This window comes from Bradyrhizobium sp. USDA 376, assembly GCF_054063675.1.
The window spans coordinates 5883078-5938782 of the sequence record NZ_JBSSGN010000001.1 but is presented as its reverse complement, the minus strand read 5'-3'; the positions used below and the strand labels follow the sequence as shown (position 1 = coordinate 5938782).

Genomic DNA, 55705 nt, shown 5'->3' with positions numbered 1-55705 from the left:
CGCGCCAAGCTCGACCAGCTGACGACGCAGAAGACCCCAGGCCGGCAGGAGGTCATCAACGAGCTGATCGACGACAAGGTGAAGCTCAAGGAAGGCAAGAAATACGGCGTCGATCCCGGTGTCAGCGACGTCAACCAGTCCTACGAGGGTATGGCGCAGCGCATGCGCGTCTCGCCGGATCAGCTGACCAAGTCGCTCGAAGCCAAGGGCGTCCGCCCTGAAACCCTGAAGGGCCGCATGAAGGCCGAGATGGTCTGGACCAGCCTCGTGCGCGGCCGCTTCAAGGAGAAGCTGATGGTCGGCGAGCGCGACGTCGCGCAGGCCGTGCAGGCCCAGACCGGCGACAAGCTGCAGGTCGAGGGCACCGAATACAAGATGCAGCCGATCGTGCTGATCGTGCCGCGCGGCTCGTCCCCGGCCTTCCAGGAGACGCGGATGAAGGAAGCCGAGCAATATCGCTCCCGCGTCGGCAGCTGCGAGGAAGCCAATTCGCTGTTCCGCTCGACGCCGAACGCCACCATTCGCGAGAGCGTCACCAAGACGACGGCGGACCTGCCCGAGGCGCTGCGCAAGGTGCTCGACGACACCCCGATCGGCCATCTGACCGCGCCGGAGGTCACCAAGGCCGGCATCGAGATGGTCGTGCTGTGCTCGCGCAAGCCGACCATGATCGACACGCCGAAGAAGCGCGAGGTGCGCGAGAAGATGTACCAGGAGAAGTACGAGAAGACCCAGAAGGCCTATCTCGAAGAGCTCCGCAAGGCGGCGATGATCGAATATCGCAACCGCTGATGGCCGACGCCCCGATCAAGCCCCTCGCCCTGACCCTGGGAGAGCCCGCGGGCATCGGCCCCGACATCACGATTGCGGCCTGGCTCCGGCGCCGTGAGTTGAACCTGCCCGCCTTCTATCTGCTCGGCGACGAGGCCTTCGTCGCGCAGCGCGCCAAGGTCATAGGCAAGGCGCTCGGCGCCGAGATCCGGATCGCCTCGGTGAGCCCCAGTGAGGCCGCCACCACCTTCGCCGAGGCTCTGCCCGTGGTCGCGACCGGCGAGCGCGCGACGGCGGAGCCCGGCAAGCCCGACGCCACCAGCGCGCCCGCCGCGCTCGCCTCGATCCGTCAGGCGGTCCTTGACGTGCGCGAGGGCCGCGCCGGCGCCGTCGTCACCAATCCGATCGCCAAGAGCGTGCTCTACCGCGCCGGCTTCCGCCATCCCGGCCACACCGAATTCCTCGCCGAGCTTGCCGCAGAGGACGGCCGCGTGCCGCAGCCGGTGATGATGCTGTGGTCGCCGCGGCTTGCCGTGGTGCCGGTGACCATCCACGTCTCCTTGCGCGAGGCGCTGAGCCAGCTCACCAGCGAATTGATCGTCTCGACCGTGCGCATCGTCGCGGCCGAGCTGACATCCCGCTTCGGGATCGCGCGGCCGCGCATCGCCATCTCCGGCCTCAATCCGCATGCCGGCGAGGACGGCTCGCTCGGCCATGAGGAGCAGACGGTGATTGCGCCGGCGCTTAAAGTTCTGCGCAATGACGGCATCGAGGCCAGGGGTCCCCTGCCCGCCGACACGATGTTCCATGACGCCGCGCGCAACCTCTATGACTGCGCGGTCTGCATGTATCACGACCAGGCGCTGATCCCGATCAAGACCGTCGCCTTCGACGATGCGGTCAACGTCACGCTCGGCCTGCCCTTCATCCGCACCTCGCCCGATCACGGCACCGCCTTCGACATCGCCGGCACCGGTAAAGCGAACCCCGCGAGTCTGATTGCCGCGCTGAAGCTTGCGAGCCGCATGGCGGCGTCGCAAAGCTGATGAGCGCGATCGACGACCTCCCGCCGCTGCGCGAGGTCATTCGCCAGCACGCGCTGTCGGCCCGCAAATCCCTGGGCCAGAATTTTCTGCTCGATCTCAACCTCACCGCGCGCATTGCGCGCGCGGCCGCGCCGCTTGAGGATTCCACCATCGTCGAGATCGGCCCCGGCCCGGGCGGATTGACGCGCGCCCTGCTCGCGCTCGGCGCCCGGCGCGTCATCGCGATCGAGCACGACGAGCGCGCGATCCCGGCCTTGCGGGATATTTCCGCGCGCTATCCCGGCCGGCTGGAGATCGTGCATGGCGATGCCATGACCTTCGACCCGCGCCCGCTGCTCTCGGGCGAACGCGCAAAGATCGTCGCCAACCTGCCCTACAACATCGCAACCCAGCTTCTCATCAACTGGCTCACGATCGAGCCCTGGCCGCCCTGGTACGACATGATGGTGCTGATGTTCCAGCGCGAGGTCGGCGAGCGCATCGTCGCGTGCGAGGACGAGGAGGCCTATGGCCGTCTCGGCGTGCTCGCCAACTGGCGCTGCGAGACCAAGATCCTGTTCGACATTTCGCCGTCCGCCTTCGTGCCGCCGCCGAAGGTCACCTCCTCCGTCGTGCGCCTCAAGCCGCGCGCAGAGCCCTTGCCCTGCGACCGCAGGCTGCTCGAGCAGGTCGCGGCCGCCGCCTTCGGTCAGCGCCGCAAGATGCTGCGGCAAAGCCTGAAATCGCTGGGTGTCGATCCCGCGCGACTTGCCGCGGCGGCCGTCGTCGATGCGACGCGGCGCGCGGAGACCATTCCCATCGCAGGCTTTGTTGCCATGGCGCGTGAATTGGCAGATATACGAAACGAAGCTGAATAACAGGAATTTCGGAGGAAGGAATATGGCCTTGATGCGCAGGCAGTCCCTGGTCAAGTTCGACGCGCCCTTGTGCGAGACCATCGTCGACACGCCGAAGCCGCAAGGACGCGAGGTGCTGGTGCGCATCGAGCGCTGCGGTCTCTGCCATTCCGACCTGCACATCCAGGACGGCTATGCCGATCTCGGCGGCGGCAAGAAGCTCGACACCACGCGCGGCATGACACTGCCCTTCACGCTCGGCCACGAGATCGCTGGTGTCGTCGACGAAGTCGGTCCCGACGTTCCCGCCGGCCTCATCGGGGCGAAGAAAGCGGTGTTTCCCTGGATCGGCTGCGGCCAGTGCCGCGACTGCGCCAACGGCGACGAGAATCTCTGCGCCAAGCAGCGCTTCCTCGGCGTCTCCATCGACGGCGGTTTCGCCACCCATGTCCTGGTCCCCGACGCAAAGTACCTGCTCGATTACGATCCCCTGCCCGTGAACCAGGCCGCGACGCTGATGTGCTCGGGCGTCACCGCCTACGGCGCGCTCAAGCGCCTGGTCGATCGTCCGCGCCAGCGCAATTTGCTGCTGATCGGCCTCGGCGGCGTCGGCATGATGGGCCTGTCGTTCGCGCAGGCCATGTTCAAGCAGCCGATCACGGTCGCCGACCTCTCGCCGGCCGCGCGCGAGACCGCGCTGAAGAACGGCGCGGCCGTTGCCTACGATCCGTCCGAGCCCGACGTGATCAAGCGCATCCTGAAAGAGACCGAGGGCGGCTTCGACGAGGTGGTCGATTTCGCCGGCAACGAGAAGTCGATGGCCTTTGCGGTCGCGGTCGCCGCGCGCGGCGGCAAGGTCGTGGTCTCCGGCCTGATGGGCGGCCAGTTCACGCTGCCGATGGTGCAATGGGTCTACAAGCGCCTGACCGTCGAAGGCTTCATGGTCGGCACGCTCGCCGAAGGCCACGAGCTCATGGCGCTCGCCCGCGCCGGCAAGATCAAGCCGACGCCGATGCGCGAGGAGCCGATGGGCGACGTGCAGAAATGGATCGACGAGCTGCGCGCCGGCAAGGTCGTCGGCCGCATCGTGCTGAAGAACTAGGAGACGGGGAACCTGAAGCTCCCTGCGGCGAGATCGAATGCCTCGCCGCGGAACACCGGCGGCTGCGCTGCGTTGGCAGCACATGTCCATCCGCTGCACCGTCGAGAGCGCATTCTTCATTGCCTGGAGCTGCCTGGAGCAGAGCGGCGAGCTCGGCGCGCCGGACGAGACTGCAAACTTTCTTCTCGACTTCATTGAAGCGCAGCTCAGGACCGGCGAACGCCGGGAGCTGATACTCGCGAACCGCGCGATCGACGCCTGGCGCGCACACGCGGCCAGGAGTCGGCCGCAGGAGACTCGCTTCGGATGACCGACGGCGGCGGCGCCGACCGCGGCCATCGCTTTCCACTGGACGCCTCAGGGTTTTGCCGGATTCCGATAGTGATTTCGTCGTGCCTCACTCGACCGGGACTTGCCGCCGGGAAAACCACAACTTGCATCGGCCCATGAATGGCCGTTCAATGCCGGTTTGAACCGACGCCGCATTACTTTTTGGTTTTCTGGAATGCGAACTTTTCTCATTATTCTCGGCATCTGGCTGCTGATCAACGTGCTCTTCGTCGTCATCATGATGCCGCCGCGCAAGCCGCGGAAGCCGGATCATCCGCGCTCATCGGCCGGGCTCGCGCCGGCAGCCATCGAGCCCAACGCCTACCCTTTCGATGAGGACGAGAAGGTCTCGCTTCGCCACACCATCATCGCCATTGCGATGGGCGCGCTGTTCTCGCTGACGCCGCCGTTGCTCCAGGCGGTCGACGACATCAAGCGGCTGGTCAGGAAGTACCGCAAGTCGGGCCAGGCGCCCGAAGCCGAAGACAGCCAAGGATCGCTGGAGGCGGTGTCCCAAGACCTCCGCACGCGCGAGGAGCGCACGACAGCCGGAGAATCCTCGACCGACGATCGGAACGCGCCGAAGCGCTAGCGCCTAGATTCTCTTCGCAGATTCCGCTTCAGGCGAGACATTGGAACGTCGCGCGCCGCCAGCGCGTTGGCTCTCCAGCAAGGCTACGACCGGGTCGGAGCCGATGACAAGAGCAGGCGCAGCCTGCTCCGAAGAACACGCCAAACACCGGTAGCGGGCGCGTGGGATGAGCGATCACGCATGGGGATCGAAAAGAGGAGCAACGAGTTGGTCAATCCAGGCAAGTGGTACGATCCCATCTCCGAGCGCTGGATCGCGCCGCGCGAACCGCGCCATGAGACAACGTCGTCCCAGGTGAGCGAGAACCACGTCCGCGAGCTTGAGAGGACCGTCGAAGTCAAACGCATCTGGCGAGCACTGGTCGATTGCTGCGCACGTGACTGATGTTCTCCGCGCGCGTCGAAACCGGAACCTCCAGTCAGCAGAGCTGTTGTCATTTGCATGAGCGATCCTGCACTCCCCGCAAGGCCGGTCGCAGCTGCAGTACGATATCTGTCGATCATCGTCGGTTGCGCCTGCCTGCTTCTCGCTGTCATCTGCTTTGCCATCGCGGCACAGGTCTTCATTCAGACCGGTGTGTTTGCGCAATCCTACGCGATGGTCGGCCTCGTTAGCGCCATGCTGGGGCTTCTGGCGCTGATGCTGGCGCGCGTGTGGAAATAGGTGCTCGCGACGGTCCGTAGGTCCGTAGTAGGTCCGTAGGATGGGTTGAGCCCTTGCGAAACCCATCACTTATCTAACGTCGCTCTCCGTATTTGCGACCGTCATTCATCACGGATATTCATGGCTTATCCCGATAACTCCAAGCCAGATTTATCGGCTAATCAAATAAACACCGAGCCGCTAGCTCTGCGGCATGACCGCTCAATCTCCCTCTCCTGCCGCGCCCTGGAGCGCGGTTCTTGCATTGTCGCTGTGCGCCTCGACGCTGGTGGCCTCCGAGTTCATGCCCGTGAGCCTGCTCACGCCAATCGCGACCGATCTACACCTGAGTGAAGGCCAGGTTGGGCAGGCGATCGGGGTGTCCGGACTGTTCGCCGTGCTCACGAGCCTGTTCATCGCGGCCGTGACCAGCGGCGTCGATCGCCGCTCCCTGCTGCTCTCCCTGACCGCACTGATGGTGCTGTCCGGCAGTGTCGTATCCTCAGCTCCCGATTACGTGACGCTCATGGGTGGCCGGGCGTTGATCGGGATCGTGGTCGGCGGCTTCTGGTCGATGTCGGCGGCGACCATGATGCGCCTTGTACCCGCGGGCGACGTGGCGCGGGCGCTTGCCATCCTCAACGGCGGCAATGCGCTGGCCACCACCGTCGCAGCGCCGCTCGCCAGCTTTCTCGGCCAATATATCGGCTGGCGCGCCGCATTCTTCTGCGTCGTGCCGGTCGCGGCAGCGACGCTCGTCTGGCAATTCCTGACCCTTCCCGCAATGCCCGATCGGACGCGGTCCGGCGCTGCGGCCACCTTCCGTGTCTTGCGCCGGCCGCAGGTCGCCTATGGCATGCTCGCCGCTGCGCTGTTCTTCCTCGGGCAGTTCTCGCTCTTCACCTATCTGCGCCCGTTCCTCGAGACCGTCACCCACGCAAGTGTTTCCACCCTCTCTGCACTGCTTCTGATCCTCGGTGTTGCGGGCCTCGTGGGCACATCGTTCATCGGATTCATCCTCAGGCCGCACCTCCATGCCGCACTGATCGCCATGCCGCTCGCCATGGCCGCCATCGCCATTGGCCTCGTGACCTTCGGATCATCGCTCGTCGCGACGACCATTCTGCTGGGGTTGTGGGGCCTGATCGGCACGGCGGCGCCCGTGGGTTGGTGGACCTGGCTGGCCCAGACCCTGCCTGACGATGCCGAGGCCGGCGGCGGCCTGATGGTTGCGGTGGTCCAGCTGGCCATCGCGACAGGCGCCGCCTTCGGCGGCCTGCTCTTCGACAGCATCGGCCATCGGGCCACCTTCCTGTTCAGTGCCCTCACCCTGTGCTTGTCGGCCGGCGCTTTCTTTCTCGGCACCCGTCGCCGAGCTCCGAAACCTGCCCATGCAGCTCACGACGGGTGCACCAGCGCTGCGCGCTCATGATGCGGTGGAGCGCCGCCTGCCCGGTCACGATCGCGACCGCTTCCTCGCCCATGATATGAGCAGCGCGCCGCCGGTTCCGTGGACAGGATCGGTCTTCGGCTTGCGGACCCTGGCGATGCGTTTGACGGCGTCAGGACGCTCTCGCATGTCGGTGCACTCGTCGTACGTTCCGTCCGGCGGGTAAGCTTCGACAACAAGAAAGTCCCGACTGGACTCGATCAGCCGGTGTCCGGTGCCCGCGGGCAGAACCAGAACGTCTCCGGCTTTCACACTCAAGATGCGGCCCTTGATCCCGCCGCACTCGATCCTGGCCGTGCCGCGCGCTACGCCCGTCACTTCATGGATTTGCGAATGATAGTGGACGAAGCCGTACACGGTGTCGCGCCACGACCGGCCCCAGCCATTCGTATCGAACAGCGTGTCGATGATGACCTCTGGCGGGAAACGCCGGCCCTTAAGCTTCACCGCCCCGCGATAGAACAGCACCGGAAAACGCGGATTGTTCGGCACGATGCCATCGTCGCGAAAATGGATGGCTGTCGGTTTCCGGACCCGCACCAGCGCCCGCAGCGTCGCCGCATCGGGACGCCCCTCCACGAGCTTCTTGGCAAAATTCTTGATCTGATCCTCGACCAGCATGGCATCACCTCAGCCGCGATTCAACGGCGGCAGAGCTGAGAAGTTTCTATGCGCGCGCGAGGCACGCGGGGCCGGAATCTATCGGGCCGCACGTTCTGCCGCACGATGGATTCCGGGTTCGCGCTTCCGCGCGCCCGGGATGACGGGCAGAGGTTGGGGCGGGCCCCTCGCAAGGCGTCGGGCAAAACATCTCGTCAAGTCTCGTCCGCAAAAATATTTTGCTTTTCCGAATTTCGGATTTGTGGCATACAGCACCCCATCCTGGCCCAGCCAAAGGGGCGTTCGCGACCGTCACGAGATGCGGGCCGGGGTGCGGTGGACGCGGCAGCGCCGGCGCGATCAGCGTGGTGACAGGGCGGGCAACCGTGAGTCCTCACGTGACGCGGCACGACACGGCGCAGTTACAGCGGTTTCGTCGATTGTCGGGAGTGAGCACGCGCCAGCCCCTGATGATCCGGCAAAACCGTCCGCGGACGGAGAAGTCGTGTGGTCCTGACGCCCGGGGTCTGTGCGTCAAGGCTTGCGGTGATGTGGCGGCCCGACCGGGCACGCGCATCAGTCATCGGCAAGGCGACGGGGGCAATAGTGCATCGCTCCCCGGGGAGAGCACGAAGGACACCGTTAAAACCATCCGCGCAGGGAAGGCCGGGCGACCGGCAACACCTGTGATCCACCCCGTGTGCACTTTCCGTAGCGCACGGATCTGCGGGTGCCAGCCGGCGCCCGGCCTTCCCTGCGCCCTTTGGCATCCAACGGGCGGCAAACGACAGCAAGCCTCGGGCAGGAGTTGCCGCGGGATCGCGAAGCCATGGGGAACTCTAATGCGAGGAGTCTTGTCGCGGCCTTCCGCTTCTCGGGAACTTGGACCTGACGTCGTAAAAGTCTGGCCGAAAAAGGCCGGCAGCGCGGCGGAACGAACGCGCCGCAGGCCTAATTCAAGCCACATCCTCTCCGGATTTGCGGCTCATTGCCACCCAACTCTTTGACGAGAAAGGGATGGTTAAGAGTTGCGTCATGCGTAACCGGGAGACCAGGATGGGCAACCGAACCGCGAAATTCGTATCTGCGCTTGTTGGCAGCATCATTGCCGGCGCACCACTCGCCGCCGTGTCGCAGAACGCGCCGAGCGCATCGAATACGGCCGGTGCGGCCGACGAGTGCCTTGCTTCACCGAAGGGCGCCGCGCCAAAGGGGCAGCACTGGCGCTATCGCGTCGAGCGCGGGACCAAGCGGCAATGCTGGTATCTACGCGCCGAAGGCAGCAACGCCACGCAAAGCGCGCAGGCGACGACCGACGGTCAAAATGCCGATGCAGCCGCGCCGCCCTCCGTGCAGAATGCGCGTGCCGAATACATCGCCCCGCAGACCGCTGCCGCAGCGACTGCGCCGCCGGTCGCGCAGCAGCCGCCGGGCGCCACCACGGACGCCAATTCAGAACAGCCCGCTGTTGCCACGCGCTGGCCTGATACCTCCACAACGCCCGCTGCGCCGCAGCCGGTGCCCGCTCCCGTCGCGCCAGCCCCGCAGCCGAGCGCAAAGCCGGCCGCGGCCGAAATTCCCGCCGACAAGCCGACGGGCTCGCTCCAGATGCTGCTGCTCGTCGTCGGCGGCGCGCTGGCGCTCGCCGGCATCCTCGCCAGCCTCATCTACCGCTTCGCCGGCGCGCGCGTCCGCGTCCAGGCGAGTGAACACCGTCGCGTGAATTGGGACGATCGGGAGCACCATAACCAGGACCGTGCGCCCTGGCTCAATGCGATGCCGGCCGCACCGCGCGCACAGCAGCCGCGCCCGATCGACTTCGATGCCGTGCGTCCGCAGGCCGCGCAACTTGCCGCGATCGACCGCGAGATCGATGTGATCGAAGCGCACGAGCCGCCGGCCGTTGCCGAAGCCGTGCAGCCCGATGCGGAAAAGATCCCGATGTTCGACAAGCAGTTCGAGATCGAGACCCGTGCGCCCCGATTGGCTGCGAACGAGGCCGCTGAACAACACGATGACCGCAATCAGGATGCAGTCGACGTCGACATCATCACGACGATGCTGGAACGGCTGCTGAGGGAAGGGCCGCGACTGTCGCAGCCTAGCCCTGCAGCTGAGCTTGCAGCCCTCGCACAAAGCCGACGAGGCCCGTCCGCCGCTCGCGCTTGAGCCGTTCGGCCTTCAGGATCAACTGCACCTCGGCGAAGGCCGCGTCGACATCGTGGTTGATCACGATGTAGTCGTACTCGGCCCAGTGGCTCATCTCGTCACTGGCGCGGCTCATGCGCTTGCGGATCACCTCGTCGGAATCTTGCGCGCGCGAATGCAGCCGCTTCTCGAGGTCGGCGGCCGAAGGCGGCAGGATGAAGACGCGAACAACATCGACGCTCGCTTTCTGGTGCAGTTGCTGTGTGCCCTGCCAGTCGATGTCGAAAAGCACGTCCTGCCCGGCCGACAGTGCCGCCTCCACCGGAGCACGCGGCGTCCCGTAGAGATTGTCAAACACGGTGGCCCATTCGAGCAGTTCGCCCTGCTCCACCATCGTCTCGAACTTGGGCTTGGTGACGAAGAAGTAGTCGCGCCCCTCGACCTCTCCCGGCCGCATCTGGCGCGTGGTCGCCGACACTGACATCTTCAGGCCGGGCTCCCGCTCGAGCAACATCCGCGACAACGTCGTCTTGCCAGCGCCCGACGGCGAGGACAGCACGAACATCAAGCCGCGCCGCTCGACACCGTCAGTTCCGTGACCGCCCGTCGTCATCGATCACTCCAGATTCTGGACCTGCTCGCGGAACTGCTCGACCACGTTCTTCATGGCGAGTCCCGTATTGGTGAGCTCGATGTCGTTCGACTTCGAGCAGCAGGTGTTGACCTCGCGGTGAAACTCCTGCGCCAGGAAGTCGAGCTTGCGCCCGATCGGGCCGCCCTTGCCGATCAGCTCGCGCGCCTGCGCGATGTGCGAGGCGATGCGGTCGAGCTCCTCGCGGATGTCGGCCTTGGTCGCGATCAGGATCGCCTCCTGCATCAGGCGGTCGGAATCGAAACGGTCGGAGGTGTCGAGCAGGGTCGCGATCTGCTCGGCGAGCCTCGCCTTGATCGCCTCGGGCTTGCGGCCCGGCGAGCCTTCCGCCTTCTTCGCCAGCGTCTCGATCTCGTCGACCCGCTGGGTCAGGATCTGGCCGAGCGAGATCCCCTCGCGCTTGCGCATCGCGACGAGCTCGTCGAGCGCCTTGTCGAAGGCCTCCGCGGCAGCGGCACGGGCCGCCTTGTCCTCCTCCTCCTCGCCCTCGGGCTCGGCGACCTCGACGACGCCCTTGATGGCGAGCAGGCCGTCGATGCTGGGCGCCACGGCGTCGACCTTGCCGGAGATCAGCGCGGCGGCTTTCAGCACCGCATTGAGCACGTCCTCGTTGACGCGGACCGTGGCGGCCGCATTGGTGCGCTTGACGTTGAGATTGGCGTAGACCGTGCCGCGCGAGAGCAGCTCGCCGGCGCGCTTCTTGGCATGGGCCTCGAGCTCGTCGAACCCCTGCGGCAGCCGCACCCTGAGGTCAAAGCCCTTGGCGTTGACCGACTTCAATTCCCATTCGAACGTGTACGGCCCGCTAGCGCCGTGGCTTCGGGCAAAGCCGGTCATGGACGACAGCGCCATCAGGTCAGATTCTCCGGAACGAAAGGATTCGCGAGGCTATCAAGCCACGCGAATCTTAAGACTATTTTGCAGGAAAGTGGAATCCGCAAAGTGCCGTAGGCAGGTCTGCACTGCCTAGCGCTGGACCACCGGCGGCGAGGACTGCACCGCGCCCTGCCGGGCCGGCGCGGGATTGGCTGGATTGGCCGGGCGCGTCGCCGGCGGCTTTTTCTGCTGGTTCGGCCGCGCCGGCGTGGTCGCGGTCGGCGCGTCGGCAGCGCCAGGCGCGGCGGCCGGGGGGCTGCGCGTCCTCGGCCGGCTCGACCGTGTCGTTCTGGATCTGCTTCTCCATCGCCCGCAGCTTGGCGACGTTCTTCTGGTGCGCGTCGTAGGTCTCGGTGAAGGCATGCCCGCCGGTGCCGTCGGCGACGAAATAGAGGTCGCGCGTGCGGGCCGGGTTGGCGGCGGCTTCCAGCGAGGCGCGGCCCGGGTTGGAGATCGGGCCCGGCGGCAGGCCGTCGATCACATAGGTGTTGTAGGGCGAAGGCTGCGTGATCTCGCTGCGCTTGATCGGACGTCCCAGCGTGCCCTTGCCGCCGACGAGGCCATAGATGATCGTGGGATCGGACTGCAGCTTGATCCTCTGCTTCAGGCGATTGACGAACACGGCGGCAACGCGGCTGCGCTCGTCGGGCTTGCCGGTCTCCTTCTCGACGATCGAGGCCAGCGTCACCAGTTGCTCGGGAGACTTGACCGGAACGTCCTGGTTGCGGCGCTCCCAGATCTCCGCCAGCACGCGCTTGTGCGCCTGCTGCATGCGCTGGATCACCTGCTCGCGCGTGGTGCCGCGCGGGAACTTGTAGGTCTCGGGCAGCAGCGTTCCCTCGCGCGGCAGCTCGCGCACGCTGCCGGTGAAGATGTCGTTGTCGGACAGCCGCGCCACGATCTGCTCGGAGGTCAGGCCTTCCGGGATCGTCACCGCATGCTGCACCACCTTGCCCTCGACGATGGTGGCGATGACGTCGCGCAAGGATGCGTTCTTCTGGAACGAATACTCACCGGGCTTGAGGTCCGAGCTCGCCTTCAGCGCCGCGACGCTGGCGATGAACACCCACGGATTGACGTCGGTGACGCCTTCCCGGTTCAACGTCTCGGCGATGTCGCGTTTGCCGGCACGCTGCGGGATGTTGACGATCTTGTCTTCCCTGAGCGGCCCGGGTGCTTCCAACACCTGCCGGCCGTAATAATACACCCCGCCGGCGCCGAGCATCGCGATCAGCAGCAGGGTGATGATGGCATTGCCGACGACCACGAAGGGGTTGCGCGCGCGCTCCGATCGCTTCGGCGGCGGCGGAACCTGTTCGGGCTCGAGCGCTGCCCGCGGACTCCGGGGCGAAATGGGCGGCCTTTCACTCATCGAAGCAACCTGAATCCTGCCGGTTCAATCTCGGCCTGACAATCGCTTGCCCAGCCAAATGCACGCGCCCACTTCTATGACTATCGCCGAATACGGCAAAACGGTGGATTCGTCTCAAAAGCAAACTAGCTGGCCAAACGCCGGACGATCACCGACGCATTGGTGCCGCCAAAACCGAAAGAGTTCGACAACGCGACGTTGACCTCACGTTGCTTCGCCTTATGCGGCACGAGATCGATCGCCGTCTCCACCGACGGATTGTCGAGGTTGATGGTCGGCGGCACGACATTATCGCGAATCGCGAGAATGGCGAAGATCGCCTCGATCGCGCCGGCCGCGCCCAGGAGATGGCCGGTCGACGACTTGGTCGAGGACATCGCAATCTTGGAGGCGGCATTGCCGAGCAGACGCTCGACCGCGCCGAGCTCGATCTCGTCGCCGAGCGGCGTCGAGGTGCCGTGCGCGTTGATGTAGTCGAGATCGGACGGCGTCAGGCCGGCACGCTTCAGCGCCGCCGACATGCTGCGGAAACCGCCATCGCCATCGGGCGACGGCGACGTGATGTGATAGGCATCGCCCGACAGACCGTAGCCGATCACCTCGGCGTAGATCCTGGCGCCGCGGCGCCTGGCGTGATCCAGTTCTTCCAGCACGAGGACGCCGGCGCCCTCGCCCATCACGAAGCCGTCGCGGTCCTTGTCGTAGGGACGCGAGGCCTTTTCGGGTGTCTCGTTGAATCCGGTCGAGAGTGCACGCGCGGCGTTGAAGCCGGCAATGCCGATGCGGCTGATCGGCGATTCGGCGCCACCGGCGACCATGACGTCGGCATCGCCGAGCGCGATCAGGCGAGCGGCATCACCGACCGCATGCGCCCCGGTCGAGCAGGCCGTGACCACCGAATGGTTCGGCCCCTTCAGCCCGTGCGCGATCGAGACGTAGCCGGAGGCGAGATTGATCAGGCGGCCCGGGATGAAGAACGGCGACACCCGGCGCGGCCCCCGCTCCTTCAGGAGGATCGCGGTGTCGGCGATACCGGTGAGGCCGCCGATGCCGGACCCGATCATGGTTCCGGTCGCGCACTTGTCCTCCTCGGTCTCGGGATGCCAGTTGGCATCGTCGAGCGCCTGACCCGCAGCCGCCATGCCGAAGATGATGAAGTCGTCGACCTTGCGCTGGTCCTTCGGCTCCATCCACTTGTCGGGATTGAAGGTGTCGTTGGTACCGTCGCCGCGCACGACGGTGCATGCGTATTTGGTCTGAAGATCGGAGACATCGAAGCTCTCGATCGGGCGCGCACCGCTTTCGCCGTTGAGGATGCGTTTCCAGGTCGGTTCGACGCCGCAGCCGAGCGGCGACACCATGCCGAGACCAGTGACGACAACCCGCCTCATATCCGAAAACTCCGCATCGAAAGATTCACGGCCAATAACAAGAAACCGGCTGGCCGCTGCGAAGCGGCCCGTCCGGTTTCAATTGTTGTCCCCGCGAAAATAGAAGAGCCTTAGCTCTTCGCGTTCTTCTCGAGAAATTTCGTGGCGTCGCCGACGGTGAGAATCGTTTCCGCAGCGTCGTCCGGAATCTCGCAACCGAATTCTTCTTCGAACGCCATCACCAGCTCGACGGTGTCCAGACTGTCGGCGCCGAGGTCGTCGATGAAGCTCGCAGCGTCGACAACCTTCTCGGGTTCAACACCAAGGTGTTCGACCACGATCTTCTTAACCCGCTCGCCAATGTCACTCATTGCTTAACCTCGTGTTGTTCCCTGTAGACCCGACCCCCCGGGACGATACGAGCCGTCGTGGTCGTTTAGTGCCTTCGCTTACGAACTTTGATTTGGCCCCATCCTAACCGATGCAGGGCCCGGCGAACGACGGCCAAGGCTCCGCATCGCCAATATACAGGGTTTCAAAAACCTGCAATGGCGTTCTTTGCCCATCCGTTGAAGGTCCGGTTATCATACTTCAATTGCCTTGACTACAAGCCTCATTTCGCTCCGGAAACGGCCGTTTGCCGCATCCCGCGCCGCCCCTGTGGGCGGTGCGGGATGAGGGCTTCAGATCATGGCCATGCCGCCATTGACGTGGATGGTCTGGCCAGTGACATAGGCCGCTTCGTTCGAACTCAGGTAGACGGCGGCGGCGGCGATGTCCTCGGGCGTCCCCAGGCGGGCAGCCGGAACCTTGGTCAGGATGGTCTCGCGCTGCTTGTCGTTCAGCGCATCCGTCATCGGCGTCTTGATGAAGCCGGGCGCGATGCAGTTCGCGGTCACGCCGCGCTTGGCGTATTCGGCTCCGAGAGTCTTGATCATGCCGATCAGGCCCGCCTTCGATGCAGTATAATTGCCCTGCCCCGGATTGCCGGTGACGCCGACCACCGAGGTGATCGCGATGATGCGGCCGAAGCGCTTGCGCATCATCAATTTGGTGGCGGCGCGCGCCAGGCGGAAGGTCGCGGTCAGATTGACGTTGATGACCTCCTCCCAGTCTTCGTCGCGAAGCTGCACGAAGAGATTGTCGCGCGTGATGCCGGCATTGGCGACGAGGATGTCGACCTGCCCCATCGCGGCTTCCGCGGCGGGCACCAGCGCCTCGACCTCGTCGGCCTTGGAGAGATTGCAGGGCAGCACGTGCGCGCGCTCGCCGAGCTTGCCGGCAAGCTCGTCCAGCACTTCCTTGCGCGTCCCTGATATGGCGACGGTGGCGCCCTGCGCATGCAGCGCCTGCGCGATCGCGCCGCCGATGCCGCCGGTCGCGCCGGTGACGAGCGCCTTTTTGCCAGTGAGGTCGAACATTAAAAACTCCTCCAAAGCACGATCCGGAAAAGTGTGCAGCGGTTTTCCGGAAAGATCGTGCGCAAACTTAGGCCTGCTTCGCAGCGGCCAATGCATCCTTGGCGGCGGCAATGTCGTTCGGGCCGCCTACGGCAACACCGACGGCACCGTCGGCGATACGCTTGACGAGTCCCGTCAGCACCTTGCCTGCGCCGATTTCAAAGAAGCGGGTCACGCCCTGCCCAGCCATATAGGCAACCGACTCGCGCCAGCGCACGGTGCCGGTGACCTGCTCGACCAGGCGGCGGCGAATCTCGTCGGGATCGGTGATGGCGCTCGCCAGCACGTTCGACACCAGCGGCGCGGCCGGCGCCTTGATCGTGACCTTCGCCAGCGCCTCGGCCATCGCGTCGGCGGCAGGCTGCATCAGTTTGCAATGGAACGGCGCAGATACCGGCAGCAGCATCGCGCGCTTGGCGCCTTTGCCCTTGGCGATCTCCACGGCGCGGTCGACCGCCGCCTTGTCGCCGGAGACCACCACCTGCCCGCCGCCATTGTCATTGGCGGCCTGGCAGACCTGACCCTGCGCCGCCTCGCCCGCGACCTCCATGGCGGCCTCGTAATCGAGGCCGAGCAGCGCGGCCATTGCACCGGCGCCGACCGGCACGGCTTTTTGCATTGCGAGACCGCGGGTGCGAAGCAGCCGCGCGGTATCGGAAATCGTCAGGCTGCCGGCCGCGGCCAGCGCCGAATATTCACCGAGCGAGTGGCCGGCGACGAAGGCCGCGTCCCGCCCCACGGAAAAACCGGCTTCAGCCTCCAGCACGCGCAGGGTGGCGATGGACACCGCCATCAGCGCCGGCTGGGCGTTCTCGGTGAGCTGGAGGGTTTCGGCCGGACCATCCCAGATGGTGGCCGTGAGCTTCTCCCCAAGCGCGGCATCGACCTCGTCGAACACGGCGCGCGCCACCGGAAAGGCATCGGCCAGGGCCTTGCCCATGCCAACCGCCTGGGACCCCTGCCCCGGAAATGTGAATGCTGCCGTCATCGGCGCTCCCTGGATCGCTCGAGCCATTGTGTTCGAGAAGCCGGCAGCCGACTACGTCCGGCCCAAGCCTTGGTTCCCGATCATGCTCCAAAGGGGGCCGTAGACACTGTCTGGGGCCGGAATGTCAAGCCAAGAAGGGAACTTCGACGGGCATTCAACCGGGAATGCGGTCCCTCAAAACCCACCGGCCGTCTGGTTGGCATCGACCTTCGCCCCGGCCCGCGCGCGGCGCGCGCTGTTGACCAATTGTCCCGGCCGGTCGTCGCGGTCCGGCTTTGCCGTGGCGAGCCGCAGCACCGCCGCGTAACTCGGCTGCACTTCCATGCGGCCGGCATGCCGGCTCTCGCTCAGCAGACGATGCACCTTCGGCAGATTGTAGCAGGGCACGTAGAACAACAGATGATGCTCGAGGTGGTAGTTCACGTAGTACGGCGCGATGAACAGGCGCTCGAGAAAATTGGCGTGTGTCGTACGGGTATTGCGCAGGGGATCACTGCTGTCAGGCACGACGGCGTGCTCGGCGATGTTGCGGATGCGGGTGATGACCATCATCCAGGTGAATAGCGGCACCAGCCATAACAGCGGATAGGCCCACCACACACCGGCCGCGGCCAGCGCTGCGAACATCGCGGCATTGACGATGCATTGCGGACCGAGCTTGTCCCAGAAATGCGCCAGACGCTGCCGCCACGGCCAGTCCTTCGGCCCCAGCGCATTGAGCAGTTGCGCCTTGCGCTGCTGGTAACCGGTCTGTCCGGTGATGTCGCGAATGAACTTGCGGCGATAGCTCAGCCTTGTGATCGGAAACGACGCCGACAGCACCAGATCGGGATCGTCCTCCTGCTGGGTCCGCGCGTGGTGCTGCAGGTGATAGCGCCGGTAGCTGCGCGTCTCCGCGAACAGCGGATAAGCACAAAACCACTGGCTCAATGCCAGATTGATCTTCTCGTCGGCGGACAGGCAGCCATGCGCGCCGTCATGCATCAGGATCGCAAGGCCAAGCTGGCGCGAGCCGATGACGGCGACGGCGAGAACATAGGTGATCGGATTGGGCCACCACGCGACCAGTGCGATCGCGCCAATGATGAGCGCCCAGGCATGCGCGATCAGCGCGATGCCTTTCCACGTCACGCGCTGACGTACATCGGCGAGTTGGTCCTCGGTCAGGAAATCACGGGCACGCATGCGAAGCGCAGTCATGGTTTAACTCTCCTCGTCCGAAGGGGGAGCTGCATCGCGGTCGTCGACAAGGCGCAGGCGTGCGGCCTCGCCGGTGGACTTCGCCTGCTCGCCAAGCACGCGCAGCATCTCGGCGCAGAGCTCATCCGGCGAGCGGCCCATGGCGTAGCCTTCCAGGATGACGCCGATGGCGACGGCCCAGAACCGGCGCGAGCTCTCGTCGGGCGCGCGCAGGGAGCGCCAGCCATGGCGCGCCACCTGGCCGGCATAGGCCCGCGCGCCCTCGGCGTGCAGGCGTTCGATGGTGCGCTCGACCAGCGGCGCCAGATCCTGGCGCCGACGTGTCAAGGTGAGCGCCTCCGCGAAAAAGGCGACCGAATCGCTCGCCGTCACCGTCTCGGCCAGCGCATGGGTGTACTCCCGCGGCGTGCGCGCCTTCAGCGCGGCCTGCTCGGTCGCGCGGGCCAGGTACAGCAGGTCGCGGCAGGCGCATTCGACGAAGAGCGCCTCCTTGGTGCGGAAGTAATAGGTGATCTGGCTCGGGAATGCGTTCGCGGCAGCCGCGATGTCGGTGATCGCTGTGCCCGACAGTCCCCGCTCCCGAAACAGCGGGCTTGCCGCATCCAGCAGCAGCGAGCGCATCTTGCGGCCGGCCGAGCGCGTAGCACGCGCCGCATGCTTGGGATCGCCAGCCGCCTCGAACGGCTCATGGACCGACTTTTCCGCCATGGGGTTCTCTCGCTCCGGTTATTTGTATGTCATACAAACAAATAGATCAAGCTGGATGTGGTATGGGTGGACCAATCCCGGGCCGGCACCAGCAACCCGGGCCGAAACCTGGCCCCAGAACCTTGCAAAGCCGGCCAAAATCCGTATAAGGCGCGCATCCGCAGACCCCGGCCGGGAGCTGAACGGACGGTCTCAGCAAATCATTCGTGATTTTGATGTGGCAGGGCCAGTCGGCCCGTCGTCCCGTGTTTCCGCCTTCTGAGCTTAATCCCAGAGTCCTTTCCGAAGGTCTCTTAAGGGCTTGACGCCGGGCGATGCGCCAACATGAGGAAAGGACCACCATGGCTCTTTATGAGCATGTTTTTCTCGCGCGTCAGGACGCGAGCCCGCAGCAGGTCGAAGAGCTGACTGCGCAGATGACCGGTATCGTCGAGGGTCTCGGCGGCAAGGTCACCAAGACCGAGAATTGGGGCGTTCGCTCCCTCACCTACCGCATGAACAAGAACCGCAAGGCGCACTTCGTGCTGCTCAACATCGACGCGCCGTCCGCGGCGATCGCCGAGATCGAGCGCCAGGAGCGCATCAGCGAAGACGTGATCCGCTATCTCAGCGTCCGCGTCGAGGAACTCGAGGAAGGCCCGTCGGCGATGATGCGCAAGGCCGATCGCGATCGCGAGCGTGACGATCGTGGCGGCGGCTTCCGCGGCGAGCGTGAAGGCGGCTTCCGTGGCGACCGCGAGGGTGGTTTCCGCGGCGGTGATCGTGACGGTGGTGGCTTCCGCGGTGATCGCGGCCCGCGCCGTCCGCGCGAAGAAGCTGAAACCACGACGGATGGGGAGTAAGATCAATGGCTGAAGCTGGTGCACGCCGTCCGTTTTTCCGTCGTCGCAAGAGCTGCCCGTTCACGGGCGCCAATGCTCCGAAGATCGACTACAAGGACTCCAAGCTGCTGATGCGTTACGTCTCCGAGCGCGGCAAGATCGTGCCGAGCCGCATCACCGCGGTGTCCGCGAAGAAGCAGCGTGAGCTCGCCCGCGCCATCAAGCGCGCGCGGTTCCTGGGCCTGTTGCCCTACGTCATTCGCTGATACGACCAATTCGACCGGCGGCCGTCGCGCCGCCGGTTGCACTTTCTGAACTCATAAGGCTTCCGGGTCGTCCGGTCGCCGATGGTTGGGGCAAGTCGCCTCTAACCGCTCGAAGGGAGCGGGACAGCTGATGATGGCCTTTGGACTGATAGCCCTGATCGCCGGCGCTGCGTCGGCCCTGATGTTCGCCTCGATCGTTTCAGGCGCGCTGATCTCGCTCGTCCTTTTCTATCTTGCGCCGCTGCCTTTGATGGTCGCCTCGATCGGCTGGGGACCGCTCTGCGCGAGCCTTGGCGGCATCAGTGCTGCGATCGGCCTCGGCGCCCTGTTCGGCCTGCCCTACTGTATCGCCTTCGCCGTCACCGTCGCGCTGCCGGCCTGGTGGCTCGGCCACCTCGCCCTGCTCAGCCGGCAGGTCAGCCCCGTCGCGTCTGACGGCGCCACCGAGGCGCCGGCCGAGCCCGAGCTCGAATGGTATCCGGTCGGCCGCCTTCTGGTGTGGATCGCGGGCTTCGCGGCCCTGACCACGATCGCCGCCCTGCTCACGCTCGGCACCGACGCCGAGACCATCACCGGCACGCTGCGGCGTGGCCTGATGCGCATCCTCCGCACCACCGATCCGCAGACTTCCGGTGAAGCCGGCCAGTTCGTCGACGCGCTGGTGCGCATTGCGCCGGCCGCCGCGACCATCGTCGCGATGATGACGCTGACCCTCAACCTCTGGCTCAGTGCCAAGGTGACGGCGACATCGGGCCGGCTGCGCCGTCCCTGGCCGGATCTGAAGACGGCGGAGCTGCCGCCGATGACGCTGGTGGCGCTCTGCATCGCGCTCGCCTTCTGCTTCACCGGCGGGCTGCTCGCAATCGTCGCGCAGATCACAACGGCCGCGCTGATGATGGGCTATGCGCTGACCGGCTTTGCCGTGCTGCATACGCTGACGCTGGCGCTGAAGAGCCGCACCTTCTGGCTCGGCTCGACCTATGCCGTCGTGGTCGTGTTCGGATGGCCCGTCATCGCGATGGTGATCCTCGGCCTTGCGGACGCCGTGTTCGGCTTCCGCGAGCGCTTCCTGCGCAACCGGCAGCCGCCACCGCTGCCAACCCCTTAAGTCCAACCCTGAAACTGAAACCCAGAGCACTTCAAAGGAGAACGAATATGGAAGTCATTTTGCTGGAACGCGTCAACAAGCTTGGCCAGATGGGCGAAGTCGTGAAGGTTCGCGACGGCTATGCCCGCAATTTCCTGCTCAAGCGTGGCAAGGCGCTGCGCGCCACCGCCGACAACCGTGCCAAGTATGACGGCATGAAGGCCGATCTCGAAGCCCGCAACCTCGCCTCCAAGGCCGAAGCGGCCAAGGTCGCCGAGAAGATCGAGGGCAAGAACATCGTCGTAATCCGTCAGGCCTCGGAAGCCGGCCAGCTGTTCGGCTCGGTCAACGTGCGTGACATCGTCATCGCGTTTGAAGCCGACGGCGTTTCTCTGGCTCGCCCGCAGATCCAGCTCGACGCGCCGATCAAGACCATCGGCAAGCACACCATCACCGTCGCCGTCCACCCCGAGGTCGAGGTCGAGATCACCGTCACGGTTGCCCGCAGCCAGGACGAGGCCGAGCGCATCAACCGCGGCGAGGACATCTCGACCCGCAACGAGGACCGCGATGCGGCCGCCGAGGCGATCGCCGCCGCCGGCGAGTTCTTCGATCCGGAAGCCCAGCACGACGAGGTCGAGCCGGCCCCGGCTGCGGAAGAGACCGAGAAGTAAATACGCCAGCTCGTCATTCCGGGGCGATGCGAAGCATCGAACTACGGTGCGCAATTGCGCACCTGAGAATCTCGAGATTCCAGGTCCAGCGCTAATGCGCCATCCCGGAATGACGAACACAATCAAAAGCCCGGTCGCCTCAAGCGGCCGGGCTTTTCGTTTTGGCGCCGACGTCCTCGCTCAGCATCGCGATCGAGGCGAGCGCGGTTGCCGTATGCTTCTCCACGCCGTCACTGACGCAGAACACGTCGGCGGCGACCACCGAGACCTGGCGACCCGGCTTGATCACCCGGGCACGGCAGATCAGCTTCTCGCCGACCGCGGGCGACAACAGGTTGAGCTTGTATTCCGCCGTCAGCGCCGGTTGGCCGCGCGAGGTCGCCGCCGCGATCGTCGTGGCGTTATCGACCAGGAAGGCGGTGACGCCGCCGTGAAAGAAGCCGTGCTGCTGCAAGAGCTCCGGCCGCCGCTCCACCGCGATGGTGCAAGTGCCGCGCGACAATTCCGACAGCTCGGCGCCGACCAGGTTCATAAAGCCCTGCCGGCCGACATTGGCGTGGATGCGCGCGGCGATCGGCTCAAATTCGGGATCTGCTTCGGTTCGCATGAGGCCTCTCCTTATTGCTTGTTGATGCGATCGGGCGGGCGCAGCGCACGGTTGGCGCAAACAATCAGCGTGTCAGCTTCGCTGCGTGGATCGGCGCGATCACGCCCCGACAGAAACGCGCGACAAAAAATCTGCGCCGGGCCGATCAGCTGGCTGACGAACATCACCGGCGTCATCGGCAGCAGTTCACCACTGGCAACCAGCGGCGCGCGCCAGCGCTCGATGCCCTCGGCAAGCCGCGCATTCTGCGCGCGCTGGGCGTCGCGCACGTCCTCGCCCCATTCGCTGCGCGAGATCTCGAAGAGATAGCGCGCCTCGCGCCGGCTGGTGACCACCCAATCGAGATGCGCCCGGATCAGCCGATCGATGCCCTGCCCGGCATCGGGAACAGGGTCGAGCGCCGCCAGCACCGCGGCGTGATAGTGCCTGAGCACCTCGAGGAACAACGCGCCCGCAAGCTCCTTCTTCGAGCCGAACACATGAAAAAAGCTGCCGTTGGAGGCACGCGCTTTGGTGCGGATCGCCGCCACAGTCGCGCCTTCGAAACCGACGCGGTCGAACACGGCGAGCCCCGCCGCCAACAGATCGTCACGCACGCTCGCCGTCATCCGCGCCTCCTAGAGTAATACTCTAGAGCGTCACTCTAACAGCGGTCAAGACGACGCGAAGGCCGCGATGACGCGGCCTTCGCAGGTCGATCGGAAAATGGGGGGCTTACCGCGAGATCGGCGGGGTCGGCGGGCCGGAGGATTCCGCCGGCGCGGGGGCCGCAGCGGTCGCAGGCGCCGGCTCCTGCGGCTTGGCCGCCGGTTCGGTGCTTGCGGCAGGTGCAGCCGGCTTGGGAGCCGCCTCTTCCGCCGCCTTGGGCGCAGCCGGCTCGGCGGGCCTTGCGGCGGCAGCCGGCGGAGCCGGCGTCACCTGCGGTACCGGATCGGACCGCAGCGCCGGAGCTTCGCTGCCGCGCGGCTCGACCTTGGCGGTATCAGGCTTGGCCTCGGCGGGCTTCTCGGACGGCTTGGTTTCGGACCTGGGTTCACCGGAGTCCACCTTCGCAGTCTCGGGCTTGGACTCCGCCTTCGGTTCGCTCTTCTTGTCTTCAGCGGCCGGCGCGGCGGTATCGACCTTCGGTGCGTCTTCGGTCCCGGGCTTGCCGCGACGCTTGCCCTTGCGTCCCTCTGGCGCCGGCTGGCCCTCGGGCTTTGCGCCCTCCTCAGCCGGCCGCGCGGCGCGCTTCTGGCGCCCCTCGGCGGCCGGAGCGGCCCCCTCGCCCTCCGGCTTGGCAGCGTCCTGAGAGCGTTGGCGGCGGCCCTGATGTTCAGGCGACTGGCCCGGAGCCGTATTGGCCTCTTTCTCCTTGGACCCGTCCTTCTTGCCGTCCTTGGCCTGGTAGCGGGTGTCGGTGGCGCCATTGGAGACCAGATAGGAGGCGAGGATGCCCGCCATGTCCGAGCTCGTGGTGTAGTGCTGGCGCAGGAAGCCCGGCAGCGAGCCCGGCGCCACGGACTTCAGCAGCCCGCGCGGGCTCTTGTGGCAGGCATTGCAGGTCTGCGCGAAGAGTTGGGACGGGGTCTTGCCGGCTTCGAGGTTCGTCGCCTGCGCAAGGACGGCATCGGTCGCGCCGAAGCCGATCAGAAGCAATACCGTCGCGAGGCTGAGCGCTCGGCTCGACATTCCCATCATCTCCATTGATTTTCCGCGCAGCCGGCAATCCGGCGCGCCGGCGGGTCACCTTTTAGCGGATTGAGCCGCGAATGGAAGCAGGCTCCGCCCGCAAGGTGTGGTTAAGCGCTTTTCGAATATCCGCATTGAACACAACGCAATAGCACCTTCGGAACATCCTCCCTAAATTTAGATGCAAACGCATAGGAACCCGAGCGGGACCCTGAGCGTCAGATGTGAAGGCCGGCTTAGTCGCATCTCTTCGGGTTCGCTCGAGAGGAAGGTGTCGATGGACCGCTTGTTGCGTCGATTCTTGTCTCAGTTCATCCGTCGCGGCTCGATGACGGTGACCACGGCGGCAGGATCGAAGTTCACTGTCGGCGACGGCTCTGGCGAGCCGGTCGCAGTGCGCTTCGTCACCGCGGAGGCGGAGCGCAAGATCCTCGTCAATCCCGAGCTCGGGCTAGGCGAGGCCTATATGGACGGCGAGTTCGTGGTCGAACGCGGCACCATAGCTGATGCCCTCGCGGTCCTGCTCGATCAACCCGACCTATTGCCGCAGTGGGCAAAGCCCTGGTGGCACCTGCGCTACCTGACGCGGCACCTGAAGCAATTCAATCCGCGCTCGCGTTCTCGCGCCAACGTCGCCCATCACTACGATCTCGACGCCCGGCTCTATTCGCTCTTCCTCGACGCCGACAAGCAATATAGCTGCGCCTATTTCGAGACGCCGGAGACGACGCTCGACGATGCGCAGCTCGCCAAGAAGCGCCACATCGCCGCAAAGCTGCTCATCAAGCGGGGCCAGCGCGTGCTCGACATCGGCTCGGGCTGGGGCGGGCTCGGGCTCTATCTCGCCGAGATCGCGGGTGCCGACGTCACCGGCATCACGCTGTCGACCGAGCAACTGCAGATCGCCAATGCGCGCGCGGCGGAAAAGGGCCTGACCGGATCGGCCAGATTCCTGCTCCAGGACTATCGCGACATCGACGGGCCGTTCGACCGCATCGTCTCGGTCGGCATGTTCGAACATGTCGGGGCGAGGTTCTACGATGCCTATTTCCAGCGCTGCGCCGAACTCCTGAACGAGAACGGGGTCATGCTGCTGCACTCGATCGGCCGTTCGCAAGGGCCGGATTCGACCAATCCCTGGATTGCCAAATACATCTTCCCCGGCGGCTACATCCCCGCTGTGTCGGAGGTGCTGCCGGCGATCGAGCGTGCGGGCCTTCTGGTCTGCGACATCGAGATCCTGCGCCTGCATTACGCCGAGACGCTGAAAGCCTGGCGGGAGCGCTTCATGGCCCGGCGCGAGGAGGCCGTGCAGCTCTACGACGAGCGTTTCGCATTGATGTGGGAATTTTATCTGGCGGCCTGCGAGATGACGTTCCGCAAGCAGGCCATGATGAACTTCCAGATCCAGCTCACCAAGCGTCAGGGCGTGGTGCCGATCACCCGTGACTACATCGCACGCAATGAATCCCGCCTGCGGGCCATCGAAGGCGGCGCCAGGACAAGACTGAGGCTCGCGGGTGAATAGGTCTTAATGACGCAGCATCGATATCGGGGACGCGCGGAAAGAGGCCGTTAACGCCAGTTGCGCCCGCAGTTCTGCCAGAACCTCCGGCGCGACCGGCTGGCGGCGCACTTCCGGACGCTCGGCGTGCTGCATGGCAGCGATCAACCCGGACAGCCAAAGCCGGCTGCCTGCCTCACTCCGCCACATCTGGTGCTGCCGTTCTGGCCGCATCGCTCGCCTCGTCTTTCCGTCGCGGGTTGGGACAATCCCCTGCCCGCCTGCCTGTTCCGGCCCTACCCCGAAAGATTCCGGGGAGTTGTGATCTACTTCACATTAGTCTGGTCGGGTCCGGCATAGACCGTCGCCATGAGCAAAGAGACCCAAACCTCATTCGACGTGCAGGACGACCTCCGCACCGATTACGCCCTGATCGTCACGGGCGTTGGGGCGGCGCTTGTTGCGCTGGTCTACCTCCTGCTGGTCTGAAGCCGAGCCGAAGGCGGCCAGTGCGCGTCATTTCGCGCGCTTCCAGATAGGTCTGCACGCCAATCCATAAGGTTCATGGTTTCGGACTTTTTCCATGGCCAGGGCCCGGTCGCCATTTGGGACGGGCGAGTTCCGCCAAAATCAGTCAAGCGCGGCGCATGCTGCGGCTGCTAATCATCCACCATTTTAACTGAGCGGTTGATAGCGGACAGCTTTCGCTTCCGCTTTGGCTTGAGGCGGCGCTTTATCCCGGCCCCGCATCTGCCCAAGAAAATTGCTAAGCACGTCCGACCATGGCCCTGACTGATTCGAACGTTCTCAAACTCGCGCCCGAGGCCGGAACTCCTGCCTATCGGAGTGCGCCGCATAATATCGAGGCGGAACAGAGCCTTCTCGGCGCCATCCTGGTCAACAACGATGCCTTCTACCGCGTCTCCGACTTCCTGGAGGCGAAACATTTCTTCGAGCCGCTGCACCAGACCATCTTCGAGACCGCCGGCAGCCTGATCCGGATGGGCAAGATCGCCACGCCCGTGACGCTGAAGACCTTCCTGCCCGCCGATACCGATGTCGGCGGCATGACCATCGGGCAATATCTGGCGCGGCTTGCGGCCGAAGCGACCACCATCATCAACGCGCAGGACTACGGTCGCACCATCTACGACCTGTCATTGCGGCGCGACCTGATCGGCATCGGCGAGGACATGGTCAACGTCGCCTATGACGCGCCGGTCGACTTCCAGCCTCGGGCCCAGATCGAGGACGCGGAGCGCAAACTCTACGAACTCGCCGAGTCCGGCCGTTATGACGGCGGGTTCCAGAAATTCTCTCAGGCGTTGGCGGTCGCCGTCGACCTCGCGGCCAAGGCGTTCCAGCGCGACGGAAAGCTGTCCGGCATCTCGACGGGCATGCGCGACCTCGACACCAAGATGGGCGGCCTGCAGCATTCCGACCTCATCATCGTCGCGGGACGTCCCGGTATGGGCAAGACGTCACTGGCGACCAACATCGCCTACAACGTCGCCAAGGCCTACGTTCCGGAACTCCAGGCCGACGGCACCACGAAGGCGGCCAATGGCGGCGTGATCGGCTTCTTCTCCTGCGAAATGTCGGCCGACCAGCTCGCTACGCGTATCGTGGCCGAGCGCACCGGCGTTCCCTCCTCCCACATCCGCCGCGGCGGCATCTCGGAAGCCGATTTCGACAAGATCCGGGAAGTCTCGATCGAGCTGCAGTCGCTGCCGTTCTATGTCGACGCGACCGGCGGTCTGTCGATCGCGCAGCTGATGGCGCGCGCGCGCCGACTGAAGCGACAGAAGGGCCTCGACCTGCTCGTGATCGACTACATCCAGCTGCTCTCGGGCTCGGGCAAGCGCGCCAGCGACAGCCGCGTGCAAGAAATCACGGAGATCACGACCAGCCTGAAGGCGCTCGCCAAGGAGCTCAACGTTCCCGTGATCGCGCTGTCCCAGCTCTCACGCCAGGTCGAATCCCGCGACGACAAGCGGCCGCAGCTCTCCGACTTGCGTGAATCCGGATCAATCGAGCAGGACGCCGACGTCGTCCTGTTCGTTTACCGCGAGGAATATTACCTCGCGATGAAGGAGCCCCGCCCAGGCACGCCTGAACACGAGAAGTGGCAGCTTGACATGAGTCTTGCGCACGGAAAAGCCGAAGTCATCATCGGCAAGCAGCGTCACGGTCCGACAGGCACCGTCGATTTGGCGTTCGAAGCCTCGGTCACGAGGTTCGGCGACCTCGCGCCTGACAGTCAGCTGCCGGCTCGCAGCGGCAACGACTACTGAGTTCCTTGAACCAGACCTGTCTCTTGCGTAAAACGGCGCCATGACAATGGCGTCCGATCCGAAAATGAACCAGCAATCCGGCCCTCTCTCCGCGGAGGCCAATCAGGCTGCCGCGCTCGCTGCTTACGGCGGCGTGCTCACCGTCGATCTCGATGCGATCATAGCCAACTGGCGCAAGCTCGAGAAGACGGCGGTGCCGGCCGAATGCTCGGCGGTGATCAAGGCCGACGCCTATGGCTGCGGCGCCGAGCAGGTCGCGCGCGCGCTGAGCAAGGCCGGCTGCAAGACCTTCTTCGTCGCCACCATCGAGGAAGCGCGCAAGGTGCGCGCGGCCGTGCCGGAGCCCACGATCTACGTGCTCGGTGGCTACTTCCAGAACACCGGCGAGCACTACGCCCAGATCAACTGCCGCCCGGTGATCGGCGACCTCAACGAGCTCGCCGAATGGGACGTGTTCTGCCGCCGCACCGGCTGGAACGGCGGCGCCGCAATCCACATCGACACCGGCATGAACCGGCTGGGCCTGACGTTGTCGGAAGCGCAGGCCATCATCCCCCGCATCAACGCCGGCGATCACGGCATCACGCTGGTGATGAGCCATCTGGTCTCGGCCGAGCAGCTCAACAGCCCCGTCAATGCCAAGCAGCTCGCTTCCTTCCGCAGCATCGCCAGCGAATTCTCCGGCGTGCCGGCGGCGCTCGCGAACTCGTCCGGCATCTTCTTAGGAGCCCCCTTCCAGTTCGACCTGGTGCGGCCCGGCGCGGCGCTCTACGGCGTCAACCCGACGCCGGAGGCCGACAATCCGATGCAGCAGGTCGCCGACCTCAAGGCGCGCATCGTGCAGATCCGCAATGTCGAGCGCGGTGAGAGCGTCGGCTATGGCGGCACCTGGACCGCGCGCCGGCCGACGAAACTGGCGATCATCGCGGTCGGCTATGCCGACGGCTATTTCCGCGCCGCCAGCTCCAACGACGGCACCCGCGGTGCCGAGGTGATCGTCGCGGGCAAGCGCTGCCCCGTCGCGGGCCGCGTCTCCATGGACCTGATCGCGATCGACATCACCGATCTGCCGCCGAACGCGGTGCGGCGCGGCCACATGGTGACCTTGCTCGGCGAAGGCATCACCGTCGACGAGCTCGCGCATCATTTCGGCACCATCGGCTACGAGGTGCTGACCAGCCTCGGCCATCGCTATGCCCGCGTCTACAAGGGCGGCAACGTGGTCGAGCCGCTGGCAAAGCCGGAGCCCGCGCCGAACGCCGAGCAGCCGCCCTCACCGCCGCCGATCGAGCAGCCCGCAGCCCCGCCGCCGCTGCCGAGCTAAGCGACGCTCTCGTGCCCCGGACGCAGCGCAGCGCTCCCCCGGCGATGCGAAGCATCGTCCGGTTCAGCGATGCGCTGCAGAGCCGGGGCCCATCTTTCAACCGTGTACCGTGTCGCTTTCTGGGTCCCGGCTCGCGCTCCGCGCGTCCGGGACACGAGACCTACTTCTTCTTCCTGCTGTCCAGCGCCGCCTTGCAGGTCGCGCTGAGCTGGTCGCGCTTGGCGTTGAGGCAGGCGACGATGCCGCCACCCGGCGCGATGCCGGTGCAGAATTTGTCATAGTCCGCCTTGCACGCGCCGCGCGTTTCGGCTGACTGTGCCGAAGTGGCCCCGGAGAACGCGACGACGAAAGCAATAGCGGCAAAGCTCAACTTGGACATTGTATCTCCGGAAGGCGGGAGGCGAGAGCCGGTAGCTCTACATGAAGATCGCGACATTCAACATCAACAACGTCAACCGCCGCCTGCCCAATCTGTTGGCATGGCTGCGCGCGGCAAAGCCCGATGTCGTCGCGCTTCAGGAGTTGAAGGCAAGTGATGGCGAATTTCCGGCGGCGGCCATCGAAAAGGCCGGCTATGGCGCAGTGTGGTGTGGACAGAGAACTTGGAACGGCGTCGCCATCCTCGCCCGCAACGCCGAGCCTGTGCTCACGCGCGATCGCCTGCCGGGTGACCACGACGATCACGAGGCACGCTACATCGAGGCGGCGGTGCGCGGTGTCATCGTCACCAGCATTTACCTGCCGAACGGCAATCCGCAGCCGGGGCCGAAATTCGACTACAAGCTCGACTGGTTCGCGCGGCTCAAGCGCCACGCCAAAACCCTTATCAAGCAGGAGCTGCCTGTCGTGCTCGCCGGCGACTACAACGTCGCGCCTGATGAGATCGACATCTATCCGACGCGCTCATGGGACAAGGATGCGCTGATCCAGCCCAAGAGCCGTGCGGCGTTTGCCTCGCTCGTCGAACAAGGCTGGTGCGATGCGATCCGCGCGCTGCATCCCGAGAAACGCATCTACACGTTCTGGGATTACAAGCGGAACCGCTGGCCGCGCGATGCGGGCCTGAGGCTCGATCATCTGCTGCTCAGTCCTGCACTCGTCTCGCGGCTGGCGAAAGCCGGCGTCGACAAGAAGGTCCGCGGCGAAGACGGCGCGAGCGATCACGCGCCGGCGTGGGTGGTGTTGAAAGCGCCGTGATGCCGTAGGTGCCGTAGGGTGGGCAAAGGCGCGCTTGCGCCGTGCCCACCATCTTTCTCTCGCGAGCAAAGTGGTGGGCACGCTTCGCTTTGCCCACCCTACGAGATCGCGCCAAGTCAGCGCCCGTAATATTCCTGCACCGTATCCCACGCCGCCTTTTGCAAGAGCTGCGTCGTCTCCGCATCGAGCCCCATGTTGTAGGAATTGCCGACCGGCGTACGGCCGCTCAGCGCAGCGAACGTCACGCAGGCAGCCAGATACGTGCCTGCCGGACTCGGATGCCGCTTGTCCGGGGCATAGAGATTGAGCTCGGGCACAAGCTTGCGCACACGCGCAAATGCGAGACCGGCGGGAATGACGAGCGCGTCATTGGCATTGCCGGCGATGGTGTAGGCCTCGGCCAGCGCTTCCGTCATCTCCGGCTTGTCGGCATAGGCCCAGGACATGAACAGCACCGGCCGCATGCCGTGGGCGCGGACGATCTCGCTGTCCTTCTTCGCGAAGGTCGTGAATGCGTCCTTCAATTGCGGATGGATCGGGCACTGGCTGCAATCCATCATCACGACGGCGTCGTACTGCCTGCCCGGCTTGTTGAAGATCACGACGTTCTGCTCGTCGAAGGAATAGGCGCCAATACCGGCCGGCCGCAGCAGATTGTCCATGTCGTGCCAGTCGAGGCCGGAGCCGCCGATCGTCACCATGGTGTTGCGATAGGCCGCCTTGTTGGCGGCATCGGCTGCCCGCTCCATGAAGGTGAGATGCCCGGGCATACCGTTGTTGTAGTAGAAGAAGCTGTTGCCGACGAACAGCGCCGCCTTGGGGAAGTCAGGTCCGAGCGAAGTGACCTTCGGCTTGGTCTGCGCCTGTGCATTGAAGCCGGCTGCAACGGCCAGACACATTGCGAGCATCACTCGCGCAAAAGGACGCATCATGGGTTTCCTCCCCTTTTTCTAGAGGCGGAAACAAACCAGCTTTTCAAAACGGCCTCAAGAGGACGGTAGTGCAGCAGGAGCTGCGCGCGCCTGCGTTGCTCACCACAGATTCTTGCCGTCGATCATGTTCACCGGCACCGCATCGAGATCGAAATCGTCGAACAGGCGCGCGTTCACTGCGACCTTGGGATTGTCGAAATCGGGCTTGCCGCTCGACCAGTCCGGCGATTCCGAATAGGTGCCGCAGCCGCAATTGGCGCAGAAATGATGTTTGACCGTGCGGCTGCCCCAGAGATAGGTCGCGACGTTGTCGGCCGGCGACAGCAGGCGAAACTGCGCGGGCGTGTAATAGGCCCACAGCGCGCCGCGCTTGGCGCAGAGCGAGCAGGTGCAGCGCGTGACGCTCGAAGGCGCCTCCGTCACCTCGAACACCGTCTCGCCGCAATGACAGCTTGCCTCGATCGGCATGACCCGCTCTCCCCGTTTGTCAGGAGATGGTCGTAGCCGGCCGCTGCTGCCAACATGCTGTCAGCAGCAAGGTTCATCCCGCACTTCAGCATGCAGGGGTTGGCGGGCTGCCTGGGCCGCCCAATAAAAAAGACGAAAAACAACCCCATGCACAGTAGCCGGCCCTAGCCGATTCAATGCCTTAGCAGGCGCTTGTCGAAGCCGGCTCACCCCGCCTCCCGGCCGGGCGACCCGAACCCCTTGACCTCGGCCGCTTGGTTAGCATACTGGTCTTACCAAGATCAGACCAAACGAGAATTGGGATGGAGCTCAAGCGGACCACTGAGGGCGAAAAAGGGTTCGAGAAGGTGTTCGCCTTCCTGCGCGAGCGCCTGCTTGCGGGCTCACTCAAGCCGGGCGACCGCCTGATCTCCGAACGCGAGCTGGCCACCCTGCTCGGCGTCAGCCGGCCGATCGTCCGCGAGGCGCTGCGCGCCCTCACCGTGCTCGGCATCGTCGAGATCCGCGACCGCATCGGCACCGTGGTGACCCGCCCGGACGTCTCGGTCCTGAACGACTTCTTCACTTTCGCGCTGGCCCAGCAGGCCGACATGCTCGACGACGTCATGCAGGCGCGCGTCGCGATCGAATGCCAGGCCATCCGGCTCGCCTGCGAGCGCGCCAACATTGCCGATTTCGAACGCCTGCAGCGCGCGCTCGCGAAGATCGGGGAGACGATCGATGAGGCCGATGCCGGCGGCATGGCCGACTTCGAATTCCACCGCGCCATCGTCGTCGCATCGCATTCGGAGACGCTGACGGTGCTGCACAGCTCGATGGCGGGCCTGCTGACGCATTCGCATCGCAGCCGCCGCGAACTGGTGCAGGCCTTCCCGTCGATGAAGACCTATCTGATCGACGATCACCGCCGCATCTTCGAAGCCCTCATCGCGCGCGATCCCGAGCGCGCGGATGCGACGCTGCGCAAGCATTTTGCCATCGGCGACGAATACCGAAGGCGCGCCGTCGTCGGCGACATCGACAAGACCAGCGCCTCGGGCTGATCGCGGACGAACCAAGAAACTAACCAAGAAACGGATCGATAACATGGGACGGAACGACAAGGGCAATGTCGGCTTCATCGGCATCGGCACGATGGGCCGCGAGATGGTGCGCAACCTCCTCAAGCCCGGCCACACCGTGCGCGTCTTCGATCTCAACGAGGCCGCATTGGCCGACAGCGTCAAGGACGGCGCGACGCGCGCCAAGAGCCCTGCCGATGCCGCTGAAGGCGCCGACATCGTCATCACCATGCTGCCCGACACGCCCCACGTCGAGGCAACCATCTACGGCGAGCACGGCCTGCTGAAATCCCCTCCTCCCGGCAAGCTTATCGTCGACATGAGCACGATCTCGCCAGTCGCGGTCCGGCGCATCCATGCCGATCTTCAAAAGGCCGGCGTCAGCTTCATCGACGCGCCGGTCTCGGGCGGGCCCGTCGGCGCCAAGAATGCCGCGCTCTCGATCATGGCCGGCGGCGATGCGGCCGCCTTCGCGCAGGCCGAGCCGTTCTTCCGCGCGATGGGCACCACCATCACCCATGTCGGCGCGTCCGGCGCCGGCCAGACCGTAAAACTCTGCAATCAGCTGATCTGCGGCATCAACATCCAGGCGATCTGCGAGGCGCTCGCGCTCGGACGTGCTTCGGGCCTCGATCTCGATCTGCTGCGCCGGGTGCTGCTCGGCGGCTCCGCTGCCTCCTGGATGCTCGACAAGCTCGGCCCTGCAATGATCGGGGGTGACGTATCCGCCGGCTTCCGGATCGATCTGCAGCTCAAGGACCTCCGCCTGGTGCAGGAGCACGCACAGGCACTGAACGTGCCCCTGCCCGGCACCGCGCTCGTCACCAGCCAGTATGTCGACGCTCGCGCGCATGGCGAAGGCAGTAACGGCAATCAGGCGCTGTTCCGCGTCTATGACCGCATGACCAACCAGACCACCGGCTGAAGCAACGGCGATGAGCCTGCAACTCGACTTTCCCGCAGTGCTGGAGCGTTGGCCGAGTTTTCTCGCCGGCGCCGTCCTCACGCTGGAGCTTGCCGCCTTCGCGACGGTGCTCGGCGCCCTGCTCGGCACGCTCGCGGCGGTCGGGCGCGGCACGCACAACGCGCTGATCGCGGGCGCCTGCAAGGCCTATGTCGAGACCATCCGCAACACGCCGCTCCTGGTGCAGATCTTCCTGGTCTATTTCGGCCTCGCCAGCCTGGGGCTGAAGTTCTCCGCCTTCGCGGTCGCCGTGGCCGCGCTGACGATCAATGTCGGCGCCTACACCGCCGAGATCATGCGCGCCGGCTTCGAGGCGATCCCGCGCGGACAGATCGAGGCGGCCGAAGGGCTGGCGCTGTCGCGCCTGCAGATCTACTGGCACATCATCCTGCTGCCGGCGGTCGAGAAGGTCTATCCGGCACTCACCAGCCAGTTCGTGCTGCTGATGCTGGCCTCCTCGGTCTGCTCGCAGATCTCGGCCGAGGAGCTCACCGCGGTCGCCAATTATATCCAGTCGGACACCTACCGCGCGTTCGAGACCTACATCATCGTCGCCGTGCTCTACGTCATCCTGTCGCTGGTGATGCGCGCGGGCTTCTGGGGCCTCGGCCTCGTGCTGTTTCCGCGCCGGCGCCGGCTCGGCACGCCGCTGTGAGATGAGCATGGGCGGACATCTCAACATCAATCATCTGATGTTCCTCGGCCAGGGTGCGCTGTGGACCATTGGCCTGTCGGTGATCGCGCTGATCGGCGGCGGCATCGTCGGCTTCGTCATCGCGCTCGCGCGGATCTCGCCGCTGAAATCGGTGCGGCTCGCCAGCGCAGCCTATGTCCAGCTCGTTCAGGGCACGCCGCTGCTCGTCATCCTGTTCCTCGGCTATTTCGGCCTCGCAGCCATCGGCCTCAAGGTCTCGCCACTCACGGCCGCGAGCGCCTCGCTGACGCTCTACGTCGCCGCCTATCTCGGCGAAATCTGGCGCGGCTGCATCCAGTCCGTGCCGAAGCCGCAATGGGAGGCCGCCGAAGGCCTGGCGCTCAGCCGGACCCAGCGCATGATGAAGGTCATTCTCCCGCAGGCGATCCGCATCGCGACGCCGCCGACCGTCGGCTTCATGGTGCAGATCATCAAGAACACCTCGCTCGCCTCGGTGGTCGGCTTCGTCGAGCTGATGCGCTCGGGCCAGATCGTCAACAACTCGCTGTTCGAGCCGTTCGCCATCTACGCCATCATCGCCGTCACCTATTTCGCCATGTGCTATCCGCTGTCGCTGTTCAGCCAGAGGCTGGAACGGCGGATGGGGCGCGGCAGGTCCAACCTCGCACCGGCCTGACATGCAGCAGAACCTCTCCTCCGAACCTATCGTGTCGCTCCGCAACGTGCAGAAGAGCTTTGGCCCGCTGCGGGTGCTCGATGGCGTCTCCTTTGCCGTCGAACGCGGCGAGGTGCTGGCGCTGATCGGCCGCTCCGGCTCCGGCAAGAGCACGGCGCTGCGCTGCATCGACCGCTTCGAGAAGGTCGATGGCGGCGAGATCGTCGTCTGCGGCCACCGGGTCGACCGCCCCGACGTCGACCTGCGCGCGCTGCGCCAGGACGTCGGCATCGTGTTCCAGAGCTACAATTTGTTTCCGCATCTCACGATCGAGCAGAACATCACGCTCGCCCCCTGCGCCGTGAAGGGCATGGCGACGTCCCATGCCAAGGATCTCGCGCGAAAAGTGCTGGCGCAGGTCGGGCTGGAGGAGAAGCTGCACGCCTATCCCGAGCAGCTCTCCGGCGGCCAGCAGCAGCGCGCCGCGATCGCCCGCTCGCTGGCGATGCAGCCGAAGGTCATGCTGTTCGACGAGGTCACCTCCGCGCTCGATCCCGAGCTCACCGCCGAAGTGCTGAAGGTGATCGAGCAACTCGCAGCCGACGGCATGACCATGGTGATGGTGACGCACGAGATGGGGTTTGCCAAAGGCATCGCCGACCGCATCGTCTTCATGCATCGCGGCAAGGTCCACGAGACCGGACCCGCCTCGATCCTGACGTCGCCGACCACGCCCGAACTCACGCAATTCGTGGGAACGGGAAACCTAAAATCATAACAGGGAGAGGAGAACCAAGAATGACAAACAAGACATTGCTGGGCACCGCCGCCGCGTTGTGCGGCCTCATCATGATGGCGGCAACGCCCGCATCGGCCGATCTGCTGGACGACATCACGCAGGCGAAGAAGATCCGCATCTCGACCGACCTCGCCATCCCGCCCTCGGGCATGATGGACAGCAGCATGAAGCCGACCGGCTCGGACGTCGAGGTCGCGCAGCTGCTCGCCAAGGATTGGGGGCTCGAGCTCGAGTTCATCCAGACCACCGGCGCGACCCGCATCCCCAACGTCCTCACCGGCAAGGCCGACATCATCATCTCGACCCTGTCGGTGACGCCCGAGCGCGCCAAGGTGATCGACTTCACCAAGCGCTATGCGACGCTGCAATCCGACGTCGGCTGCCTGAAGTCGTCGACCGTCAAGGACTGGCCCGACGTGAAGGACAAGTCGATCGGCGTCTCGCGCGGCACCACGCAGGACACCACCCTGTCCAACATGAAGGACAAGGACCTCAAGATCGCCCGCTACGACGACGACGCCACCATGGTGACGGCGGCGGTGTCCGGCCAGGTCGATTGCGTCGGCTCGTCCGCGACCATCATCAACCAGATCGGGGTGAAGAATCCCTCGCGCGTGTTCGAGTCCCGGATTCCGCTGGCGACCTTCGACCTCGCCATCGGCCTGAAGAAGGGCGAGCAGCGCCTGATGGACAAGCTCAACGCCTGGATCACCGAGAACGTCAAGAACGGCAAGCTCAACGCGATCTACAAGAAATTCCACGGCGTCGATCTGCCGACGGACATGCGTAGCTGAAACCACGAGAACCGTGACAGCCGTGTTGCGGCTGTCACGGCCAATGCCAAATCAAGAAGGACACCACATGCGTCTCGTCATCGGATCCGACCACGCCGGCTGGCCGCTCAAGCAGACCGTCATCGACCACATCCGCAAGCTCGGCCACGACATCATCGACGTCGGCTCCTATGACGACAAGCCGGTGGATTTCCCCGACATCGCCCGCGCGGTGGCGCAGAAGGTGACGTCTGGCGAAGCCGTGCGCGGCATCATGGTGTGCGGCACCGGCGTCGGCGCCTCGATCGCCGCCAACAAGATGAAGGGCATCCGCGCCGCGGTCTGCCACGACGTGCACTCGGCGCATCAGAGCGTCGAGCATGACGATGTGAACGTCATATGCATCGGCGCGCAGATCGTCGGCGCCTGGCTCGCGGTGGACCTCGTCTCGTCCTACCTGTCCGCCGAATTCTCCACCGACGAGGATTTCCGCCGCCGCGTCGAGAAGCTGCGCGTTATGGACGAGCAAGGCTGACATCCCCTCATGATCCTGGTGTTCGGGTCGCTCAACATCGATCTGGTCGCACAGGTCCCGGTCATCCCCGGCCCCGGCCGGACGGTGCTCGCACCATCCTACCAGACGCATTTCGGCGGCAAGGGCGCCAACCAGGCCGTCGCCGCCGCGCGGATCGCGGGTGCAGGACGGGTCCGGATGGCGGGCCGCGTCGGCCGGGATGGATTTGGCGACAGCGCGATCGAGAACCTCCGGACGAATGACGTCGACACCGCGCTCGTCGTCAGGGCCGACGAGCCCACCGGCTGCGCCTTCATCACGGTTGATCAGTCCGGCGAGAATGCAATCACGGTGGCCAGCGGCGCCAACATGGCCGCGAGCGCCGGTGACCTGCCAGCCGGGCTTTTCAGTCCCGGCACGGTGCTCGTGCTCCAGATGGAGGTGCCGTTCGAAGAGGCGCTGGAAGCGGCGCGCCGGACGAATTCGGCCTCAGGCACCGTTATCTGGAATCTCGCGCCGGTCCCGGAGAAGATGACGCGCGAGACGGTGACGGAGCTTCTCGCCGTGACCGACTATCTCCTCGTCAACGAGCACGAGGCGCTCGACGCCGCGACCGCCATCGGCCTCGCTCCATCCGATTACGAAACAGCAAGCGCGGAGCTCGCGAAGGCCGGCAACCTCACCTGCATCGTCACCGCCGGTGCGCAAGGCGCCCTGGCTGGCGCAGCGGGCGGAACCCGTTTGCACGCGCCCGCGCCGCGCATCACGCCGGTCGACACGACCGGCGCCGGCGACACTTTCGTCGGCGCATTTGCGGCGATGATCCACGAGAAGGTTCCACTGCAAATCGCCCTCCAGGTCGGATGCGAAGCGGCGGCCCAAAAGTGCCTCAAGCCGGGCGCACAGGCCGGCATGCCGGTGCGGGGCGCGATCTCATCCCTGATCCAGACGGCTTAAGTATTGTTTTCCAATGTCGTCCCGGCCTAGCGCGCAATTGCGCGCTAGGCCGGGACGACACCGACTATGTCGTAACTGCATTCGCCCCGCAGGTCTTACCCGGCTACACTCGTTCGATTCCCGGAGCCCTGCCCTTGGCCTTTCTCTTCGTCCTCACCGTCGGCCTGCTCGCCGGCACCATCTCAGGCATCGTCGGCACGGGCTCATCGATCATGCTGATGCCGGTGCTGGTCTATGCCTACGGGCCGAAGGAGGCCGTGCCGATCATGGCGGTGGCCTCCGTGATGGCGAATTTCTCGCGGATCCTGGCCTGGTGGCGCGAGGTCGACTGGCGGGCCTGCGCGGCCTATTCGGTCACGGGCATTCCGGCCGCAGCCCTTGGCGCGCGCACGCTGCTGGCGCTGCCCGCGCACGCCGTGGACCTCACCATCGGCATCTTCCTGATCGCGATGGTGCCGGCGCGGCACTGGCTGGCGCGGCATGACCTCAAGGCAAATCTCTGGCATCTCGCCATCGGCGGCGCCATCATCGGCTATCTCACCGGCATCGTGGTCTCGACCGGCCCGCTCAGCGTGCCACTGTTCCTGTTCTATGGCCTGTCCAAGGGCGCCTTCCTCGCCACCGAAGCCGCCTCTTCGCTCGGCCTCTATTTCGCGAAATCCGTGACCTTCGAGCGTTTCGGCGCGCTGACCGGCGATGTCTTCATCAAAGGCCTGATCGCGGGTGCCTCGCTGATGTCCGGCGCGTTCATCGCAAAACGCTTCGTGCTGCACCTGAAGCCGGACGTATTTCGTCTGCTGATGGACGCGATCATGGTTGCGGCGGGGCTCTCCATGCTATGGAACGCGGCGCACTCTCCCTGAGCACGATTGATGTCCAATGGCCAAGAACACGCTTTCCTTCGTCTGCCAGAACTGCGGCGCGGCCTATAACCGCTGGCAGGGCAAGTGTGAGTCCTGCGGCGAGTGGAATACGCTCGCGGAAGAAGACACGAGCGGCAGCGTGCCGGTCTCGATCCGCTCCAAGCGCAAGGGCCGGACCTTCGCGCTGGAGAGCCTCGCCGGAAAGAGCCCGGATGCGCCCCGCCTGTCCTCAGGGATGACCGAGCTCGACCGCGTCACCGGCGGCGGTTTTGTCCGCGGCTCCGTACTGCTCGTTGGCGGCGATCCCGGCATCGGCAAATCGACGCTGCTGACGCAGGCGACCAGCATGATGGCGCGCGCCGGCCATCGCATCGTCTACATCTCCGGCGAAGAGGCGGTGGCGCAGGTGCGGCTGCGCGCCGAGCGGCTCGGCCTGTCGGATGCGCCGGTGCAGCTCGCCGCCGAGACCTCGGTCGAGGACATCGTCTCGACGCTGTCGGAAGGCGCGGTGCCGCGGCTGATCGTGATCGACTCGATCCAGACCATGTGGACCGACACGGTGGAATCCGCGCCCGGCACGGTGACGCAGGTGCGCGCCTCGGCGCAGGCGCTGATCCGCTTCGCCAAGAAGACCGGCGCTGCCATCATCCTGGTCGGCCACGTCACCAAGGACGGCCAGATTGCGGGTCCGCGTGTTGTCGAGCACATGGTCGACGCGGTGCTGTCGTTCGAGGGCGAAGGCTCGCAGCAATTCCGCATCCTGCGCGCCGTGAAGAACCGATTCGGGCCGACCGACGAGATCGGTGTGTTCGAGATGACCGGGCTTGGACTGCGTGAGGTCACCAACCCGTCCGAGCTGTTCCTGTCCGAGCGCGATCTCGGCACGCCCGGCACCGCAGTCTTTGCGGGCATCGAGGGCACGCGGCCCGTCCTGGTCGAATTGCAGGCCCTGGTCGCCCCGACCTCGCTCGGCACGCCGCGCCGGGCCGTGGTCGGCTGGGACCCGAGCCGGCTCTCGATGGTGCTGGCGGTGCTGGAGGCCCATTGCGGGGTCAAGCTGTCCGGCCACGACGTCTATCTGAACGTCGCCGGCGGCCTGCGCATCCACGAGCCGGCGGCCGACCTCGCCGCCGCCGCGGCACTGGTGTCCTCGCTGGTTAATGCGCAGTTACCCACCGATGCGGTCTATTTCGGCGAAATCTCGCTCTCCGGCGTGATCCGCCCGGTGGCGCAGACCCCGGCCCGGCTGAAGGAAGCGGCAAAGCTCGGCTTCCAGCGCGCCGTGCTGCCCGAATCGGCGCGAGGAGATGCCGGCGGTGACGCCGGACTGTCCCTGAACGCGGTCAACAGCCTGACCACATTGGTGGCCGAGATCGCAGCCAAAGGCTCCCGCCGGGGCGAATCCAGCGCACCGGCAGAGAAAAATGCCACACCGGCAAGATTCCGCCGTGGAGAGGGGTAGCCGGAGGTGACGTCGGAGGCCCCCGCCGCTATACAGCCGTCACAAAAGCAGCGTGGGATTGCGTGGTTGCGGCCTTGCCGGGAACGCCGTCTGCCCCTCTTTTAGGGCGGCGGCCAAACACCGATTCGCTGAGCACCTTTTGAAGTACGAGCGGACCAGACCAGCCGATGCCAGTAACACTCCTCGACCTGATCCTGCTCGGTGTGATGCTGATCTCGGGCCTGCTCGCGATGGTCCGCGGCTTCATGCGCGAAATCCTGTCGATCGCGGCCTGGGGCGCGGCGGCAATCGTGACGCTCTACTCGTTCTCGAAGCTGCTGCCGACCGCAAAAACCTATTTCAACAACGACACGGTGGCGAGCGTGGTCGTGGTGGCCGGCGTGTTCGTCGGCACGCTGGTCGTGGTCTCCGTGATCACGGTCCGGATCTCCGACATGATCCTGGATTCGCGCATCGGCGCGCTGGATCGCACCCTCGGCTTCCTGTTTGGCCTGGCTCGCGGGCTTTTGATCGTCGTCGTCGCCTTCCTGTTCTTCACCTGGCTGGTGCCGGACAAGCAGCGCCCGGACTGGGTCACGGGGGCGAAATCCCGTGTCGTGCTCCAGGGAACCGGGGATTGGCTGATGGCCCTCTTGCCTGACGACCCCGAGAACACCATCTTGAAGAGATTCAAGAAAAACAAACCAGATGATGATCAAGCTGATTCCGAGCAGCAGCCTTCGGGCAGTGGCGACGGATACAGTAAACCGGCTCGTGACAGTTTGAAAAAACTGATCGAGAAACCCGCGGCACGTTGACTTGAGCCCAGAGAGAGGCGCGAACGAGATGCGACACCCTGACCAGGACGCTCAACTTGATCTCGACGCCAAGGCCGGTTTGGGCCCGGCCGCGCTGGAGCTTCAGGACGATCTGGAAGGGGATACGCTGCGCGAGGAATGCGGCGTCTTCGGCATCTACGGTCACCCAGACGCTGCCGCCATCACCGCACTCGGCCTCCACGCCCTGCAGCACCGCGGCCAGGAAGCCGCCGGCATCGTCTCCTACGACGGCAGCCGCTTTCACTCGGAACGCCGCCTCGGCCTCGTCGGCGACACCTTCTCCCGCCGCGAGGTGATCGACCGCCTGCCCGGCAATGTCGCGGTCGGCCATGTCCGCTATTCCACCACCGGCGCCACCATCCTGCGCAACGTGCAGCCGCTGTTCGCCGAGCTCAACGCCGGCGGCCTCGCGGTCGCCCACAACGGCAACCTCACCAACGGCCTGACGCTCCGCCGCGAGCTCGTGAAGCACGGCGCGATGATGCAGTCGACCACCGATACCGAGGTGATCCTGCACCTCGTCGCGCGCTCCAAGCGCGCCCGCTTCATCGAGCGCTACATCGACGCGCTGCGCGAGATCGAAGGCGCCTATGCGCTGGTTTCGCTGACCAACAAGAAGCTGGTCGGCGCGCGCGATCCGCGCGGCATCCGCCCGCTGGTGCTCGGCGAGCTCGACGGCTGCCCGATCCTGACCTCGGAGACCTGCGCGCTCGACATCATCGGCGCGCGCTTCGTGCGCGACATCGAGCCCGGCGAAGTCATCGTGTTCGACGAGAACGGCCAGGACATCCACAAGCCGTTCCCGCCGATGGCGCCGCGCCCCTGCATCTTCGAGTACATCTACTTCTCACGGCCGGATTCCATCGTCCACGGCCGCTCGGTCTACGAGGTGCGCAAGGCCTTCGGTGCGCAGCTCGCGCGCGAGAGCCACGTGCCGATCGACGTGGTCGTGCCGGTGCCGGATTCCGGCGTGCCCGCCGCGGTCGGCTACAGCCAGCATTCCGGCGTGCCGTTCGAGCTCGGCATCATCCGCAACCACTATGTCGGCCGCACCTTCATCCAGCCGACGCAGGCGATCCGCGAGTCCGGCGTGCGCATGAAGCACTCGGCCAACCGCGCCGCGATCGAAGGCAAGCGCATCATCCTGATCGACGACTCGCTGGTGCGCGGCACCACCTCGAAGAAGATCGTGCGCATGATGCGCGATGCGGGCGCCAAGGAAGTCCATTTCCGTCTCGCCTCGCCGCCGATCCTCTATCCTGATTATTACGGCATCGACCTGCCCGATCGCGGCGGTCTGCTCGCAGCGACGCATTCGCTGGAGGAGATGCGCGAGATCATCGGCGCCGACTCGCTCGCCTTCCTGTCGATCGACGGCATGTACCGCGCCATGGGCGAGCCCGGCCGCGACCCCGCCAATCCGAAATTCTCGGACCACTGCTTCACCGGGGCCTATCCGACCCACCTCACCGACCAGACCCAGACCGAGCCGCAGCCGCGGCAGCTGTCCCTGCTGGCGGAGGCGAGCTGACGGCGAAGGCGTCATCCCGGGGCGGTCCGCAGGACCGAACCCGGGATCTCGATATTGTCCTGCAATCTCTGGATTCCGGGTTCGATGCTTCGCATCGCCCCGGAATGACGACCACGCGGGGGGCTTGTCCCGGCCGTCCACGCCTGTAAAACCCCGCCAATGACAAAGCCCCTCGCCGACCGCATCGCTCTCGTCACCGGCGCCTCGCGCGGCATCGGTTTCGCCACCGCCAAGGCGCTGGCCAAAGCCGGCGCCCATATCGTGGCCACCGCGCGCACGCAAGGCGGGCTGGAAGAGCTCGACGACGAGATCCGCAAGGACGGCGGCAGCGCCACGCTGGTGCCGCTCAACCTCACCGATTCCGACGGCATCGCGCGGCTCGGCGCAGGCCTGCACGAGCGCTACGGCAAGCTCGACATCCTCGTCGGCAATGCCGGCGTGCTCGGCCCCTCCTCGCCGATCGGTCATATCGAGCTGAAGGCCTTCAACGACGTGATGGCCATCAACGTCTCCGCGAACTTCCAGCTGATCCGCTGCATGGAGCCGCTGCTGAAGCAGTCGGACGCCGGCCGCGCGGTGTTCATCACCTCGGGCGCCGCCAACAAGGCGACTGCCTATGTCAGCCCCTACGCCGCCTCCAAGGCCGCACTGGAAACGCTGGCGCGAGCCTGGGCGCAGGAGACCGCGAACACCGCTCTGCGCGTCAACCTGTTCAACCCGGGGCCGATCCGCACCCGCATGCGCGCCACGCTGATGCCGGGCGAAGACCCTGAGACGCTCGACACGCCGGAGCAGGTCGCGGAGTTCATCGTGCCGCTGTGTGCGCCCGACTGGACCGAGACCGGCAAGTTCTACGACTACAAGACCCGCAGCCTGATGAGCTTCCGCTCGCCGGCCTGATTGACTCAAACACCTCCCCGCGATTGACTGCCCGCGCTTAGGCGGCAGCAAGCCGCAAGCCAACAAAATGGGAGGTTGCCATGGCGCCATGGCATGATCGCGCAGGCTTTTCGCGTGCGCTCGCAAATGTCTCTCACGCCTTCTCCATCCTGATCGCCGCCATCGCGTTTGTGCTTCCGGGCACGGCGACTGCGGGTGACGTCCCGACCTTCGCCGTCGAGCCCTCCTGGCCAAAGCCGCTGCCGAACAACTGGATTCTCGGCCAGGTCGGCGGCATCACCGTCGACTGGCAGGGCCATATCTGGGTGATCCATCGCCCGCGCTCGCTGACCGATGACGAGAAAGGCGCGAGCCTCAATCCGCCGCGCTCGAAATGCTGCGTGTCGGCCCCGCCCGTGCTCGAATTCGACAGCGACGGCAATTTGCTGCGCTCATGGGGCGGCCCGGGCGAAGGCTACGAATGGGTCGGCCGCGAGCACGGCATCGAGGTCGACGAGCGCGGCTTTGTCTGGGTCGGCGGCAATGCCGACAACGACAACGCGATCCTGAAATTCACGCTCGACGGCAAGTTCGTTGCGCAGATCGGCAAGATCGCGCCGAGCCTCGGCAGCAACGACACGACACAGCTCGGCAAGCCCGCGGAGACCGCGATCGACAAGGAGGCGAACGAAATCTACGTCGCCGACGGCTATGGCAACCGCCGCGTCATCGTGTTCGACGCGACGACGCTCGCCTACAAGCGGCACTGGGGCGCCTACGGCAACAAGCCCAACGACGACAAGCAGGGTCCCTACGACCCCAAGGCGCCGGTTGCGCAGCAATTCGGCAATCCCGTCCATTGCGTCAAGCTCGCCAATGACGGCCTCGTCTATGTCTGCGACCGCATCAACAACCGCATCCAGGTGTTCAGGAAGGACGGCACCTTCGTGAAGGAGTTCTTCTTCGAGAAGAACACGCTCGGCAACGGCGCGGTGTGGGATATCGCGATCTGGCCCGATCCGAAGCAGACCTATATGCTCAGCGCCGACGGCGAGAACAACGAGATCAGGGTCATCAAGCGCGACGACGGCAGCGTGGTCGGCAGCTTCGGGCACAGCGGCCGCAACGCCGGCCAGTTCCACTGGGTGCATGCCATGGCGATCGACGCCAAGGGTAACGTCTATACCGCCGAGGTCGATACCGGAAAGCGCATCCAGAAATTCAAGCTAACCTCGGACGCGCTCAAATAGCGTCTCAACGCATTTTGCCCAAAAGTTAACCGTCGGATGACGCTAAAGCGCGATGAGATTGCGACGAATAGTCATCGCGCTTTGGCGCCATCCGGCTTTAGGCGCATTGCCGCAAACCGCGGGACACGGTAGAGCCATCGACAGGAATAAGGCTCCGCAAGAGAGCCGTCCGAATATTTGACAATGGAGGAGACCTTTCATGACGACGACGTTCGCGCGCCGCACTGCGGCTCTTCTGGCATGTGCCACCTTCGGTTTTGCGACATCCGCCTACGCGCAGAACAAGACCATCAAGATCGGCGTCCTCAACGACATGTCGAGCCTCTATGCCGACATCGGCGGCCCGAATTCGGTCGCAGCGGTGAAAATGGCGGTCGAGGATTCCGGCCTGAAGGCCAAGGGCTGGACCATCGAGGTTCTCTCCGGCGATCACCAGAACAAGCCCGACATCGGCGTCAACATCGCCCGGCAATGGATCGATGCCGACAAGGTCGACGCCATCGCCGACACGCCGAGCTCCGGCGTTGCGCTCGCGGTGAGCAACCTCGTTAAGGAAAAGAACTCGGTGCTGCTCAATTCGGGTGCGGCGACCGCCGACCTGACCGGCAAGGCCTGCACGCCCAACACCATCTCCTTCACCTACGACACCTATATGCTCGCCAACGGCACCGGCAAGGCGCTGACCAAGGCGGGCGGTGACAGCTGGTTCTTCCTGACCGCGGACTACGCGTTCGGCCATGCGCTGGAGCGCGACACCAGTTCCGTCGTGACGGCCACCGGCGGCAAGGTGCTCGGCGGCGTCAAGCACCCGCTCAACAGCTCCGATTTTTCGTCCTTCCTGCTCCAGGCGCAATCGTCCAAGGCCAAGGTGATCGGGCTTGCCAATGCCGGCGGTGACACCACCAACGCGATCAAGCAGGCCGCCGAGTTCGGCATCGTCTCGGGCGGTCAGAAGCTCGCGGCGCTGCTGCTGTTCATCAACGACGTGCATTCGCTCGGCCTGAAGACTGCGCAGGGCCTGACCTTCACCGAGTCCTTCTACTGGGATCTCAACGACCAGACCCGTGAATGGTCGAAGCGCTTCCAGAAGCTCTCGCCGAAGGGCTCGATGCCCTCGATGACGGTTGCGGGCCTCTATGCCGAGATCCTGCATTACCTGAAGGCGATGGACGCGATCGGCAGCAATCCGCATGACGGCGCCAAGGTCGTCGCCAAGATGAAGGAGCTGCCGACCGACGATCCGCTGTTCGGCAAAGGCCCGCTGCGCGCCGACGGCCGCCGCCTCATCCCGGCCTATCTGTTCGAGGTGAAGAAGCCTGAGGAGTCGAAGGGCCCGTGGGACTATTACAAGCTGGTCGCCACCATCGCGCCGGAGGACGCCGCCAAGCCGCTCGAGGCGAGCGATTGCCCGCTGGTGAAGAAATAAGAAGTCGTAGGGTGGGTTAGCACGCGGCTGCGCAAAGCGCAGTCCGCTGGCGTAACCCACCACTTCTGTCTCTGCAGAAATGAAAGAGGTGGGTTACGCCTCGCGGCTTGCGCTTCGGGCGATCCGCGAGGCTAACCCACCCTACGATTTGGCGGCGCCCCGCAAACAGCTGTCGTAGGGTGGGCAAAGCGACTTGTCCGCCGTAGCTCGAAGAGCGAAGGCGGAAGCGTGCCCACCGCTTCTGGAGGTCGCGGAGAAGATGGTGGGCACGGCGCTTAGGCGCCTTTGCCCACCCTACGAGACCGTCTTCGTCGCCGCCAGCGCCCGCACCGCGATCGCCACGCATATCACCATCAGCACCGCCGCGAGCAGGAACGGCGCGCCGGGCAGATGCAGCGGCGCGCCGGCGCCGATGAAATACGAAAACGTCAGCGTGAACAGGAACGGGCCGACGAGCTGCGACAAGCTCTGCACGCTCGCGGTCGCGCCCTGCAGCTGGCCCTGCTGATCGGGCGCGACCAGCCGCGTCATCAGCGACTGCATGGCAGCGCCCGAGATGCCCCACAGCGACATCACGGGAATGCCGATCCAGAACAGCGGCCCGGTCGGCGCCGCGCCGAATATCACGAAGCCGATCGCACCACAGCAGAGGCCGAGCAACAGCGCCTTCCGCTCGCCGAGCACGCGCACGATCGGACCAATGGCGAGCCCCTGCACCACCATGGCGCAGATGCCGACCATCGCCAGCGTCAGGCCCACCGTCTTGGAATCCCAGCCGTAGCGATAGGTCGCATAGAGCACGAAGGTCGAGGGCAGCACGACATGCGCGACCTGCGCGATGAAATTGACGATCGACAATCCGGCCAGTGCTGCGTTGCTGCGGAGCAGACGCAGTGCGCCGACCGGATTGGCGCTGGTCCAGTGGAACGGCGCGCGTCTTTCCGGCGTCAGCGATTCCGGCAGGACAAGCAATCCATAGAGCGCATTGGCAAAGCTCAGGGCTGCCGCGGCCCAGAACGGCAGGCGCGGATCGATGTCGCCAAGCAGGCCGCCCAGCGCCGGGCCGAGGATGAAGCCGGCGCCGAAGGCGGCGCCAATCCTGCCGAACACCGCCGCACGCCGCTCCGGCGGCGTGATGTCGGCGATGTAGGCAAAGGCGGTCGAGATGCTGGCCGAGGTGATGCCTGAGATCACGCGGCCGATGAACAGCCACACCAGGGACGGCGCCAGCGCCATCAGCACATAGTCGGCGGCGAGCCCGAAATTCGACAGCAGCACCACCGGCCGCCGCCCGAAGCGATCCGACAGCGCACCGAGCACCGGCGAGAACACGAACTGCATCAGTGCCCAGGCGGTGCCGAACAGGCCGAAGATACGGGCCGCATGCGCGGTGTCGTTGTCGACGAAGCCCTCGATCAGCTTTGGCAGGACCGGCATGATCACGCCGAGCGCGACCATGTCGAGCAGGATGGTGACGAAGATGAAGGCGACCGCGCCGCGCCGGACCGGCGCAGCGCCCCGCGCCGTCGCCTCGCCGGCGCCGTCGCTCACGACGGCCGCTTGCGCTTGTGCGCGAAGGGATTGGCCTTCTCGCGCAGGGTGATACGCACCGGCGTGCCGGGCAGCTCGAACGTCTCGCGCATGGAATTGGTCAGGTAGCGCAAGTATGATTGCGGCACCGCATCCGCACGCGAACAGAACAGCACGAAGCTCGGCGGGCGCGCCTTGGTCTGCGTGATGTAGTTCAGCTTCAGCCTGCGGCCGGACACCGCGGGCGGCGGATTGGCCTGGATCGCCTGCTCGAACCAGCGATTGAGCGCGGACGTCGGCACGCGCCTGTTCCAGATCGCGTAGGCGTCCTGGATCGCCTGCATCAGGCGATCGATGCCCTCGCCCATCAGGCCTGAGACGGCGACGATCGGCACGCCCTTGACCTGCGGGAGCCAATGGTCGGCGTCGCGGCGCAGGCCCGAGATCGCGCCGCCGCCCTTGGTCTCCATCAGGTCCCATTTGTTGACGGCCAGCACCACCGCGCGGCCCTCGCGCTCGATCAGATCCGCGATGCGGAGGTCCTGCTCCTCAAAACGGTTCTGCGTGTCCATCATCAGCACGACGACTTCGGCAAAGCGCACCGCACGCAGCGCATCCGCGACCGAGAGTTTTTCCAGCTTCTCCTCGATGCGCGAGCGACGCCGCAAACCGGCCGTGTCGAACACGCGGAAATCGCGGCCCTTCCAGTTGATCTCGACCGCGATGGAATCGCGCGTGGTGCCGGCCTCCGGGCTCGTCAGCAGACGCTCCTCGCCGAGCAGATGGTTGATCAGCGTCGACTTGCCGGCGTTGGGCCGGCCGACGATGGCGACCCGGATCGGGCGCGTCGCGGCCTCTTCCTCGGACAGCGGCTCGTCGTCCTCGACCTCATCGTCATCGACAGGCTCCGGCATGAGCTTAGCCAGCGCGTCGTAAAGCTCGCCCATGCCCTCGCCGTGCTCGGCCGAGATCTGGATGGGATCGCCGAGGCCGAGCGCGAAGGATTCCATCGCGCCGGCGTCGCCATGCTTGCCCTCGCTCTTGTTGGCGACCAGCAGCACCGGCTTGTTGGCCTTGCGGGCGAAATCGGCGAAGGCGCGATCGGTGGGCGTGAGGCCGATGCGGGCATCGATCACGAAGAACAGCGCGTCGGCCTGCGCGATCGCGGTCTCGGTCTGCTCCTGCATGCGCGCGGTGAGCGAGCCCCTGGCGCCCTCGTCGAGGCCCGCGGTGTCGATGATGATGAACTGGAGGTCGCCGAGCCTGGCCTCACCCTCGCGGCGGTCGCGGGTGACGCCCGGCAGGTCATCGACCAGCGCGAGCTTCTGCCCAACCAGGCGGTTGAACAGCGTCGACTTGCCGACATTGGGCCGGCCGATGATGGCGATCGTGAAGGACATCGGTCATTCGTGCGCTGCCGGGGCTGCGCCTGTCAATGCAAGGGAATTATCGCGAGAAGCTGCCGCTCGGCAGCGGCGCCGGGAAAGCGCCCTGCGATTGCTGCTGCGTGGTCTGGGTCGGCTGCGCCTGCTGGACCGGCTGATCCGGCGGCGGCGCGGTGGTGCGCTTGCGCACGATCTTCTGCTTGGGCGGGGGCGCGGCGGTGGGCGGCGCGGCCTCCGGCTGGGCCTCGCCATCGACCTCGCCGGCGGGCGCGTCAGCCGGCGCAGCCGCGGTTGCGGCCGGCTGATGGGTCTTCTTCGCCTTGGCGCCCTTGGCCGGTTTGGCCGGCTCGGGCGGCGGCGGCTCGGCGGGCAGAGCCGCGACGGCGGGCGCGTTCGGATCCGGCTGCTGCTGCGCGCCCTTGTACATCTCCTTCGGGACACCCTGCTCGAGGCCCGGCACGCCCTCGGGGAAGACCGGCTTGCGATCGCCCGGCAGCTTCTTCTTGGTGTCGAGGAAGTCGAGCATGTCGCTTGGATCGAAGCTCGAGCAGCCGCCCAGGACGCCGGTGAAGGCGATCAGGACGGCGGCTGCGATCAAGCGTGGCGTACGGCGCATATCGTATCTCGTTCAGGTCAGAGAGCCCGTCGGTCAGCTCTTGGTCAGCTTTTGGCGACGGGCGGCAGCAGGGCCGCGAGCGCCTCGGCACGCGAGCGCAGGCCGGGCGGCGTTTCGCCGTCCTCGGCGATCGCGTCGAGCCATTTGCGGGCCGCGGTCATGTCGTTGTTGCGCCAGGCCGACAGCGCCAGCATCTCGCGGGCAGTATGGCGGAACGTCGATTTGGGGGTGGCGGAGGCCTCCAGCCGCTGCTGGATGTCGGCATAGGACGCGCTGTCGACCAGGAGGCCAGCGGCACGGATCCTGGCCAGATCCTGCCACTCGCCGCCGACACCGCGGTCGGCGGCAACGTCGTCATACAGCTTGGCAGCCGCCTTGGGATCGCGGCTGGCAGCCTCGGCCGCAGCACGCAGCCGCGCCAGGGTGCGATAGCCGGAGGGAGCCTTGGCGGCGAGCTCTGTGAAGGCGGTCTCGGCCTCCGCGTGCTTGCCCTGCTCGGACAGCTCGACGGCCTTCTCGAAGGCGGCGCCGGCCTCGGCGGCCTTCTGGGCCTCCAGATATTGGTAACCGCGCCAGCCGCCGACGGCGACCACGACCAGCACCATCAGGGCGATGAAGTAGATCGAATACTTGTCCCACAGCTTCTTGAGCTGTTCGCGACGTACTGCCTCGTCGACTTCGTCAAATAATTCAGACACTTATGCTAATCCCATGCCCGTCCGGGTGCGCGCGCCAAAGCGTTCGCGTCAGGAATCCCGTCCCCCGTGTGGCGGCGAGGTACCCTAACGATATGGCGGTGGCAAGGCAAAGCGAGCCCGATCAAGGCGTTAACCACCCGGGAGACCCGGAGAACCGCAGGCCGGTTCAGGTTCCCAAGCGCTCCCGCAGCTGCCGTTTCAGCACCTTGCCATTGGCATTGCGCGGTAGCGGCTCCGATGTGATCGCCATGGTCTCGGGGACCTTGTAGTCGGACAGCCGCTCGGCGCACCAGGTGCGCAGGGCCTCGCTAGCGACCGGGCTGCGCGTCACCACCACGGCGTGGACGCGCTCACCCAGCACCGGGCAGGCCCTGGCGACGATCGCGCTCTCGATCACCGCGGGATGACCTGCCAGCACGGATTCGACCTCGGCCGAATAGATCTTCAGGCCGCCGCGATTGATCATGTCCTTCTGCCGGTCGAACACACGCACGAATCCGTCAGCATCGACCGAGCCGAGATCGCCCGAGTGCCAGAAGCCGCCAGTGAAGCTTTCGGCGGTGGCTTTCGGATTATTCCAGTAGCCCTTGATGACGGAGGCGCTCTGGATCCAGAGCTCGCCGATCTCGCCGGGCGGCAGCGCGCGCCCGTCCGCTCCCATCGCAATGATGCGGGCGCCGGGACACGGCAGGCCGACGCTGTCGATATGGCTCGCCGTTAACTCGCCGGGCATGATGGTCGAGGGCGACGTCGCCTCGGTCGCGCCGTAGCAGTTCATCAGCTTGAGGCCGGGAATCGTCGCCTTGAGCTTCTCGATGGTGGCGACCGGCATCGGCGCGCCGCCGAAACCGCCGATGCGCCAGCTCGACAGATCATAGCTGTCGAAATCGGGCTGCAGCAGGCAAAGATTGTACATTGCCGGCACCATCACGGTGTAGGTGACGCGCTCGCGCGCGGCGAGCCTGAGATAATCGGCCGCCTTGAATTCCGGCATGATGATCAGCGCGCCGGCGCAGCGGATCATGGTGGTGATGTTGGCGACGACGCCGGTGACATGGCCGAGCGGCACGGCTGCGATCGAGCGGTCGGTTTCCGTCAATTGCAGGCAGGACACGAACACCATCGAGGAATGGACGATGTTGCAATGAGCGAGCATCGCGCCCTTCGGCTTGCCTGTCGTGCCCGAGGTGTAGAGGATCATCGCGGTGTCCTCCTCGCTCGTCTCGACCGGGTCCGGCGCCGGAGGATTGTCTGCGAACACCGCAAAGCGCGACAGATGCGGATCGTCATCGACAGCGATGCGGTGGATCACGTCGGGGACATCAGGCGCCTCGGGCAGCCGCTCGGCGAGCCCCGCTTCGTGGATCAGGATCTTGGCGCCGCAATCGGCGAGCACATAGGCGATCTCCGGCTTCTGCTGGCGCGTGCCGAGCAGCACCGTGACGAGGCCCTCATGCGCGGCGGCAAACAGCAGCAGCGGAAATTCGATGCGATTGCCGAGCAGGATTGCGACGCGATCGCCGCGCTGGAGGCCGAGCTTGCGAAAGCCCGCCGCGATCCGCGCGGCCCGCTCCACCGCCTGCCGCCAGCTCAGGCGGACATCGCCTGCGATCAGCGCTTCGCCATAGGGATTTCGCGTGCAGGCGTCCGCGACCATCGCCCAGAGACTCGCCGGCCGGTCGGAGAACGCCGGGACCACCCGATCGCCAAAGCGCGCCTCGAACCTCATCGGCGGGATTTTTGAATGCGACCAGTCCATCGGAGGGCCTCGGCTTGTTGCTTTGTCACCTTCCGCGCACGGGCATGCTGAGCTGTCTTGCGCTGATCGGCTAGACTCCCATGACGGGAGCCCCGATCACGACGGGATGGAACGCAAAGGCCAGCGCCAGATAGGCAACGACTCCGACTGCAACCGCGATCAGATCATTGGTGACGCCACCCACCGGAATCGGCGGGGCGCCGGCATCCTTGCGATGCTTCAGCGAGATGCGGTCATAGACCGCCCAGCCCAGGAACGAGCCGAACAGGATGATCGAGCCGAGATCGCCGTTGGCGAGCAGATGCGCCGCCGCCCACAGCTTGATGCCGGCCAGCATCGGATGCTTCAGCGTCGCATAGATGCGGCCGCGCAAATATGAGGCGACCACCAGGATGACCGCGGGCAGCATCAGCGCAAGCGTGATGTGCTTGAGCGCCTTCGGCGGATACCAGACGTCGATCCAGCCGGAGCTGCGATAATGGGAAAAGCCCCAGATGATCAGCGCCAGCCCCGCGAGCGAGACCACCGAATAGAGGATCTTGTAGGTCCCCTCGCCCAGGCTTGCGATCGCCTGCGCGCGCGCCTCGCGTTTCGTGGTGAAAACATGGGCCGTGAAAAACAGCACCAGCCCCAGGATCATGACCAGCAGACCCACGACATCCTCCCCTTTGGCAAGCGCCCCCACCTCTGAGGTATCATCGATTGGCCGCCGGTCGCAACTCTCTCCCCCTCATGGTGAGGAGCGCGCCCTTGCGCGCGTCTCGAACCATGCAGGCCCGACTGTCGCAACAACGGGGGCCTTTCATCCTTCGAGACGCGCGCGAGCGCGCTCCTCAGGATGAGGGGTGAGAGCTTCGTCTACTGGCCGATCCGCCTGTTATCGACATAGCGGATCGCGATCGGCCGGCCGGCCAGGGCACCACCGAGACCGCTGGTGAATTTCAGCGGCAGGCAGGCGTTCAGCGATGCATTGATGGCGTCGAGATAGGTCGTGCGGGTGGCGGCCGGAACGCCAGGCGTCGCAAAGGTCAATCGCGGCGGGCCGATCAGGCCGCCCACCTTGTTGAAGCTGAAGCGCACCGCCATCTGCATGCCCGCCCGCGCATTGTCCGCCGGCGGCGCCCAGCAGGTGCGCAGCTCGGCGAAGAGGTCGCCGATCGTGTCGAGATCGTGATCCGGTTTCCGGTATTTGGCGCGATCGGCCTCCGAAGGCACGCTCTCGATCGTCAGCTGGAGATTTTGCCCATAGGGATAGTCGATCTCTGGAATACAGGGGCCGGGCTCGAGCGGGCTGCAATAAGACGGCGTGCAGGGCCGATAGTCGAGCACGCTGCACGGCTCGTGCGAAAACGGAATCGGATTGATCTGGCGTCGCTGCGCGTCGGCGGCTTCCGAAGTTGTTGCCAGCAAGAGAAGAACAAGAATGCAGCGCCACATGTGCCGAGACGCATTGGCATTTGCACGACAGGTAGCGACGGTTGTGAAAGGATCAAGGCTTGCCGCGATGAGAAGATGGGCTTGCCGCCAAAATGTAGGAAAGCCCCCCAAGCAAAGTATGCGCCCTCCAGCCGAACAGGCTCACTCGGGAGAGAAAACCCGCGTCACTCGACGACTTGATCCGCTTGCGCCACCAGCGTAGGCAGTACACTCAGTCCCAGCGCGCTGGCTGTCTTGAGATTGAGCAGGAACTGGAATTCGTTCGGCTGCTGGACTGGCAAATCCGCAGGACGCGCTCCTCTCAACACGCGGTCAACATAGTCCGCCGAGCGACCGACGAGATGAGAAATCGAGACTCCGTACGACATCAGCCCACCGTCCGTGACGAAGAAAGGGAACGGATACATTGCCGGCAGACGGTGGGCGGCCGCCAAGTCTAGAATCAATCGCCGGTGAACGATTGGAAATGCGTCGGGAAAGATCAGCAGCCCGCCGTGTGGCTGCTCTGCAAAGCGGGAGATCGCCTGTTCGAGCTCGGCGGCATTGTGCGCCGGCGCCGGAACTAGCTGGAGCTGGACTGCCGGAATGGCCGCCTCCACGGACGGCATCAGGATCATGGGAGCTGTTCGCGGATTGAAGACCGCGGCGACCCTTCGTATCTCCGGTGCCGCCTGCTTGAGCAGTTGCAGCCACTTGCCGGCCATTTCAGGCTCGAAGGTCGTGAAGCCTGTAATATTTCCACCCGGCTTGCCCAGACTTTGAACGAAACCGGCACCCACTGGATCGGCAACAACCGTGAAGACAATCGGCAACGTCGGCGCGCGTCGCCGCAAGGCTTCCACGGACGGAGTACTGATTGCCAGAAGCACATCAGGCCGCATATCCACTAGCTCAGCCGCCTGAGCATCCGCCAGATTCGGATCGCCGGCCCACCAGCGATATTCGATATGGATGTTGCGTCCCTGCTCCCACCCGAGTTCACCTAGACGCTGTCTCAGTTTCTGGTAGCTGGCCTGGCTCTCTGAATCGCTGGCCTTGCCTCCCGCCAGCGCACCGATTCGCCGCACGTTACCTTGCGCGGATGTGCCAAGCGGGTAGGCCGCCGCGCCTGCAGCGAGCATGATGAATTCGCGCCGCCTCATGACCGTCGACCTCGCTATGCGTTGCCGTCCTGCACCACAGAGAACGTCTGGGAAACATTACCCCTTCTTCTTGACGTCCTTGACGTTGGTGAACTCGATCCCCTCGGCGCGTTCCCGGGTGTAGCCGAGATAGAACTCGTTCCTGGCGAGATACACGGGATCGCCGTCGACGTCGTCGGCGATGCTCGAGGTGTTGGCGGCGATGAAGGTGTCGAGCTTCTTGCGGTCTTCCGAGGAGACCCAGCGCGCCAGCTGGAACTCGCTGACCTCGAACTCGACGGGCAGCGAATATTCCGCCTCCAGCCGCGCCTTCAGCACGTCGAGCTGCAGCGCACCGACCACGCCGACCAGCGCCGGGGCGCCGTCGCGCGGACGGAACACCTGCACGACGCCCTCTTCCGACATCTGCTGCAGCGCTTCCTTCAGCTTCTTCGCCTTCATGGCGTCGGTGAGACGGACGCGGCGGACGATTTCCGGTGCAAAGCTCGGCACGCCGACGAAGGTGAAATCCTCACCCTCGGTCAGCGTGTCGCCGATGCGCAGCGTGCCGTGATTGGGAATGCCGACGACGTCGCCGGCGAAGGCTTCATCGGCGACCGAACGATCCTGTGCGAAGAAGAATTGCGGGCTCGACAGCGGCATGCTCTTGCCGGTGCGCACCAGCTTGGCCTTCATGCCGCGACTGAGCTTGCCCGAGCACAGCCGCGCAAAGGCGATGCGGTCGCGGTGGTTCGGATCCATGTTGGCCTGGATCTTGAATACGAAGGCGCTCATGCGCGGATCGGTGGCCTCGACCTTGCGCTGGTCGCTCTCCTGCGCGCGGGGCTCGGGCGCGAACTTGCCGAGACCTTCGAGCAAATCGCCGACGCCGAAATTGCGCAGCGCGCTGCCGAAATACACCGGCGTCAGATGGCCTTCACGGAATGCGCCGAGCTCGAACGGTTTTGAGGCTTCAGTGACGAGCTCGAGCTCGTCCTTCACCGCGGACACATCAAGGTTGGCGTTGAGCTTGGCGAGCTCGGCGATCTCGATCTGCTGCGCCGCACCGGTCTTGGCGCCGCCGCCTTCGAGCAGGCGCACGCCGCCATTGACGACGTCATAGGTGCCGAGGAAGTCGCGGCCGCGGCCGACCGGCCAGGTCATCGGCGTGGTGTCGAGCGCCAGTGTCTTCTCGATCTCGTCGAGCAGCTCGAACACGTCGCGGCTCTCGCGGTCCATCTTGTTGATGAAGGTGATGATCGGGATGTCGCGCAGGCGGCACACCTCGAACAGCTTCCGGGTGCGCGCCTCGATGCCCTTGGCGGCGTCGATCACCATCACCGCGGAATCGACCGCGGTGAGCGTGCGATAGGTGTCTTCCGAGAAGTCCTCGTGGCCCGGCGTGTCCAGCAGGTTGAACACGAGGCCTTCGAACTCGAAGGTCATCACCGAGGTCACGACCGAGATGCCGCGCTCACGCTCGATCTTCATCCAGTCGGAGCGCGTATTGCGCCGCTCGCCCTTGGCCTTGACCTGACCGGCGAGATTGATGGCGCCGCCGAAC

At 65.4% G+C, this 55705-nt stretch carries 58 protein-coding genes and 1 pseudogene (2 of these 59 only partly in view); 33 read left to right on the top strand and 26 right to left on the bottom strand.

What is annotated here, in order from left to right; translation table 11 throughout:
• The 9 genes from ACVJ19_RS27465 to ACVJ19_RS27425 all read left to right on the top strand — a co-directional run.
• A protein-coding gene (locus ACVJ19_RS27465) for a peptidylprolyl isomerase (protein WP_453952335.1) crosses the window boundary here: on the top strand, positions 1-792 show its 3' portion. Its footprint begins 135 nt before the window's first position; only the last 792 of its 927 coding nucleotides appear in the window; its start codon lies beyond the left edge, outside the window; it ends in the stop codon at positions 790-792.
• A complete protein-coding gene (gene pdxA / locus ACVJ19_RS27460; RefSeq protein ID WP_453952333.1) occupies positions 792-1817 on the top strand; it encodes a 4-hydroxythreonine-4-phosphate dehydrogenase PdxA in 1026 nt (341 codons plus the stop codon). Before ACVJ19_RS27465 ends, pdxA begins: the two co-directional genes overlap by 1 nt.
• On the top strand, positions 1817-2674 hold the full coding sequence (gene rsmA / locus ACVJ19_RS27455) for a 16S rRNA (adenine(1518)-N(6)/adenine(1519)-N(6))-dimethyltransferase RsmA (RefSeq protein WP_453952331.1): 858 nt from the start codon (positions 1817-1819) through the stop codon (positions 2672-2674). The genes pdxA and rsmA overlap by 1 nt, the downstream gene beginning before the upstream one ends.
• A gap of 22 nt (positions 2675-2696) precedes the next feature.
• The gene (locus ACVJ19_RS27450) at positions 2697-3755 is read left to right on the top strand and encodes an alcohol dehydrogenase (protein ID WP_453952330.1); all 1059 of its coding nucleotides are present in this window, start codon (positions 2697-2699) and stop codon (positions 3753-3755) included.
• An 82-nt stretch (positions 3756-3837) separates the two neighbouring features.
• Positions 3838-4065, top strand: a complete 228-nt coding sequence (locus ACVJ19_RS27445) for a hypothetical protein (RefSeq protein ID WP_453952329.1) — start codon at positions 3838-3840, stop codon at positions 4063-4065.
• A 195-nt stretch (positions 4066-4260) separates the two neighbouring features.
• Positions 4261-4677, top strand: a complete 417-nt coding sequence (locus tag ACVJ19_RS27440; RefSeq protein WP_453952328.1) for a phosphonate metabolism protein PhnM — start codon at positions 4261-4263, stop codon at positions 4675-4677.
• Positions 4678-4857: 180 nt separating this feature from the next.
• Positions 4858-5061: a hypothetical protein gene (locus ACVJ19_RS27435; protein ID WP_453952327.1), complete on the top strand. Its 204-nt coding sequence runs from the start codon at positions 4858-4860 to the stop codon at positions 5059-5061.
• A 57-nt stretch (positions 5062-5118) separates the two neighbouring features.
• Positions 5119-5340, top strand: coding sequence for a hypothetical protein (locus ACVJ19_RS27430; RefSeq protein ID WP_453952326.1), 222 nt, complete (start codon positions 5119-5121; stop codon positions 5338-5340).
• Positions 5341-5533: 193 nt separating this feature from the next.
• Positions 5534-6751 carry an MFS transporter gene (locus tag ACVJ19_RS27425; RefSeq protein WP_453952325.1) on the top strand — a complete coding sequence of 406 codons (1218 nt, stop codon included), beginning with the start codon at positions 5534-5536 and terminating at the stop codon, positions 6749-6751.
• A 24-nt stretch (positions 6752-6775) separates the two neighbouring features.
• Here the strand turns inward: ACVJ19_RS27425 and ACVJ19_RS27420 are convergent, their stop codons facing one another.
• A complete protein-coding gene (locus tag ACVJ19_RS27420; RefSeq protein ID WP_453952324.1) occupies positions 6776-7390 on the bottom strand; it encodes a cupin in 615 nt (204 codons plus the stop codon).
• Between the two features lie 1035 nt (positions 7391-8425).
• Between ACVJ19_RS27420 and ACVJ19_RS27415 the strand changes: the two genes are divergently transcribed.
• Positions 8426-9538 (top strand): hypothetical protein, encoded by a 1113-nt coding sequence (locus ACVJ19_RS27415; RefSeq protein ID WP_453952323.1) that lies wholly within the window; start codon positions 8426-8428, stop codon positions 9536-9538.
• On the opposite strand, the gene gmk is transcribed toward ACVJ19_RS27415, so the two are convergent.
• The 9 genes and pseudogenes from gmk to ACVJ19_RS27370 form a co-directional block, all read right to left on the bottom strand.
• Positions 9471-10130 (bottom strand): guanylate kinase, encoded by a 660-nt coding sequence (gmk, locus tag ACVJ19_RS27410; protein WP_453952322.1) that lies wholly within the window; start codon positions 10128-10130, stop codon positions 9471-9473. The two genes, ACVJ19_RS27415 and gmk, sit on opposite strands and share 68 nt — an antisense overlap.
• Positions 10131-10133: 3 nt before the next feature.
• Positions 10134-11021 carry a YicC/YloC family endoribonuclease gene (locus ACVJ19_RS27405; protein WP_453952321.1) on the bottom strand — a complete coding sequence of 296 codons (888 nt, stop codon included), beginning with the start codon at positions 11019-11021 and terminating at the stop codon, positions 10134-10136.
• A gap of 114 nt (positions 11022-11135) precedes the next feature.
• Positions 11136-12417 (bottom strand): annotated as a pseudogene (gene mltG, locus ACVJ19_RS27400) (endolytic transglycosylase MltG).
• A gap of 125 nt (positions 12418-12542) precedes the next feature.
• Positions 12543-13808: a beta-ketoacyl-ACP synthase II gene (gene fabF, locus ACVJ19_RS27395; protein ID WP_453952319.1), complete on the bottom strand. Its 1266-nt coding sequence runs from the start codon at positions 13806-13808 to the stop codon at positions 12543-12545.
• A gap of 110 nt (positions 13809-13918) precedes the next feature.
• Positions 13919-14158: an acyl carrier protein gene (locus tag ACVJ19_RS27390; protein WP_008130699.1), complete on the bottom strand. Its 240-nt coding sequence runs from the start codon at positions 14156-14158 to the stop codon at positions 13919-13921.
• Between the two features lie 312 nt (positions 14159-14470).
• Entirely contained in the window at positions 14471-15208 is a 738-nt protein-coding gene (fabG, locus tag ACVJ19_RS27385; protein WP_018645369.1) for a 3-oxoacyl-[acyl-carrier-protein] reductase, read from the bottom strand.
• Positions 15209-15275: 67 nt separating this feature from the next.
• A complete protein-coding gene (gene fabD / locus ACVJ19_RS27380; RefSeq protein WP_453952317.1) occupies positions 15276-16235 on the bottom strand; it encodes an ACP S-malonyltransferase in 960 nt (319 codons plus the stop codon).
• 174 nt (positions 16236-16409) lie between these two features.
• Positions 16410-17435, bottom strand: a complete 1026-nt coding sequence (locus ACVJ19_RS27375; RefSeq protein WP_453952316.1) for a fatty acid desaturase family protein — start codon at positions 17433-17435, stop codon at positions 16410-16412.
• A gap of 3 nt (positions 17436-17438) precedes the next feature.
• Positions 17439-18143 (bottom strand): TetR/AcrR family transcriptional regulator C-terminal domain-containing protein, encoded by a 705-nt coding sequence (locus tag ACVJ19_RS27370; RefSeq protein ID WP_453952315.1) that lies wholly within the window; start codon positions 18141-18143, stop codon positions 17439-17441.
• A gap of 341 nt (positions 18144-18484) precedes the next feature.
• Here ACVJ19_RS27370 and rpsF point away from each other — a divergent pair, with 341 nt between their 5' ends.
• From rpsF to rplI, 4 genes are all read left to right on the top strand, one after another.
• Complete coding sequence (gene rpsF, locus ACVJ19_RS27365) at positions 18485-18985, top strand: 30S ribosomal protein S6 (protein ID WP_028171082.1); 501 nt, start codon at positions 18485-18487, stop codon at positions 18983-18985.
• 5 nt (positions 18986-18990) lie between these two features.
• Positions 18991-19230, top strand: coding sequence for a 30S ribosomal protein S18 (rpsR, locus tag ACVJ19_RS27360; protein WP_007592020.1), 240 nt, complete (start codon positions 18991-18993; stop codon positions 19228-19230).
• A gap of 130 nt (positions 19231-19360) precedes the next feature.
• The gene (locus tag ACVJ19_RS27355) at positions 19361-20338 is read left to right on the top strand and encodes a DUF2232 domain-containing protein (RefSeq protein ID WP_453952313.1); all 978 of its coding nucleotides are present in this window, start codon (positions 19361-19363) and stop codon (positions 20336-20338) included.
• A 47-nt stretch (positions 20339-20385) separates the two neighbouring features.
• Positions 20386-20991, top strand: coding sequence for a 50S ribosomal protein L9 (gene rplI / locus ACVJ19_RS27350; RefSeq protein ID WP_453952312.1), 606 nt, complete (start codon positions 20386-20388; stop codon positions 20989-20991).
• Positions 20992-21130: 139 nt separating this feature from the next.
• On the opposite strand, the gene ACVJ19_RS27345 is transcribed toward rplI, so the two are convergent.
• The 3 genes from ACVJ19_RS27345 to ACVJ19_RS27335 all read right to left on the bottom strand — a co-directional run bounded on the left by ACVJ19_RS27345 (position 21131) and on the right by ACVJ19_RS27335 (position 23269).
• Positions 21131-21598 carry a PaaI family thioesterase gene (locus tag ACVJ19_RS27345; RefSeq protein ID WP_453952311.1) on the bottom strand — a complete coding sequence of 156 codons (468 nt, stop codon included), beginning with the start codon at positions 21596-21598 and terminating at the stop codon, positions 21131-21133.
• A gap of 11 nt (positions 21599-21609) precedes the next feature.
• A complete protein-coding gene (locus ACVJ19_RS27340; protein WP_453952310.1) occupies positions 21610-22206 on the bottom strand; it encodes a TetR/AcrR family transcriptional regulator in 597 nt (198 codons plus the stop codon).
• 106 nt (positions 22207-22312) lie between these two features.
• Entirely contained in the window at positions 22313-23269 is a 957-nt protein-coding gene (locus tag ACVJ19_RS27335) for a hypothetical protein (RefSeq protein ID WP_453952309.1), read from the bottom strand.
• A gap of 277 nt (positions 23270-23546) precedes the next feature.
• Here ACVJ19_RS27335 and ACVJ19_RS27330 point away from each other — a divergent pair, with 277 nt between their 5' ends.
• Positions 23547-24797: a class I SAM-dependent methyltransferase gene (locus ACVJ19_RS27330; protein WP_453952308.1), complete on the top strand. Its 1251-nt coding sequence runs from the start codon at positions 23547-23549 to the stop codon at positions 24795-24797.
• Between the two features lie 3 nt (positions 24798-24800).
• On the opposite strand, the gene ACVJ19_RS27325 is transcribed toward ACVJ19_RS27330, so the two are convergent.
• Positions 24801-25007: a transcriptional regulator gene (locus ACVJ19_RS27325; RefSeq protein WP_456739459.1), complete on the bottom strand. Its 207-nt coding sequence runs from the start codon at positions 25005-25007 to the stop codon at positions 24801-24803.
• Positions 25008-25555: 548 nt separating this feature from the next.
• Between ACVJ19_RS27325 and ACVJ19_RS27320 the strand changes: the two genes are divergently transcribed.
• Both ACVJ19_RS27320 and alr read left to right on the top strand, forming a co-directional pair.
• Entirely contained in the window at positions 25556-27067 is a 1512-nt protein-coding gene (locus tag ACVJ19_RS27320) for a replicative DNA helicase (RefSeq protein WP_271583494.1), read from the top strand.
• Positions 27068-27107: 40 nt separating this feature from the next.
• Positions 27108-28391, top strand: coding sequence for an alanine racemase (alr, locus tag ACVJ19_RS27315; RefSeq protein ID WP_453952307.1), 1284 nt, complete (start codon positions 27108-27110; stop codon positions 28389-28391).
• Between the two features lie 160 nt (positions 28392-28551).
• Here alr and ACVJ19_RS27310 read toward each other — a convergent pair whose 3' ends face one another.
• Positions 28552-28770 (bottom strand): hypothetical protein, encoded by a 219-nt coding sequence (locus ACVJ19_RS27310; protein ID WP_453952306.1) that lies wholly within the window; start codon positions 28768-28770, stop codon positions 28552-28554.
• A 41-nt stretch (positions 28771-28811) separates the two neighbouring features.
• Here ACVJ19_RS27310 and ACVJ19_RS27305 point away from each other — a divergent pair, with 41 nt between their 5' ends.
• Positions 28812-29588, top strand: a complete 777-nt coding sequence (locus ACVJ19_RS27305; RefSeq protein WP_453952304.1) for an exodeoxyribonuclease III — start codon at positions 28812-28814, stop codon at positions 29586-29588.
• A gap of 116 nt (positions 29589-29704) precedes the next feature.
• Here ACVJ19_RS27305 and ACVJ19_RS27300 read toward each other — a convergent pair whose 3' ends face one another.
• Together ACVJ19_RS27300 and ACVJ19_RS27295 are read right to left on the bottom strand one after the other, a co-directional pair.
• Entirely contained in the window at positions 29705-30520 is an 816-nt protein-coding gene (locus tag ACVJ19_RS27300) for a DUF4886 domain-containing protein (RefSeq protein WP_453952302.1), read from the bottom strand.
• Positions 30521-30619: 99 nt separating this feature from the next.
• The gene (locus ACVJ19_RS27295; protein WP_130372216.1) at positions 30620-30988 is read right to left on the bottom strand and encodes a GFA family protein; all 369 of its coding nucleotides are present in this window, start codon (positions 30986-30988) and stop codon (positions 30620-30622) included.
• A gap of 302 nt (positions 30989-31290) precedes the next feature.
• On the opposite strand from ACVJ19_RS27295, the gene ACVJ19_RS27290 reads away from it, so the two are divergent.
• From ACVJ19_RS27290 to ACVJ19_RS27220, 15 genes are all read left to right on the top strand, one after another.
• Positions 31291-32031, top strand: a complete 741-nt coding sequence (locus ACVJ19_RS27290) for a FadR/GntR family transcriptional regulator (protein WP_453952300.1) — start codon at positions 31291-31293, stop codon at positions 32029-32031.
• A 43-nt stretch (positions 32032-32074) separates the two neighbouring features.
• Complete coding sequence (locus tag ACVJ19_RS27285) at positions 32075-32974, top strand: NAD(P)-dependent oxidoreductase (RefSeq protein ID WP_453952298.1); 900 nt, start codon at positions 32075-32077, stop codon at positions 32972-32974.
• Positions 32975-32984: 10 nt separating this feature from the next.
• Positions 32985-33668 (top strand): amino acid ABC transporter permease, encoded by a 684-nt coding sequence (locus tag ACVJ19_RS27280; RefSeq protein WP_018646064.1) that lies wholly within the window; start codon positions 32985-32987, stop codon positions 33666-33668.
• 7 nt (positions 33669-33675) lie between these two features.
• Entirely contained in the window at positions 33676-34344 is a 669-nt protein-coding gene (locus ACVJ19_RS27275) for an amino acid ABC transporter permease (protein ID WP_453952296.1), read from the top strand.
• A 1-nt stretch (position 34345) separates the two neighbouring features.
• The gene (locus ACVJ19_RS27270) at positions 34346-35101 is read left to right on the top strand and encodes an amino acid ABC transporter ATP-binding protein (RefSeq protein WP_453952294.1); all 756 of its coding nucleotides are present in this window, start codon (positions 34346-34348) and stop codon (positions 35099-35101) included.
• A 20-nt stretch (positions 35102-35121) separates the two neighbouring features.
• Entirely contained in the window at positions 35122-35916 is a 795-nt protein-coding gene (locus ACVJ19_RS27265) for a transporter substrate-binding domain-containing protein (protein ID WP_453952293.1), read from the top strand.
• Positions 35917-35983: 67 nt separating this feature from the next.
• Positions 35984-36430, top strand: a complete 447-nt coding sequence (rpiB, locus tag ACVJ19_RS27260; RefSeq protein WP_453952291.1) for a ribose 5-phosphate isomerase B — start codon at positions 35984-35986, stop codon at positions 36428-36430.
• A 9-nt stretch (positions 36431-36439) separates the two neighbouring features.
• A complete protein-coding gene (locus ACVJ19_RS27255) occupies positions 36440-37366 on the top strand; it encodes a ribokinase (protein WP_453952289.1) in 927 nt (308 codons plus the stop codon).
• 134 nt (positions 37367-37500) lie between these two features.
• Complete coding sequence (locus tag ACVJ19_RS27250; protein ID WP_453952287.1) at positions 37501-38229, top strand: sulfite exporter TauE/SafE family protein; 729 nt, start codon at positions 37501-37503, stop codon at positions 38227-38229.
• A gap of 16 nt (positions 38230-38245) precedes the next feature.
• Positions 38246-39691, top strand: coding sequence for a DNA repair protein RadA (radA, locus tag ACVJ19_RS27245; RefSeq protein ID WP_453952285.1), 1446 nt, complete (start codon positions 38246-38248; stop codon positions 39689-39691).
• Positions 39692-39858: 167 nt separating this feature from the next.
• The gene (locus ACVJ19_RS27240; protein ID WP_011086837.1) at positions 39859-40488 is read left to right on the top strand and encodes a CvpA family protein; all 630 of its coding nucleotides are present in this window, start codon (positions 39859-39861) and stop codon (positions 40486-40488) included.
• Positions 40489-40516: 28 nt separating this feature from the next.
• On the top strand, positions 40517-42040 hold the full coding sequence (purF, locus tag ACVJ19_RS27235) for an amidophosphoribosyltransferase (protein ID WP_453952283.1): 1524 nt from the start codon (positions 40517-40519) through the stop codon (positions 42038-42040).
• Between the two features lie 159 nt (positions 42041-42199).
• Positions 42200-42940: an SDR family NAD(P)-dependent oxidoreductase gene (locus ACVJ19_RS27230; protein ID WP_453952282.1), complete on the top strand. Its 741-nt coding sequence runs from the start codon at positions 42200-42202 to the stop codon at positions 42938-42940.
• Between the two features lie 80 nt (positions 42941-43020).
• Positions 43021-44169, top strand: coding sequence for a hypothetical protein (locus ACVJ19_RS27225; protein ID WP_453952280.1), 1149 nt, complete (start codon positions 43021-43023; stop codon positions 44167-44169).
• A 199-nt stretch (positions 44170-44368) separates the two neighbouring features.
• A complete protein-coding gene (locus tag ACVJ19_RS27220; RefSeq protein ID WP_453952277.1) occupies positions 44369-45595 on the top strand; it encodes an ABC transporter substrate-binding protein in 1227 nt (408 codons plus the stop codon).
• A 294-nt stretch (positions 45596-45889) separates the two neighbouring features.
• On the opposite strand, the gene ACVJ19_RS27215 is transcribed toward ACVJ19_RS27220, so the two are convergent.
• From ACVJ19_RS27215 to ACVJ19_RS27175, 9 genes are all read right to left on the bottom strand, one after another.
• Complete coding sequence (locus ACVJ19_RS27215; protein WP_453952275.1) at positions 45890-47146, bottom strand: TCR/Tet family MFS transporter; 1257 nt, start codon at positions 47144-47146, stop codon at positions 45890-45892.
• Positions 47143-48525 carry a ribosome biogenesis GTPase Der gene (der, locus tag ACVJ19_RS27210; protein WP_453952274.1) on the bottom strand — a complete coding sequence of 461 codons (1383 nt, stop codon included), beginning with the start codon at positions 48523-48525 and terminating at the stop codon, positions 47143-47145. The genes ACVJ19_RS27215 and der overlap by 4 nt, the downstream gene beginning before the upstream one ends.
• A 46-nt stretch (positions 48526-48571) precedes the next feature.
• Positions 48572-49126: a hypothetical protein gene (locus ACVJ19_RS27205; RefSeq protein ID WP_453952272.1), complete on the bottom strand. Its 555-nt coding sequence runs from the start codon at positions 49124-49126 to the stop codon at positions 48572-48574.
• Positions 49127-49170: 44 nt separating this feature from the next.
• The gene (locus tag ACVJ19_RS27200) at positions 49171-49824 is read right to left on the bottom strand and encodes a tetratricopeptide repeat protein (RefSeq protein ID WP_453952270.1); all 654 of its coding nucleotides are present in this window, start codon (positions 49822-49824) and stop codon (positions 49171-49173) included.
• 166 nt (positions 49825-49990) lie between these two features.
• The gene (locus tag ACVJ19_RS27195; protein ID WP_453952268.1) at positions 49991-51583 is read right to left on the bottom strand and encodes a class I adenylate-forming enzyme family protein; all 1593 of its coding nucleotides are present in this window, start codon (positions 51581-51583) and stop codon (positions 49991-49993) included.
• 70 nt (positions 51584-51653) lie between these two features.
• Positions 51654-52238, bottom strand: coding sequence for an NnrU family protein (locus ACVJ19_RS27190; protein ID WP_453952266.1), 585 nt, complete (start codon positions 52236-52238; stop codon positions 51654-51656).
• A gap of 203 nt (positions 52239-52441) precedes the next feature.
• Positions 52442-53020 carry a hypothetical protein gene (locus tag ACVJ19_RS27185; protein ID WP_453952264.1) on the bottom strand — a complete coding sequence of 193 codons (579 nt, stop codon included), beginning with the start codon at positions 53018-53020 and terminating at the stop codon, positions 52442-52444.
• Between the two features lie 164 nt (positions 53021-53184).
• Complete coding sequence (locus ACVJ19_RS27180) at positions 53185-54162, bottom strand: ABC transporter substrate-binding protein (RefSeq protein WP_453952263.1); 978 nt, start codon at positions 54160-54162, stop codon at positions 53185-53187.
• Between the two features lie 57 nt (positions 54163-54219).
• Positions 54220-55705, bottom strand: partial view of a peptide chain release factor 3 gene (locus ACVJ19_RS27175; RefSeq protein ID WP_211408414.1) — the 3' portion only. 137 nt of this gene lie beyond the right edge of the window; only the last 1486 of its 1623 coding nucleotides appear in the window; its start codon lies off the right edge, out of view; its stop codon occupies positions 54220-54222.

Excerpts from the sequence above, each read along its gene's own strand:
- ACVJ19_RS27305 (WP_453952304.1), top strand. The coding sequence starts at position 28,812 with ATGAAGATCGCGACATTCAACATCAACAACGTCAACCGCCGCCTGCCC.
- rplI (WP_453952312.1), top strand. The coding sequence starts at position 20,386 with ATGGAAGTCATTTTGCTGGAACGCGTCAACAAGCTTGGCCAGATGGGC.
- gmk (WP_453952322.1), bottom strand. The coding sequence starts at position 10,130 with ATGACGACGGGCGGTCACGGAACTGACGGTGTCGAGCGGCGCGGCTTG.
- radA (WP_453952285.1), top strand. The coding sequence starts at position 38,246 with ATGGCCAAGAACACGCTTTCCTTCGTCTGCCAGAACTGCGGCGCGGCC.
- rpiB (WP_453952291.1), top strand. The coding sequence starts at position 35,984 with ATGCGTCTCGTCATCGGATCCGACCACGCCGGCTGGCCGCTCAAGCAG.
- ACVJ19_RS27240 (WP_011086837.1), top strand. The coding sequence starts at position 39,859 with ATGCCAGTAACACTCCTCGACCTGATCCTGCTCGGTGTGATGCTGATC.
- ACVJ19_RS27265 (WP_453952293.1), top strand. The coding sequence starts at position 35,122 with ATGACAAACAAGACATTGCTGGGCACCGCCGCCGCGTTGTGCGGCCTC.
- ACVJ19_RS27290 (WP_453952300.1), top strand. The coding sequence starts at position 31,291 with ATGGAGCTCAAGCGGACCACTGAGGGCGAAAAAGGGTTCGAGAAGGTG.
- ACVJ19_RS27330 (WP_453952308.1), top strand. The coding sequence starts at position 23,547 with ATGGACCGCTTGTTGCGTCGATTCTTGTCTCAGTTCATCCGTCGCGGC.
- ACVJ19_RS27255 (WP_453952289.1), top strand. The coding sequence starts at position 36,440 with ATGATCCTGGTGTTCGGGTCGCTCAACATCGATCTGGTCGCACAGGTC.
- fabD (WP_453952317.1), bottom strand. The coding sequence starts at position 16,235 with ATGACGGCAGCATTCACATTTCCGGGGCAGGGGTCCCAGGCGGTTGGC.
- rpsR (WP_007592020.1), top strand. The coding sequence starts at position 18,991 with ATGGCTGAAGCTGGTGCACGCCGTCCGTTTTTCCGTCGTCGCAAGAGC.
- purF (WP_453952283.1), top strand. The coding sequence starts at position 40,517 with ATGCGACACCCTGACCAGGACGCTCAACTTGATCTCGACGCCAAGGCC.
- rsmA (WP_453952331.1), top strand. The coding sequence starts at position 1,817 with ATGAGCGCGATCGACGACCTCCCGCCGCTGCGCGAGGTCATTCGCCAG.
- ACVJ19_RS27335 (WP_453952309.1), bottom strand. The coding sequence starts at position 23,269 with ATGTCGAGCCGAGCGCTCAGCCTCGCGACGGTATTGCTTCTGATCGGC.
- ACVJ19_RS27390 (WP_008130699.1), bottom strand. The coding sequence starts at position 14,158 with ATGAGTGACATTGGCGAGCGGGTTAAGAAGATCGTGGTCGAACACCTT.
- ACVJ19_RS27440 (WP_453952328.1), top strand. The coding sequence starts at position 4,261 with ATGCGAACTTTTCTCATTATTCTCGGCATCTGGCTGCTGATCAACGTG.
- ACVJ19_RS27225 (WP_453952280.1), top strand. The coding sequence starts at position 43,021 with ATGGCGCCATGGCATGATCGCGCAGGCTTTTCGCGTGCGCTCGCAAAT.
- ACVJ19_RS27375 (WP_453952316.1), bottom strand. The coding sequence starts at position 17,435 with ATGACTGCGCTTCGCATGCGTGCCCGTGATTTCCTGACCGAGGACCAA.
- ACVJ19_RS27275 (WP_453952296.1), top strand. The coding sequence starts at position 33,676 with ATGGGCGGACATCTCAACATCAATCATCTGATGTTCCTCGGCCAGGGT.
- ACVJ19_RS27345 (WP_453952311.1), bottom strand. The coding sequence starts at position 21,598 with ATGCGAACCGAAGCAGATCCCGAATTTGAGCCGATCGCCGCGCGCATC.
- ACVJ19_RS27295 (WP_130372216.1), bottom strand. The coding sequence starts at position 30,988 with ATGCCGATCGAGGCAAGCTGTCATTGCGGCGAGACGGTGTTCGAGGTG.
- ACVJ19_RS27270 (WP_453952294.1), top strand. The coding sequence starts at position 34,346 with ATGCAGCAGAACCTCTCCTCCGAACCTATCGTGTCGCTCCGCAACGTG.
- ACVJ19_RS27285 (WP_453952298.1), top strand. The coding sequence starts at position 32,075 with ATGGGACGGAACGACAAGGGCAATGTCGGCTTCATCGGCATCGGCACG.
- ACVJ19_RS27195 (WP_453952268.1), bottom strand. The coding sequence starts at position 51,583 with ATGGACTGGTCGCATTCAAAAATCCCGCCGATGAGGTTCGAGGCGCGC.
- ACVJ19_RS27340 (WP_453952310.1), bottom strand. The coding sequence starts at position 22,206 with ATGACGGCGAGCGTGCGTGACGATCTGTTGGCGGCGGGGCTCGCCGTG.
- ACVJ19_RS27320 (WP_271583494.1), top strand. The coding sequence starts at position 25,556 with ATGGCCCTGACTGATTCGAACGTTCTCAAACTCGCGCCCGAGGCCGGA.
- pdxA (WP_453952333.1), top strand. The coding sequence starts at position 792 with ATGGCCGACGCCCCGATCAAGCCCCTCGCCCTGACCCTGGGAGAGCCC.
- ACVJ19_RS27180 (WP_453952263.1), bottom strand. The coding sequence starts at position 54,162 with ATGAGGCGGCGCGAATTCATCATGCTCGCTGCAGGCGCGGCGGCCTAC.
- rpsF (WP_028171082.1), top strand. The coding sequence starts at position 18,485 with ATGGCTCTTTATGAGCATGTTTTTCTCGCGCGTCAGGACGCGAGCCCG.
- ACVJ19_RS27230 (WP_453952282.1), top strand. The coding sequence starts at position 42,200 with ATGACAAAGCCCCTCGCCGACCGCATCGCTCTCGTCACCGGCGCCTCG.
- ACVJ19_RS27355 (WP_453952313.1), top strand. The coding sequence starts at position 19,361 with ATGATGGCCTTTGGACTGATAGCCCTGATCGCCGGCGCTGCGTCGGCC.
- fabF (WP_453952319.1), bottom strand. The coding sequence starts at position 13,808 with ATGAGGCGGGTTGTCGTCACTGGTCTCGGCATGGTGTCGCCGCTCGGC.
- ACVJ19_RS27300 (WP_453952302.1), bottom strand. The coding sequence starts at position 30,520 with ATGATGCGTCCTTTTGCGCGAGTGATGCTCGCAATGTGTCTGGCCGTT.
- ACVJ19_RS27430 (WP_453952326.1), top strand. The coding sequence starts at position 5,119 with ATGAGCGATCCTGCACTCCCCGCAAGGCCGGTCGCAGCTGCAGTACGA.
- ACVJ19_RS27405 (WP_453952321.1), bottom strand. The coding sequence starts at position 11,021 with ATGGCGCTGTCGTCCATGACCGGCTTTGCCCGAAGCCACGGCGCTAGC.
- ACVJ19_RS27415 (WP_453952323.1), top strand. The coding sequence starts at position 8,426 with ATGGGCAACCGAACCGCGAAATTCGTATCTGCGCTTGTTGGCAGCATC.
- ACVJ19_RS27425 (WP_453952325.1), top strand. The coding sequence starts at position 5,534 with ATGACCGCTCAATCTCCCTCTCCTGCCGCGCCCTGGAGCGCGGTTCTT.
- ACVJ19_RS27280 (WP_018646064.1), top strand. The coding sequence starts at position 32,985 with ATGAGCCTGCAACTCGACTTTCCCGCAGTGCTGGAGCGTTGGCCGAGT.
- ACVJ19_RS27205 (WP_453952272.1), bottom strand. The coding sequence starts at position 49,126 with ATGCGCCGTACGCCACGCTTGATCGCAGCCGCCGTCCTGATCGCCTTC.
- ACVJ19_RS27325 (WP_456739459.1), bottom strand. The coding sequence starts at position 25,007 with ATGCGGCCAGAACGGCAGCACCAGATGTGGCGGAGTGAGGCAGGCAGC.
- ACVJ19_RS27370 (WP_453952315.1), bottom strand. The coding sequence starts at position 18,143 with ATGGCGGAAAAGTCGGTCCATGAGCCGTTCGAGGCGGCTGGCGATCCC.
- ACVJ19_RS27450 (WP_453952330.1), top strand. The coding sequence starts at position 2,697 with ATGGCCTTGATGCGCAGGCAGTCCCTGGTCAAGTTCGACGCGCCCTTG.
- fabG (WP_018645369.1), bottom strand. The coding sequence starts at position 15,208 with ATGTTCGACCTCACTGGCAAAAAGGCGCTCGTCACCGGCGCGACCGGC.
- ACVJ19_RS27220 (WP_453952277.1), top strand. The coding sequence starts at position 44,369 with ATGACGACGACGTTCGCGCGCCGCACTGCGGCTCTTCTGGCATGTGCC.
- ACVJ19_RS27310 (WP_453952306.1), bottom strand. The coding sequence starts at position 28,770 with ATGTCCAAGTTGAGCTTTGCCGCTATTGCTTTCGTCGTCGCGTTCTCC.
- alr (WP_453952307.1), top strand. The coding sequence starts at position 27,108 with ATGACAATGGCGTCCGATCCGAAAATGAACCAGCAATCCGGCCCTCTC.
- ACVJ19_RS27435 (WP_453952327.1), top strand. The coding sequence starts at position 4,858 with ATGGGGATCGAAAAGAGGAGCAACGAGTTGGTCAATCCAGGCAAGTGG.
- ACVJ19_RS27185 (WP_453952264.1), bottom strand. The coding sequence starts at position 53,020 with ATGTGGCGCTGCATTCTTGTTCTTCTCTTGCTGGCAACAACTTCGGAA.
- ACVJ19_RS27420 (WP_453952324.1), bottom strand. The coding sequence starts at position 7,390 with ATGCTGGTCGAGGATCAGATCAAGAATTTTGCCAAGAAGCTCGTGGAG.
- ACVJ19_RS27445 (WP_453952329.1), top strand. The coding sequence starts at position 3,838 with ATGTCCATCCGCTGCACCGTCGAGAGCGCATTCTTCATTGCCTGGAGC.
- der (WP_453952274.1), bottom strand. The coding sequence starts at position 48,525 with ATGTCCTTCACGATCGCCATCATCGGCCGGCCCAATGTCGGCAAGTCG.